Raw genomic sequence first — 53,114 nt, 5'->3', positions numbered from 1 at the left:
GCCATTGTCGGCAACACCTATTTTGCTGATGTCGCCCTGCTCTATCGCGTGCTGGGCGTTGTCGTGCTGTGTGCGCTGGCGGGGCTGATCGCCTTGACCACGACCAAGGGGCGCGATCTTGTCGAGTTGGCCGTCAGCGCCAAGAAAGAGATTCAGCGCGTCGTCTGGCCGACTCGTCAGGAAACCGTGCAGACCACCGCCATCGTGCTGGTCGCCGTTCTGGTGGTCGGCTTGATGCTGTGGTTGATCGACACCCTTCTTGGCTGGGCGATGTCCGGCGTCATTGGTTAGGAGCTTTCATGTCCAAGCGTTGGTACGTCGTTCACGCTTATTCCGGTTTCGAGAAACACGTCATGCGCTCCTTGCTGGAGCGCGTGAAGATGTATGAAATGGAAGATCGCTTTGGCGAGATTCTGGTGCCGACCGAAGAAGTCGTTGAAGTGCGCGACGGCAAGCGCCGCAAGAGCGAGCGCAAGTTCTATCCCGGCTACGTGCTGGTCGAGATGGAAATGGACGATGAGACCTGGCACCTGGTGAACGAGACGCCGCGCGTCATGGGCTTCATCGGCGGGACCAAGGAGAAGCCGGCGCCGATCACTCAGCGTGAAGCCGATTCCATCCTGCGTCGCGTCAAGGACGGTACCGACAAGCCGCGTCCCAAGACCATGTTCGAACCCGGCCAGTCGGTGCGGGTGGTGGACGGGCCTTTCGCCGATTTCAATGGCGTGGTCGAAGAGGTCAATTACGACAAGAGCCGTCTGCAGGTCAGTGTATTGATCTTCGGGCGCGCGACGCCGGTCGAGCTCGAGTTCGCCCAGGTGGAAAAAGAGTAAGGCACCAAACGTCACGTAACGAAGAATTTCTATCCAGGGCTTGTGGTGCGGCAAATGTCGCGGCAGTTTCTGGAAGTAGCTGAGTCGACTCCGGTCGTCTCATAGTCACCGGGGAGCCGCAAGGCGTTATTACCCAACTGGAGTGTTATCATGGCCAAGAAAGTCCAGGCTTACATCAAGCTGCAGGTTGCAGCAGGTAAAGCCAATCCGAGTCCCCCCGTCGGTCCCGCACTGGGTCAGCACGGCGTCAACATCATGGAATTCTGTAAGGCATTCAATGCCGCAACGCAGGATATCGAGCCGGGTCTGCCGACTCCCGTGGTGATTACCGTCTATTCCGACCGTAGCTTCACGTTCATCACCAAGACGCCGCCTGCTGCAGTGCTGCTGAAGAAGGCCGCCGGTATCAAGTCCGGCTCCGGTGAACCGAACAAGAAGAAGGTCGGTACCGTGACGCGCGACCAGCTCGAAGAGATCGCCAAGACCAAGGAGCCGGATCTGACGGCTGCCGATCTCGATGCCGCGGTGCGCACCATCGCCGGTAGCGCCCGTAGCATGGGCCTCAACGTGGAGGGTCTCTAATCATGGCTAAACTGTCCAAGCGCGCACAACTGATTCGCGAAAAGGTCGACTCCAGCAAGACCTACTCCCTCGAAGAAGCCGTGGCACTGCTCGCCGAGCTGTCCACCGTGAACTTCAAGGAGTCTCTGGATGTCGCAATCAACCTGGGCGTTGATCCGCGTAAATCCGACCAGGTGGTCCGTGGCGCTACCGTCATGCCCAATGGTACCGGTAAGGACGTCCGCGTGGCGGTCTTCACCCAGGGCGCCAATGCCGATGCGGCCAAGGAAGCTGGTGCCGACATCGTGGGTATGGACGAGCTGGCCGAGCAGGTCAAGAAAGGCGTGATGGACTTCGACGTCGTCATCGCCTCGCCGGACGCCATGCGCGTTGTCGGTCAGCTGGGTCAGATTCTCGGTCCGCGCGGCCTGATGCCGAACCCCAAGGTCGGCACCGTGACACCCGATGTCGCTACCGCGGTGAAAAATGCCAAAGCAGGTCAGGTGCGTTTCCGTACCGACAAGAACGGCATTATCCACACCACGCTGGGCAAGGCCGATTTCGACGTAGATGCAATCCAGGGCAACCTGAATGCACTGGTAGCCGACTTGAAGAAACTCAAGCCGAGCACGTCCAAGGGTATCTATTTCAAGAAAGTGACCTTGTCCACTACCATGGGACCGGGTCTCACCGTCGACCATTCCGGGCTGGTATAAGCCGGCAGGTCGAAACAGGCAAGAAACTTTGCGGTCCCCGTGCCATATGTTCGGGGCACCGTCAAAGACCGCAGGTGCCGCTCCGCGATCGCCGCCAGAGCGGCTTAATGGCTCAAGCGCCTGCGCAGATGGTGTCGCCCCCAGTTGGCTGAAGCTGGCAGTTAGCAGCTTCCGGAAACGGTTTTCTGAAACAGTTTTCTGGTGTGCACCATCCTCTAAGGCTTCCCGCCGCAGATCGAGGAAAGCAAGGCATTCCCGATCTCGATGGGAAGAGATGGTAACCACCGGAGCCTTACCTATCGAGGTTCCGGCACGAAGGAGTGATCACTGTGCCACTAGCACTTGAAGGCAAGAAAGCGATTGTTGCCGAGGTCAGTGAAGCGGCCAAGGATGCTCTCTCCGTCGTAGTTGCCGATTCTCGTGGTGTCTCGGTCGGCAAGATGACCGATCTGCGCAAGCAGGCCCGCGAGAATGGCGTCCAGGTCCGTGTTGTGCGCAACACCCTGGCTCGCCGCGCCCTGTCAGGCACCCAATGGGAATGTCTGAACGATAGCTTCGTGGGTCCGACCCTGCTGGCGTTTTCCACCGATCATCCGGGCGCTGCCGCCCGCCTGTTCAAGGAATTCGCCAAGCAGGATCAGAACTTCGAAGTCAAGGCGTTGGCCTACGAAGGTGAGCTGATCCCGGCAAGCGACATCGACCGTCTGGCAACACTGCCGACTTACGATGAAGCCATCGCCAAGCTGATGTCGGTAATGAAAGAAGCCTCCGCCGGCAAGCTGGTTCGGACCCTGGCCGCCCTGCGCGACCAGAAGCAGGAAGCCGCCTGATCGGCACCTGTTCACACCGAACATTGAAACCTCGAGTTTCGAGATATCGAGACTCCCGCAAAGTTTAGGAATTGAAAATGGCACTGACCAAAGACGATATCATCAACGCCGTTGCCGACATGTCCGTAATGGAAGTTGTCGAGCTGATCGAAGCGATGGAAGAGAAGTTCGGCGTTTCCGCGGCAGCTGCCGTGGTCGCCGGCCCGGGTGGCGGTGATGCTGCTGCCGAGGAAGAGCAGACTGAATTCGACCTCGTGCTGACCAGCGCGGGCGACAAGAAAGTCAACGTGATCAAGGCGGTTCGCGAGATCACCGGTCTTGGCCTGAAGGAAGCCAAGGGTGCCGTCGACGGCGCACCGGCTACCATCAAGGAAGGCATGTCCAAGGACGATGCCGAAGAAGCCAAGAAGAAGTTGGAAGAAGCGGGCGCGTCAGTCGAGCTCAAGTAATTCTTGTGCTCATGGCTTCACGCGCTGCGTAAGCTTCCACGGCTGGCGGCGGGAACTCCCGCTGCCGGCCTTTTTCTGTTGCAGCTGATCGGTTGTAACGGAAATGCAGTACGCACAGGCGGTACGCAAAGACAGTATTACCGTTGTTGTGACACTGCCGTTAGTTGTAACACTGTTATCGATCAAGATTTTCGACGGCGAGCTACCGACCAGGAGCTTGCTGTCTGCGTCTGACACGCCCGCGGGCAGATGACCACGCGTCGGTCACCCATGGTGAACAAGCTGGGGAATACAGATGGCTTACTCATATACTGAGAAAAAACGCATCCGCAAGGATTTCGGCAAACTGCCCCAAGTGATGGATGTGCCCTACTTGCTGGCCATCCAGCTTGATTCCTACTACGACTTCCTCCAGCAGGATCGTTCGCCCGACGAGCGGCACGAGGTCGGCCTGCACGCGGCGTTCAAGTCCGTGTTCCCGATCGAGAGCTTCTCGGGTAACGCGGCTCTCGAGTATGTCAGCTACCGTTTCGGCACCCCGGCGTTCGATGTCAAGGAGTGCCAGCTGCGCGGCGTGACCTACTCCGCCCCGCTGCGCGTCAAGGTTCGCTTGATCATCTATGATCGCGACTCCTCGAACAAGGCGATCAAGGACATCAAGGAGCAGGAAGTCTACATGGGGGAAATCCCCCTGATGACCGAGAACGGTACCTTCGTGATCAACGGTACCGAGCGTGTCATCGTCTCCCAGCTGCACCGCTCGCCGGGCGTGTTCTTCGACCACGACAAGGGCAAGAGCCACTCCTCGGGCAAGCTGCTCTACTCGGCACGCGTGATTCCTTACCGCGGCTCCTGGCTCGACTTCGAGTTCGATCCCAAGGACAACGTCTTCGTGCGTATCGACCGTCGCCGCAAGCTGCCGGCGTCCGTATTGATGCGTGCATTGGGCATGAGCGCCGAAGAGATCCTCGACGAGTTCTTCGAGACCAGCAAGTTCCATATCGAGAAGTCCGGCTTCTCCGTGGAGCTGGTGCCCTCGCGCCTGCGCGGCGAGACCGCGACCTTCGACATCAAGGATGCCGATGGCAGCGTGATCGTCGAGGAAGGCCGTCGTGTCACCCAGAAGCATATTCGCCAGCTGGAGAAAAGCGGCATCGAGCGCCTCGATGTGCCGATGGAGTACCTGTTCGGCAAGACGTTGGCCAAGGATCAGGTCGACACCAGGACCGGCGAGTTGATCTGCCCGTGCAATACCGAGATTACGCCGGAGCTGCTGGAAGCGTTGGGCCAGGGCGGTATCGTCGAGTTGGAAACGCTGTATACCAACGACCTGGATTGCGGCTCGTTCATCTCCGATACACTCAAGCTGGACACCACCAACTCTCAGCTTGAAGCGCTGGTGGAAATCTATCGCATGATGCGCCCCGGTGAGCCGCCCACCAAGGAAGCCGCCGAGACGCTGTTCCACAACCTGTTCTTCACCGAAGACCGTTACGACCTGTCCGGCGTAGGTCGCATGAAGTTCAACCGTCGCCTGCGCCGCGACGCCGATACCGGTGCCGGTGTCCTCGATCAGCGCGATATCCTCGATGTACTCAAGGAGCTGATCAATATCCGCAACGGCTTCGGCGATGTCGACGATATCGACCACCTGGGCAACCGCCGTATCCGTTGTGTCGGCGAGATGGCGGAAAACCAGTTCCGCGTTGGTCTGGTGCGCGTCGAACGTGCGGTGAAAGAGCGTCTTTCCATGGCCGAAAGCGAAGGCCTGATGCCGCAGGATCTGATCAACGCCAAGCCGGTGGCGGCGGCGGTGAAGGAGTTCTTCGGCTCCAGCCAGCTTTCTCAGTTCATGGACCAGAACAACCCGCTCTCCGAGGTGACGCACAAGCGTCGTGTCTCGGCGCTCGGCCCGGGTGGCTTGACCCGTGAGCGCGCCGGCTTCGAGGTGCGCGACGTTCACGCCACGCACTACGGCCGCCTGTGCCCGATCGAGACACCGGAAGGCCCGAACATCGGCCTGATCAACTCGTTGGCCACCTACAGCCACACCAACAGCTACGGTTTCCTCGAGACGCCGTACCGCAAGGTGGTCGATCGTCAGTTGACCGACGATATCGTTCACCTGTCGGCGATCGAGGAGGGCGACTACGTTATCGCCCAGGCGTCGGCGGCGGTGGACGAGTCGAACAAGCTGAATGACGATCTGGTACAGGTGCGTCATCGCGGCGAAACCACTTTCATGCGCCCCGAGCAAGTGACGCTGATGGACGTATCGCCGCGCCAGGTCGTCTCCGTGGCAGCGGCCTTGATTCCGTTCCTCGAGCACGATGACGCCAACCGCGCCTTGATGGGCTCGAACATGCAGCGTCAGGCGGTGCCGACCCTGCGTGCCGAAAAGCCGCTCGTCGGTACCGGCATGGAGCGCTTCGTTGCACGCGACTCCGGCGTCTGTGCCGTGGCGCGTCGTGGCGGTGTGATCGACTCGGTGGATGCGCGTCGCGTCGTGGTACGGGTCAACGAAGACGAGATCATCGGTGGTGAAGCCGGGGTCGATATCTACAACCTGACCAAGTACGTGCGTTCCAACCAGAACACCTGCATGAACCAGCGCCCCATCGTGCGTCCCGGAGACAACGTGGCACGTGGCGATATCCTCGCCGACGGCCCGTCGGTGGACATGGGTGACCTGGCCCTGGGCCAGAACATGCGCATCGCGTTCATGCCCTGGAACGGCTACAACTTCGAGGACTCCATCCTGCTGTCCGAGCGGGTGGTCCAGGAAGACCGTTTCACCACGATCCACATTCAGGAACTGACCTGCGTGTCCCGTGATACCAAGTTGGGTTCGGAAGAGATCACCTCCGATATCCCCAACGTGGGTGAGTCGGCGCTCTCCAAGCTGGATGAGGCGGGCGTAGTCTACATCGGCGCCGAAGTGGGTCCCGGCGATATTCTGGTAGGCAAGGTGACGCCCAAGGGCGAAACCCAGCTGACGCCGGAAGAGAAGCTGCTGCGTGCCATCTTCGGCGAGAAGGCGTCTGATGTGAAAGACACCTCGCTGCGTGCGCCGACCGGCATGGTCGGTACCGTGATCGACGTTCAGGTCTTCACCCGCGATGGTGTCGAGAAGGACACCCGTGCGCTATCCATCGAGCAGATGCAGCTCGACGAGGTGCGCAAGGATCTGCAGGAGACCTACCGCATCGCCGAAGACGCCACCTTCGAGCGTCTCAAGCGTACCCTGGAAGGCCAGGCGGTGAACGGCGGTCCGAACCTGAAGAAAGGCGACGTGCTGGACGAGGCGTACCTCGACGAACTGCCGCGTCAGCAGTGGTTCAAGCTGCGCCTGCAGGACGAGACGTTCAACGAACTGCTGGCCCAGGCCGACGAGCAGCTCGAGAATCGTCGCAAGGAGATGGACGAGCGTTTCGAAGACAAGAAGCGCAAGCTGACCCAGGGCGACGATCTGGCACCGGGCGTGCTCAAGATCGTCAAGGTCTACATGGCGGTCAAGCGTCGCATCCAGCCGGGTGACAAGATGGCCGGTCGTCACGGTAACAAGGGTGTCATCTCGGCCATCATGCCGATCGAGGACATGCCGTTCGACGAGAAGGGCGAGCCGGTCGACGTGGTGTTGAACCCTTTGGGTGTACCGTCGCGCATGAACGTGGGGCAGATTCTGGAAACCCACCTGGGCATGGCGGCACGCGGTCTGGGCATGAAGATCGACAGCATGTTGCGTGATGCTCGCGGCCAGCAGGTCGCCGAGATCCGTGACTTCCTGGGCCAGATCTACAACACCCCGGGCACGCGTGTCGAGGATCTGGATTCGTTGACCGACGATGAAGTGATCGCGTTGGCCAAGAATCTGAAGGCGGGTGTGCCGATGGCTACGCCGGTATTCGACGGTGCCAAGGAGCATGAGATCAAGCATCTGCTCAAGCTTGCCGACATTCCCGAATCCGGCCAGATGACCCTGTACGACGGGCGTACCGGCGATGCCTTCGACCGCTCGGTGACAGTGGGCTACATGTATATGCTCAAGCTGAACCACCTGGTAGACGACAAGATGCACGCCCGTTCCACCGGTTCTTACTCGCTGGTGACCCAGCAGCCGCTGGGTGGTAAGGCCCAGTTCGGTGGTCAGCGCTTCGGTGAGATGGAAGTGTGGGCGCTGGAAGCGTATGGCGCCGCATACACCCTACAAGAGATGCTCACCGTCAAGTCGGATGACGTCGAAGGCCGCACCAAGATGTACAAGAACATCGTGGATGGCGACCACACCATGCAGGCAGGCATGCCGGAATCCTTCAACGTACTGGTGAAGGAAATCCGCTCGCTGGGCATCGATATCGAGTTAGAGAGCTAGGAGCCTCCCAATGAAAGATTTGGTGAAAGTCCTCAAATCGCAGTCTCAGTCCGAAGAATTTGACGCGATCAAGATTACCCTGGCGTCGCCGGACATGATTCGCTCCTGGTCCTTCGGCGAGGTGAAGAAGCCCGAGACCATCAACTACCGCACCTTCAAGCCGGAGCGCGACGGCCTGTTCTGCGCCAAGATCTTCGGTCCGGTGAAGGATTACGAGTGCCTGTGCGGCAAGTACAAGCGCATGAAGCATCGCGGCATCATCTGCGAGAAGTGCGGCGTCGAAGTGACCAAGGCCGCGGTACGCCGCGAGCGCATGGGCCATATCGAGCTGGCCTCGCCGGTCGCGCACATCTGGTTTCTGAAGTCGCTGCCGTCACGTATCGGCATGTTCCTCGACATGACCCTGCGCGATATCGAGCGGGTGCTATACTTCGAGAGCTTCGTCGTCATCGACCCGGGCATGACCACGCTGGAGCGTGGCCAGCTGTTGAACGACGAGCAGTACTTCGAAGCCCTGGAAGAGTTCGGCGACGATTTCGATGCCCGTATGGGTGCCGAAGCTGTTCAGGAGTTGCTGAAAGATATCGATCTCGAAGAAGAGATCAATCACCTGCGCGAGGAAATCCCGCAGACCAACTCCGAAACCAAGATCAAGAAGCTCTCCAAGCGCTTGAAGCTTTTAGAAGCCTTCTACCACTCCGGCAATGCGCCCGCGTGGATGGTCATGGAAGTGCTGCCCGTGCTGCCGCCGGACCTGCGTCCGCTGGTACCGCTTGACGGTGGCCGCTTCGCGACCTCGGATCTCAACGACCTTTACCGTCGTGTGATCAACCGCAACAATCGCCTGAAGCGTCTTCTTGATCTGAATGCGCCGGACATCATCGTGCGCAACGAGAAGCGCATGCTGCAGGAAGCGGTCGATGCGCTGCTGGACAATGGTCGTCGTGGCCGTGCGATTACGGGCTCCAACAAGCGCCCGTTGAAGTCGCTCGCCGACATGATCAAGGGTAAGCAAGGTCGTTTCCGTCAGAACCTGCTGGGTAAGCGCGTCGACTATTCAGGTCGTTCGGTGATTACCGTAGGTCCGACGCTGCGCTTGCACCAGTGTGGCCTGCCCAAGAAGATGGCGCTGGAGCTGTTCAAGCCGTTCATCTACTCCAAGCTGCAGTCGCTGGGCTACGCCTCGACGATCAAGGCGGCGAAGAAGATGGTCGAACGCGAGCTGCCGGAGGTGTGGGACATCCTCGCCGATGTCATCCGCGAGCACCCGGTACTCCTCAACCGCGCGCCGACTCTGCACCGTCTGGGCATCCAGGCGTTCGAGCCGCTGTTGATCGAAGGCAAGGCGATTCAGCTGCACCCCTTGGTATGTGCCGCCTACAACGCTGACTTCGACGGCGACCAGATGGCGGTCCACGTACCGCTGACCCTGGAAGCCCAGCTCGAAGCGCGCGCCTTGATGATGGCGACCAACAACGTGCTGTCGCCAGCCAACGGCGAGCCGATCATCGTGCCGTCGCAGGACGTGGTACTGGGTCTGTACTACATGACCCGCGAAAAGATCAACGCCAAGGGCGAGGGCATGGTGTTCTCCGACCTCAACGAGGTGGAGCGCGCCTTCGGTACCCAGAGCGCGTCGTTGCATGCCCGGGTCAAGGTGCGCCTGGACGAAGTGGATGTCGACGAAGAGACCGGTGAGCGCAGCCAGCACCGCCGTGTCTACGACACCACCGTCGGGCGTGCGCTGCTGTTCCGCATCCTGCCCGAAGGCGTCCCCTTCGAGCTGATCGACCAGCCGATGAAGAAGAAGGCGATTTCCAAGCTGATCAACGAAGTCTATCGTCGTGCCGGCCTCAAGCCGACCGTCATCTTCGCCGACCAGCTGATGTACACCGGTTTCCGTCTGGCGACCTGGTCGGGCGCCTCCATCGGTGTCAATGACTTCGTCATCCCCGACGCCAAGACCGAAATCGTCGACGCGGCGGAAGCCGAGGTCAAGGAGATCGAAGACCAGTTCTCTTCTGGCCTGGTAACGGCGGGCGAGAAGTACAACAAGGTCATCGATATCTGGTCCAAGGCCAACGATAAGGTGGCCAAGGCGATGATGACGGGCATCTCCAAGGAGACCGTGATCGACCGTGACGGTAACGAAGTCGAGCAGGACTCGTTCAACAGCGTCTTCATCATGGCCGACTCCGGCGCCCGTGGTTCGGCCGCCCAGATCCGCCAGCTCGCCGGTATGCGCGGCCTGATGGCCAAGCCGGACGGCTCGATCATCGAGACGCCGATCGTCGCCAACTTCCGCGAAGGCTTGAACGTACTGCAGTACTTCATCTCGACCCACGGCGCACGTAAAGGTCTGGCGGACACGGCCCTGAAGACGGCCAACTCCGGTTACCTGACTCGTCGCCTGGTCGACGTGGCCCAGGATCTGGTCATCACCGAGATCGACTGTGGCACCGAAAACGGCCTGACCCTGCACCCGATCATCGAGGGTGGCGATATCATCGTGCCACTGTCGCAGCGCGTGCTGGGGCGTGTGGTCGCTCAGGATGTCATCGATCCGTCGAACGACGACGTGTTGATCCCCCGGGGAACGCTGCTCGACGAGAAGTGGTGCGCCGAACTCGACACCATGGGTGTCGACGAAATCATCGTGCGCTCGACGATCACCTGTGAAACGCCCCACGGTGTCTGCGCCAGCTGTTACGGCCGCGACCTGGCCCGTGGTCATCAGGTCAACATCGGCGAGTCGGTCGGTGTCATCGCCGCACAGTCGATCGGTGAGCCGGGTACCCAGCTGACCATGCGGACGTTCCACATCGGTGGTGCCGCTTCGCGCTCCTCCGCCGTAGACAGCGTTCAGGTCAAGCATGGTGGCAAGGTGCGTCTGCACAACATCAAGTACGTCGAGCGTGGCGACGGCAAGCTGGTCGTGGTATCGCGTTCGAGCGCCCTGGCCGTTGCCGACGAACACGGCCGTGAGCGCGAGTACTACAAGCTGCCCTACGGTGCCGAGCTTTCCGTACGCGATGGCGAGACGGTCGATGCGGGCACCATGGTGGCCAAGTGGGATCCGCACACCCACCCGATCATCGCGGAAGTGGAAGGCAAGGCGCAGTATGTCGACCTCGACGAAGGTGTCACCATGCACCGCAGCGTCGACGAAATGACCGGCCTGTCGTCCATCGAGGTCATCGAGTCCGCCGCACGGCCGATGGCCGGCCGCGACAAGCGCCCGATGATCATGTTGCAGGATGAAGCAGGCGAATACGTTTCCGTCTCCGGCGCCAACACCCCGGTTCAGTACCTGCTGCCGGGCAAGGCGATCGTCTCGGCGGATAATGGCGCGACCATCGGTGTCGGTGAAGTCGTCGCCCGTATTCCGGTCGAAGCGTCGGGCAACAAGGACATCACCGGTGGTCTGCCGCGGGTTGCCGACCTGTTCGAGGCGCGTAAGCCGAAGGAGTCGGCCATTCTCGCTGAAATCAGCGGTGTGGTGAGCTTCGGTAAAGAGACCAAGGGCAAGCGTCGCCTGACCATCACGCCGGAAGGCGGTGGCGATCCGTTCGAGGCATTGATTCCCAAGTGGCGCCAGATCGCGGTGTTCGAAGGGGAAAGCGTCGAGAAGGGCGAAGTGATCTCCGACGGCCCGAGCAATCCCCACGACATCCTGCGTCTGCTGGGCGTGGCGGAACTGGCCAAGTACATCACCGCCGAAGTCCAGGAGGTCTATCGCCTCCAGGGTGTGGGCATCAACGACAAGCACATCGAAGTGATCGTGCGTCAGATGCTGCGCAAGGTGGAGATCAGCGACGCCGGCGATTCCGATTTCATCACCGGCGACCAAGCGGAATTGGTGCGGGTGCTCGAGCAGAACGCGCGCCTGGAAAAGGAAGACAAGTTCCCGGCCAAGTACACTCGCCTGCTGCTGGGTATCACCAAGGCCAGCCTGGCCACCGAATCGTTCATTTCCGCGGCGTCGTTCCAGGAAACGACTCGTGTACTGACCGAGGCAGCGGTGACCGGCAAGCGCGATTATCTGCGTGGCCTGAAGGAAAACGTGGTGGTGGGACGTCTGATCCCGGCCGGTACCGGCCTGACTCACCACGCCGAGCGTCGCCGCAAGCGCGAAGACGCGGAACGCCTGTTCAGCCCCTCGGCCACCGAGGTGGAACAGGAGTTGGGAGCCCAGCTGACAGCGCTGGATTCCGAAGAGGAAGACCTCTAAACAACGCAACCCGATCTGCTGGAAGGCGCTGTCGGCACATAACGTGCCGGCAACGCTTGACGGCCAGCAGTATCAACCATTAGAATGCGCAGCCTTTAACAGTGGGGCGGGTGCGCCCGCAGCCGCTGAAAGGCCAAGGCAACCATTGGAGTCAGCTACACACCATGGCAACAATCAATCAGCTCGTGCGCAAGCCGCGCAAACGCCCCGTCACCAAGAGTGACGTGCCGGCGTTGCAGGCCTGCCCGCAGAAGCGCGGTGTTTGCACCCGCGTCTACACCACTACCCCCAAGAAGCCGAACTCGGCCCTGCGTAAGGTCTGCCGTGTGCGCCTGACCAACGGTTTCGAGGTGTCTTCCTACATTGGTGGTGAAGGTCACAACTTGCAGGAACACTCTGTCGTGTTGATTCGCGGCGGTCGTGTGAAGGATTTGCCGGGTGTGCGTTATCACACCGTCCGCGGCGCCCTTGATACTTCCGGCGTACAGAATCGTAAGCAGGGCCGTTCCAAGTACGGTACCAAGCGTCCGAAGTCTTGAGTATGGGCCCGGTAGGCTTGCGCCTGCCCTGATGTCTCGTGCTGTATCGATACGATATTGAATAGATGACGGTCTGATAAGAGTAAGGTCGGGCGGAGGCGGAAGGCTTCGAGCGTCCCGGGTTTACCTGAAGGATCCTTAATTGAGGGCTTATCATGCCTAGAAGAAGAGTTGTAGCCAAACGCGAAATCCTGCCGGATCCCAAGTTCGGAAGTGAGCGCCTGGCGAAGTTCATGAACCACCTGATGGTCAGCGGCAAGAAGTCCGTAGCTGAGCGCATCGTCTATGGTGCGTTGGACAAGGTTGCCGAGCGCAGTAAGGAAGACCCGCTGGAGATCTTTGACAAGGCGCTGGAAGCCATCCAGCCGATGGTCGAAGTCAAGTCGCGCCGCGTCGGTGGTGCGACCTATCAGGTGCCGGTTGAAGTTCGCCCCTCACGCCGTCAGGCACTGGCCATGCGTTGGCTGGTGGATGCGGCGCGTCGTCGCGGTGAAAAGACCATGGTGCAGCGTATGGCGGGTGAAATGCTGGATGCCGCCGAAGGCAAGGGCTCCGCTGTCAAGAAGCGTGAAGACGTGCACCGTATGGCAGAAGCCAACAAGGCCTTCTCGCACTACCGCTTCTAAGCTCGCGTTGAATGCCGCTCGCCAGGTCATTGTCGACTATCGCGAGCGGCACGGACGTATCGCTTCACAACGCATCGTTAACCAACGGGAGTTTCACCGTGGCACGCAAGACACCACTTAACCGTTATCGCAATATCGGGATCGTTGCCCACGTCGACGCTGGCAAGACCACGACGACCGAGCGGGTGCTGTTCTACACCGGCCTCAACCATAAGCTGGGCGAGACCCACGAAGGCGCCTCTACCACTGACTGGATGGAGCAGGAGCAGGAGCGTGGTATTACTATCACCTCGGCTGCTGTTACTACCTTCTGGAAAGGGATGAACCACCAGTTCGATGAGCACCGTATCAATATCATCGATACTCCGGGGCACGTTGATTTCACCATCGAAGTCGAGCGTTCCTTGCGCGTACTCGATGGCGCGGTCGTTGTACTGTGCGGCTCTTCCGGCGTTCAACCGCAGACCGAAACCGTATGGCGCCAGGCCACAAAGTACGAAGTGCCGCGCATGGTCTTCGTCAACAAGATGGACCGTACCGGTGCCGACTTCTTCATGGTCGTCGACCAGTTGAAGGAGCGCCTGGGTGCCAACGCTGTGCCGATCCAGATCAACTGGGGCACAGAAGAGGATTTCAAGGGCGTTATCGATCTGATTGAGATGAAGGCTATCCTGTGGGATGAGGAAAGCCTGGGCATGAAGTACGACCTCGTCGATATCCCGGCCGAGCTGCAGGAAACCGCCGAGAAGTACCGCGAAGAGATGATCGAAGCGGCTGCCGAAGGCTCCGAAGAGCTGATGGACAAGTACCTGGAAGGCGGCGAGCTGACCACCGAAGAGATCAAGGCCGGCCTGCGCTCGCGCACCCTGGCCAACGAGATCGTGCTGGTCACCTGCGGTTCCGCGTTCAAGAACAAGGGTGTTCAGGCGGTGCTTGACGGTGTCATCGAGTACATGCCGTCCCCGACCGAAGTCAAGGCCATCGAAGGTGAGCTGGACGACAAGGACGGCACCATCGATACGCGTGAAGCTGACGACAGCGCTCCGTTCTCGGCGCTGGCGTTCAAGATCGCGACCGACCCCTTCGTCGGTACGTTGACCTTCATCCGTGTCTACTCCGGCGTTCTGAAATCCGGCGACGGTGTCTACAACTCGGTCAAGCAGAAGAAGGAGCGTGTGGGTCGTATCGTTCAGATGCATGCCAACTCGCGTGAAGAGATCAAGGAAGTTCTGGCGGGTGACATCGCGGCCTGTATCGGCTTGAAAGACGTCACCACCGGCGACACCCTGTGCGATATCGATAACAAGATCGTTCTCGAGCGCATGGAGTTCCCGGATCCGGTCATCTCCGTTGCCGTCGAGCCGAAATCCAAGGCCGACCAGGAAAAGATGGGCGTGGCACTGGGCAAGCTGGCCCAGGAAGACCCCTCTTTCCAGGTCAAGACCGACGAAGAGACCGGCCAGACCATCATCTCCGGTATGGGTGAGCTGCACCTGGATATTCTTGTTGACCGCATGCGTCGCGAGTTCAAGGTGGAAGCCAATATCGGTAAGCCTCAGGTCGCCTATCGCGAAACCATTCGCGGCAGTGTCGAGCAGGAAGGCAAGTTCGTGCGCCAGTCGGGCGGTCGCGGTCAGTACGGCCACGTCGTCATGCGTATCGAGCCATTGACTGCGGAAGAGAAGGGCGAAGGAGAGGACGAAATCTTCTTCAAATTCGTTTCCGAGATCGTTGGCGGTGTGGTTCCCAAGGAATACATCCCGGCGGTCGAGAAAGGTGCCTACGAGCAGCTGAAAAACGGTGTCATCGCCGGTTACCCGATGATCGACGTCAAGGTCACGCTGTTTGATGGTTCCTACCATGACGTGGACTCCAACGAGACCGCGTTCAAGATTGCTTCTTCCATGGCAGTCAAGGAAGGCGCCAGGAAGGCCAAGGCCGTGCTGCTGGAACCGGTGATGAAGGTCGAGGTCGTGACTCCCGAGGATTTCATGGGTGACGTCATGGGTGACCTGAACCGTCGTCGCGGTCTGGTGCAGGGTATGGATGACTCGTCTTCGGGCAAGATCATCCGCGCAACGGTGCCGCTGGGTGAAATGTTCGGTTACGCAACCGATCTGCGTTCTCAGACCCAGGGCCGTGCGAGCTACTCCATGGAGTTCGCGAAGTACGACGAGGCGCCCTCCAGCGTCGTAGAAGCCGTCATCAACCAAAACGGTTAACCGTTAGCTAACGTAAAGAGGTTATAGCAGTGGCTAAGGAAAAATTTGAACGTTCCAAACCGCACGTCAACGTCGGTACCATCGGTCACGTTGACCACGGTAAAACGACCCTGACAGCGGCCCTGACTCGTGTTTCCGCCGAAGTATTCGGTGGTAGCTGGAGCGAGTTCGACGCTATCGATAACGCCCCGGAAGAGCGTGAGCGCGGTATCACTATCGCCACCTCTCACGTCGAATACCAGTCAGAGACGCGTCACTACGCACACGTCGACTGCCCGGGACACGCCGATTACGTCAAGAACATGATCACCGGCGCGGCGCAGATGGACGGCGCTATCCTGGTTTGTTCTGCTGCTGACGGCCCGATGCCGCAGACTCGCGAGCACATCCTGCTGTCTCGCCAGGTTGGCGTACCGTACATCGTCGTGTTCCTGAACAAGGCTGACATGGTCGATGACGAAGAGTTGCTCGAACTGGTCGAAATGGAAGTTCGTGAACTTCTCGACCAGTACGACTTCCCGGGTGACGACACTCCGATCATCACCGGTTCCGCGCTGATGGCGCTGGAAGGCAAAGATGACAATGGCATGGGTACTACCGCCGTTGCCAACCTGATCAAGGCCCTGGACGACTATATCCCTGAGCCCGAGCGTGCCATCGACCAGCCGTTCCTGATGCCGATCGAAGACGTGTTCTCCATCTCCGGCCGCGGTACCGTGGTAACCGGTCGTGTTGAGCGCGGTATCGTCAAGGCGGGTGAAGAAGTCGAAATCGTGGGTATCCGCGACACCACCAAGACCACCGTTACCGGTGTCGAAATGTTCCGCAAGCTGCTCGACGAAGGTCGTGCCGGCGAGAACGTTGGTGCGCTGCTGCGTGGTACCAAGCGTGATGACGTCGAGCGTGGTCAGGTTCTGGCCAAGCCGGGCACCATCAACCCGCACACCGTTTTCGAAGCCGAAGTCTACGTTCTGTCCAAGGAAGAGGGTGGTCGTCATACGCCGTTCTTCAAGGGCTACCGTCCGCAGTTCTACTTCCGTACCACCGACGTGACCGGTACTTGTGAACTGCCGGAAGGCGTTGAAATGGTCATGCCGGGCGACAACGTCAAGATGGTTGTGACGCTGATCGCTCCGATCGCCATGGACGACGGCCTGCGCTTCGCCATTCGCGAAGGCGGTCGTACCGTCGGCGCCGGTGTTGTGGCCAAGATCGTCCAGTAAGTTAGCATCTGGAATGATCAAGGGGGCTCGCAAGAGCCCCCTTTTCTGCGCACCGGTAGCAAGTGTTTGACACTGGCAGCCGGCGTGCCTATAATGCGCATCCTTTGAATGCGTGGGTAGACGGCTCGCGCCGTCGACATCCATTGGAGTTTAGGGCAAATGCAGAACCAAAAGATTCGCATTCGGTTGAAAGCATTCGACCATCGCCTGATCGATCAGTCCACAGCGGAGATCGTTGAAACCGCTAAGCGTACTGGCGCCCAGGTTCGTGGTCCGATTCCGCTGCCGACCAATCGCGAGCGTTACACCATCCTGATTTCACCGCACGTCAATAAAGATGCGCGTGATCAGTATGAGATTCGTACCCACAAGCGTGTGCTCGACATCGTCGAACCCACTGAGAAAACCGTTGACGCATTGATGAAGCTCGACCTCGCCGCTGGCGTAGACGTGCAAATCAAGCTCGACTGATAACACTAGACACTCGCGGCCCAGCGCCTGGTTTCAAGTGCCTGTTCTCAAGTGCTAGACACCAAGCAGCAGCCGCCACGCCGAGATGGCGTCATACAATGTGCTAGTGGAATGCTCTGGAAAGGGCAGCCATAGCGGGTGATAGCCCCGTACACTATAGGAGAACTGAGAATGACTATCGGTTTGGTCGGTACAAAGGCCGGGATGACCCGCGTCTTTACCGAAGACGGCGCATCCGTGCCCGTAACCGTTATTGAAGTTGAGCCTAACCGCATCACTTGCGTGAAGTCCGTCGAGTCCGATGGCTACGCAGCGGTTCAGGTTACAACTGGCTCCCGCAAAGCCAAGCACCTAACCAAAGCCCGGGCAGGCGTTTTTGCCAAGGCGGGTGTGGAGGCTGGTCGTTCACTGATGGAATTCCGCCTGACTGAAGGCGACGAAACTCCAGAGGTGGGTGGCGAATTCACCGTATCCCTCTTCGAAGCTGGTCAGATGGTTGATGTGACCGGTACCTCCAAGGGTAAAGGTTTCCAGGGCGCTGTTAAGCGCTGGAACTTCCGTACCCAGGACAATACCCATGGTAACTCCCTGTCGCACCGTGCGCCGGGTTCTATCGGTATGTGTCAAACCCCGGGTCGCGTTTTCAAGGGCAAGAAGATGGCCGGTCAGATGGGCAACGTCCGCTGCACCGTGCAAAGCCTCGAAATCGTCCGTGTCGACGCCGAGCGCAATCTGCTGCTGATCAAGGGCGCCGTACCGGGTGCAACCGGTAGTGACGTCATCGTGCGCAGCGCCGTGAAAGCTGGCTGAAGGGGATAATTACCAATGAATCTGAATCTTGCTGCAGGCGCGGGTACCGTTGAAGTAGCCGACGCCACTTTTGGCAAAGACTTCAATGAGGCGCTGGTTCACCAGGTTGTTACCGCCTATTTGGCCGGTGGTCGCCAGGGGACGCGTGCTCAGAAGAATCGTTCCGATGTCCGTGGTGGTGGTAAGAAACCGTGGCGTCAGAAAGGCACTGGCCGTGCGCGTGCCGGTACCATCCGCTCTCCGCTGTGGCGCAGCGGTGGCGTGACCTTCGCGGCGCGTCCGCAGGATCACTCCCAGAAAGTGAATCGCAAGATGTACCGCGCAGCGATGCGCTCGATCCTTTCCGAGCTGGTGCGTCAGGAGCGTTTGGTCGCCATCGACGAGTTCAATGTCGAAGCGCCCAAGACCAAGCAGGTCGCTGCCAAGCTGAAAGAGTTGAACCTGGAAAAGGTTCTGATCGTCACCGAAGAAATCGACGAGAAGCTCTATCTGGCCGCACGCAACCTTCCCCACGTCGATGTGGTGGACGTCGCGGCAGCTGACCCGGTGAGCCTGGTCGCCTTTGACAAGGTCCTGGTCACCGTCTCCGCCCTGCGTAAATTCGAGGAGAAGCTGGCATGAACCAGGAACGCGTATTCAAGGTTCTGCTTGGACCGCACGTGACCGAAAAGGCCGCGATGGCCGCCGAGCGTAACCAGTACGTTTTCAAGGTGGCAACTGATGCCACCAAGCCCGAGATCAAGAAAGCCGTTGAGCAACTGTTCGGCAAGAAGGTCGGTGGCGTTCAGGTATTGAACGTCAAGGGCAAGACCAAGCGTACTGCAAACGGCATCGGCCAACGCAAGGGTTACCGCAAGGCGTATGTGACCCTGGCCGCGGGCGAAACGCTCGAAGACTTCTCTGGCGCCGAATAAGGGCAGGAGTACGGATAATGGCAATCGTCAAGACCAAACCCACATCCGCCGGTCGTCGCCACGTCGTCAAGATCGTAGGCGAGGAGCTGTACAAGGGCCGTGCGTATGCACCGCTACTTGAAAAGCAGTCCAAGTCTGGTGGACGTAACAACAACGGCCGCATCACCACCCGCCACGTCGGCGGTGGTCATCGCCAGCATTACCGGCTGATCGATTTCAAGCGCACCAAGGATGGCATTCCCGCCATCGTCGAGCGCCTGGAATACGACCCCAACCGTAGTGCACACATCGCGCTGCTGAAGTATGCCGATGGCGAGCGTCGTTACATCATCGCACCGAAAGGTGTGAAAGCCGGCGACACGCTGGAATCCGGTGTCAATGCGGCGATCAAGAAAGGCAATGCATTGCCGCTGCGCAACATCCCGCTGGGTTCCACGGTGCACTGCATCGAACTCAAGCCGGGTAAAGGCGCACAGATCGCTCGTAGTGCCGGCACCAGTGCTCAGCTGGTAGCGCGTGAAGGCAACTACGCCACCTTGCGTCTTCGTTCCGGCGAAATGCGCAAGATCCTGGCGGAATGTCGCGCGACCCTGGGTGAAGTGAGCAACTCCGAGCACAGCCTGCGTCAACTTGGCAAGGCCGGTGCGAAGCGCTGGAGAGGCGTACGTCCGACAGTTCGCGGTGTCGCGATGAACCCGGTGGATCACCCGCACGGTGGTGGTGAAGGCCGCACCAGTGGTGGTCGTAACCCGGTTACCCCGTGGGGTGTCCCGACCAAGGGTTACAAGACACGCAAGAACAAGCGCACCGACAAGCTGATCGTTCGTCGCCGTAACAAGACGCGTTGATCTAAATTGCCAAGACATTAAGAGGTAACGGCTGTGCCACGTTCACTAAAGAAAGGTCCCTTCATTGACCTGCATCTTTTGAAGAAGGTTGAGGCTGCAGTGGAGAAGAACGACCGCAAACCGATCAAGACCTGGTCGCGTCGTTCGATGATTCTGCCGAACATGGTGGGTCTCACCATTGCGGTCCATAACGGTCGCCAACATGTCCCGGTGCATGTCTCCGAGGAAATGGTTGGCCACAAGCTGGGCGAATTCGCTGCTACCCGCACTTATCGCGGCCATGCGGCGGACAAGAAAGCCAAACGGTAAGCCAAAGAGGATTGAGAGATGGAAGTCACAGCTAAGCTGCGTGGCGCTCGTTTATCCGCCCAGAAGGCCCGTTTGGTGGCTGACCAGGTGCGCGGTAAACCGGTCGCCGAGGCACTCGACCTGCTGACCTTCTCCCCGAAGAAGGCTGCCCATTTGGTCAAGAAAGTGCTTCAGTCCGCCATTGCAAACGCGGAAGAAAACAACGGCATGGATATCGACGAGCTGCGTGTCTCGACCATCTGCGTCGATGAGGGCATGACGCTCAAGCGCATCCGTCCGCGCGCCAAGGGCCGTGCGGATCGCATTCTGAAGCGCACCTGCCACATCACCGTCAAGGTAGCCGAGAAGTAGGAGTCGACCAGATGGGTCAAAAAGTACATCCAACGGGCATCCGACTGGGCATCGTCAAAGACCATGCTTCCGTCTGGTATGCCGAGCGCGGCGCCTATGCCGACAAGCTCAACAACGATCTCGCAGTGCGTAGCTTCCTGGAAGAGCGTCTCAAGAACGCTTCCGTGAGCCGCATTCATATCGAGCGTCCGGCCAACAACGCCCGTATCACCATTCACACCGCCCGTCCGGGCATCGTGATTGGCAAGAAAGGCGAAGATGTCGACAAGCTGCGTCGTGACCTCACCCAGATGATGGGTGTGCCGGTGCACGTCAACATCGAAGAAGTTCGCAAGCCGGAACTCGATGCCAAGCTGGTCGCTGCCAACGTGGCGGGTCAGCTCGAGCGTCGCGTGATGTTCCGTCGCGCCATGAAGCGCGCGGTACAGAACGCCATGCGTCTTGGCGCTGGCGGCATCAAGATTCAGCTGTCCGGTCGTCTGGGTGGTGCTGAAATCGCACGTACCGAATGGTACCGCGAAGGTCGCGTTCCGCTGCACACGTTGCGTGCGGATATCGACTACGCCACTTACGAAGCTCACACCACCTACGGCGTCATCGGCGTCAAAGTGTGGATCTTCAAGGGTGAAATCCTCGGCGGTATCGAGGAAGTACGTGCCAGGGCGAAGCAACAGCCTGCCGGCAACGCGCCCAAGAAGAAAGGTTCCAGGTAAGGGGAGAGCGAGTCGATGTTACAGCCCAAGCGCATGAAATTCCGCAAGATGATGAAAGGCCGCAACCGTGGCCTGGCGCATCGCGGAAGCAAGATCAGCTTCGGGGAATACGGTCTCAAGGCAACCGGTCGCGGCCGCATCACTGCGCGCCAGATCGAAGCCGGCCGTCGTGCGATCACACGTCACGTCAAGCGTGGCGGCAAGATCTGGATCCGCGTCTTCCCCGACAAGCCGATTTCCAAGAAGCCACTCGAAGTTCGTATGGGTAAGGGTAAAGGTTCGGTCGAGTACTGGGTAGCCCAGATCCAGCCGGGTCGGGTCCTGTATGAGATTGAAGGTGTGTCGGAAGAACTGGCGCGTGAAGCGTTCGAGCTTGCCGCCCAGAAGATGCCCATATCCACCACCTTTGCGAAACGGACGGTGATGTGATGAAAGCCAACGAAATTCGTGAAAAGTCAGTCGGCGAGTTGCAAGAACAGCTCCTCGAACTCCTCCGCGAGCAGTTCAACCTGCGCATGCAGAAGGCCACCGGCCAACTGAGCCAGAGCCATCTGCTCAAGCAGGTCCGTCGGGACATCGCCCGCGTGAAGACTGTGCTCAACGAGAAGGCAGGTGACTGAGATGGCCGAAGAAAAGAAAGCCCGTATGCTCACCGGTAAGGTGGTGAGCGACAAGATGGACAAGTCCATTGTCGTCATGATCGAGCGTCGCGAGCGTCACCCGATCTACGGAAAATACATGAAGCGCTCCACCAAGCTGCACGCCCATGATGAGGCGAACCAGGCAAAGGCCGGCGATATGGTTTCCATTCAGGAGTGCCGTCCGCTTTCCAAGAAGAAAGCCTGGACGCTGGTCGAGGTGGTTGAGCAGGCCAAGGGTTAACCCGACCTGCCCAACGAGTGCAGTCAGATTAGGTTTGGAGAAAACCGATGATTCAGACTCAGACAATGCTGGATGTCGCCGACAACAGCGGAGCGCGCCGGGTGCAGTGCATCAAGGTGTTGGGCGGTTCACACCGTCGCTACGCTCGTGTTGGTGACATCATCAAGGTCACGGTGAAGGAAGCGATTCCGCGTGGCAAGGTCAAGAAAGGCCAGGTGCTCAAAGCGGTCGTGGTTCGGACCCGTAGTGGCGTCCGTCGTCCCGACGGTTCGCTGATCCGTTTCGATGGAAATGCGGCGGTTCTGTTGAATAACACCAACGAACAGCCCATCGGTACCCGTATCTTCGGGCCGGTGACTCGTGAACTGCGTAACGAAAAGTTCATGAAGATCATTTCCTTGGCGCCTGAAGTGCTGTAAGGAGCGAGGCGGATATGCAAAAGATCAAACGTGACGATGAAGTCATCGTCATCGCCGGGAAGGATAAAGGCAAGCGCGGCACCGTTAAGCGGGTAATGGAAAACCGTTTCGTGGTGTCCGGTGTGAACATGATCAAGCGTCACACCAAGCCGAATCCCATGGCGGGAAATCAGGGCGGTATCGTCGAGCGTGAGGCTCCGATTCACGCGTCCAACGTAGCCATCTTCAATTCGGAGACCGGTAAGGCGGATCGCGTCGGCTTCCAAGTGAAGGAAGACGGTACCAAGGTACGTATCTACAAGTCGACGCAGACGCAGATCGACGCCTAACGCGAGTCGGGTAGCAAAATGGCGAACTTGAAAGAACGTTATCAAAACGAGGTGGTGGCAGGACTTAAAGAACAGTTCAGCTACGCCAACGTGATGCAGGTACCCCGGATCACGAAAGTGACTCTGAACATGGGTATCGGCGATGCGGTCAGCGACAAGAAGCTGATCGACAACGCCATCGGCGACCTGGAGAAGCTCTCCGGTCAAAAGCCGCTGGTGACCAAGGCACGCAAGTCCATCGCGGGCTTCAAGGTGCGTGAAGGTTGGCCGATCGGGATCAAGGTGACCCTGCGCGCCGAGCGCATGTGGGACTTCCTGGACCGTCTGGTGAACATCGCGATTCCTCGCGTGCGTGACTTCCGTGGTCTCAACCCGAAGTCCTTCGACGGTCGCGGCAACTATTCCATGGGGGTGCGTGAGCAGATCATCTTCCCGGAGATCGAGTATGATAAAATCGATCGCGTTCGGGGGCTGGACGTCACCATCATCACTACCGCCAACACCGATGAGGAAGGTCGCGCATTACTTACCGCGCTGAACTTCCCGTTCAAGAAATAAGGGTGGGATCATGGCAAAGAAAAGCATGGTAGAGCGTGAGCTCAAGCGTGCCGACCTGGTCAAGAAGTACGCGGCCAAGCGCGCTGAACTCAAGGCGATCATCAGCGATGTGAATGCTTCCGACGAAGACCGCTTCGAGGCGACGCTGAAGCTGCAGCAACTGCCGCGCGACTCGAGCCCGGTACGCCAGCGTAACCGCTGCCGTATCACCGGTCGTCCGCACGGCTTTTACAACAAGTTCGGGCTTGCCCGCAACATGCTGCGTGAAGCCGCCATGCGTGGCGATGTCCCTGGACTCAAGAAGTCCAGCTGGTAACCGTCACGTAGAATCATCAGGAGCGCACATTAAATGAGCATGCAAGACACTCTGGCGGATATGTTCACCCGTATCCGCAATGCGCAGATGGCCACCAAGGAGACGGTCACCATGCCGTCCTCCAAGTTGAAAGTGGAAGTGGCCCGCGTGCTGAAAGAAGAGGGCTACATTGCCGACATCACGGTTGCCGAAGGCGTCAAGCCCGAGCTGACCGTGACCCTCAAGTACTTTGAGGGCAAGCCGGTCATCGAGCACATTCAACGGGTTTCCAAGCCTTCCCTGCGCCAGTACAAGGGCAAGGCCAACCTGCCTAAGGTCGCCGATGGTCTGGGTATCGCGATCGTCACCACCTCCAACGGGGTGATGACCGATCGTGCCGCACGTCAGGCGGGTGTCGGTGGCGAAGTCATCTGCACCGTATTCTAGGAGGCTGGAATGTCCCGTATAGCCAAATATCCGGTAAAAGTACCCGCCGGAGTCGACATCAAGATTGATGGCGACCAACTGACCGCCAAAGGCGGTCAGGGTACGCTGTCCATGCCTATCCACCAGGACGTGGTGATAGGTCAGGAAGACAGCCAGCTGACCTTCGCCCCGAGCGAAAGCGCCAAGAGCTGGGCGATGGCCGGTACTACCCGTGCCCTGGTTCAGAACCTGGTTACGGGCGTATCCGAGGGCTTCACGAAGTCTCTCGAAATCATCGGCGTCGGTTATCGTGCCCAAGCTAAGGGCCAGACGCTCAATCTTTCACTGGGCTTCTCGCACCCGGTCGACTACGAACTGCCTGAAGGTGTCACGGCGGAAACGCCGAAGAACACCACGATCGTGCTGAAAAGCGCGGACAAGCAGAAGCTCGGTCAGTGCGCTGCGGAAATCCGCGCCTTCCGTCCGCCTGAGCCGTATAAAGGCAAGGGTGTCCGGTACGCCGACGAGCAGGTGCGTCGCAAAGAAGCCAAGAAGAAGTAAGGCAGGGTTATGAACGCGAAGAAAGAATCTCGTCTCCGTCGTGCCCGCCGCGCTCGCGCCAAGATCCGCGAGCTGGGCGTGTATCGCCTGTGCGTCAACCGTACCCCGCGTCACATCTACGCGCAGATTATCTCGCCGGATGGTGGCAAGGTGCTGGCCAGCGCATCTACGCTGGACAAGGCGCTGCGTGAGGGTGCAACCGGCAACGCAGACGCCGCTACCAAAGTGGGTGCGCTGATTGCGGAACGCGCTAAGGAAGCAGGCATCACCCAGGTGGCCTTCGATCGTGCTGGTTTTAAGTATCACGGTCGCGTCAAGGCTCTGGCCGACGCCGCTCGTGAAGGCGGCCTGGAATTCTAAAGGGTTTTACGATGGCGAAGAACGAACAGCAAAACGGTGATCTGCAAGAGAAGTTGGTGCAGGTCAACCGTGTCGCCAAGGTGGTCAAGGGGGGTCGTATTTTCGGCTTCACCGCGCTGACCGTCGTTGGTGATGGTAAAGGTCGTGTCGGTTTCGGTCGTGGCAAGGCACGTGAAGTGCCGGTCGCGATCCAGAAGGCGATGGACCAGGCTCGTCGCAACATGGTTAAGGTCACTCTCAGCGGCAACACGCTGCAGTACCCGGTCAAGGCCCGTCACGGCGCCTCCAAGGTGTACATGCAGCCGGCTTCTGAAGGTACCGGGATCATCGCTGGTGGCGCCATGCGTTCCGTGCTGGAATTGGCCGGCGTCCACGACGTCCTGGCCAAGTGCTACGGTTCCACCAACCCGGTCAACGTGGTGCGGGCGACTGTCAAAGGTCTCTCCTCCATGCAGGCACCGGAAGACGTGGCCGCCAAGCGCGGTCTGTCTGTCGAAGCGATCACGGGGTAAGACACCATGGCAGCAACGATCAAGGTTACCCAGATCCGTAGCACCATCGGCGTCTTGCCCAAGCATCGAGCTACCATGAGTGGCTTGGGCCTGCGTCGCATCGGTCATACGGTTGAACTGGAAGACACCCCTGCCGTGCGCGGCATGATCCACAAGGTCAACTACCTTGTGCGCGTTGAGGGAGAGTAATCCATGAAACTCAATACCCTGAGCCCGGCCCCGGGCTCCAAGCACGCTGAAAAGCGCGTTGGTCGTGGTATCGGTTCCGGTCTGGGCAAGACCGGCGGCCGTGGCCACAAAGGCCAGAAAGCGCGCAGTGGCGGTAGCGTCAAGCCTGGTTTCGAAGGCGGTCAGATGCCGCTGCAGCGTCGGTTGCCGAAGTTCGGCTTCACGTCCGCTAAATCGCTGGTATCTGAAGAAGTCCGCCTGGCCGAACTTGGCAAGGTTGCCGGTGACGAAGTCACGCTGGAAACCCTGAAGCAAGCCAACGTGCTGAAGGATGCGACGCTTCATGCGAAGATCATCCTTTCCGGCGAACTGAACAAGGCGGTTACGGTCCGCGGCATCAAGGTCACCCAGGGTGCCCGTGCTGCGATCGAAGCCGCCGGTGGCAAGGTAGAGGACTAAATGGCCAAGTCAGGAAATATGCCGGCGATGGGCAGCGGTCTGAGTGAACTATGGGCGCGCTTGCGCTTCGTGCTCCTCGCCATCGTGGTGTACCGTATCGGTGCCCACATTCCCGTTCCCGGTATCAATCCTGACCAGCTTGCTGCCTTGTTCAGGGAGCAACAGGGTACCATCCTGGGCATGTTCAACATGTTCTCGGGTGGCGCCCTGGAGCGCATGAGTATCTTTGCGTTGGGGATCATGCCGTATATCTCCGCGTCGATCATCATGCAGCTCATGACTGCGGTCTCGCCCCATCTTGAGCAGCTCAAGAAGGAGGGCGAGTCCGGCCGCCGCAAGATCAGCCAGTACACCCGCTACGGCACGGTGTTACTTGCGTTTGTACAAGCCACCGGCATGTCGGTCGGGTTGGCGAGCCAAGGCATAGCCTACACCGCCGACTTCAGCTTCTATTTCACCGCTATCGTCACCTTCGTGTCGGGGGCGGTGTTCATGATGTGGCTGGGGGAGCAGATTACCGAGAAGGGTATCGGCAACGGTATTTCGTTGCTGATCTTCGCCGGTATCGTCGCCGCATTGCCCAGTGCCGTGGGCCAGGCGTTCGAGTTGGCGCGCAATGAAGGCGCTTGGAATGTGCTTCCGTTGCTGGCTCTGTCGGTGCTGGGTATCGCCACCGTGGCGTTCGTGGTCTTCATCGAGCGTGGCCAACGCCGCTTGAAGGTGAATTATCCGCGACGTCAGGTAGGCAACAAGATGTATGCCGGGCAGAGCAGTTATCTGCCGCTGAAGGTCAACATGGCCGGTGTCATTCCGGCGATCTTTGCCTCCAGTATCCTGTTGTTCCCCGCTTCCATCGGCCAATGGGTCGGCGCGGGTGATGGCATGGAGTGGCTGCAGCGAGCCTCCCAGGCGCTAGGTCCAGGCCAACCGCTTTACATCTTGCTTTTCGCGGCGGCAGTGGTATTCTTCTGCTTCTTTTACACAGCGCTGGTCTTCAACCCCAAGGATGTGGCTGACAATCTGAAAAAGTCAGGCGCCTTCCTGCCGGGCATTCGCCCCGGCGAGCAGACCGCTCGCTATATCGACAAGGTCATGACTCGTCTGACCCTGTTCGGTGCCTTGTATATCACTGCGGTTTCCCTGATGCCCCAGTTCCTGATCGTGGCGTGGAACGTGCCGTTCTTCTTCGGCGGTACGTCGCTGCTGATCGTGGTTGTGGTCATCATGGACTTCATGGCCCAGGTGCAGTCGCATCTCATGTCGCATCAATATGACTCGGTGATGAAGAAGTCCAACCTGAAAGGCTACGGTAGCGGCGGCATCATGCGCTGAGGCGCCGTCAATTAATTGACGTGCCGCGAGCCGTTTTTGGAGAAAGAACGATGAAAGTTCGAGCTTCCGTAAAGAAAATGTGCCGTAACTGCAAGATAATTCGTCGCAATGGCGCTGTCCGCGTCATCTGCAGCGAACCGCGGCACAAGCAGCGCCAGGGCTAGATCCTGGGCTGTGATTAACCGGGTGCCAGCATGCCCCTTGCCTTTAGGCAGGTTAAGGGGTATGCTGTTGCGCCTTTTGTAGATGACCCAACGAGCAAGCCGCTCAAATTTCGGAGTAAGCTGATGGCCCGTATTGCAGGCGTCAATATCCCGGACAACAAGCATGCGGCGATCTCGCTGACCTATATCTTCGGGATTGGCCGTACTCGCGCAGAGCACGTTTGTGCTGCTGCCGGTATTGCCCCGACTACCAAGATTCAGGATCTGTCCTCTGATGAGCTGGACACCCTGCGTTCTGAAGTCGGCAAGTACACCGTAGAAGGCGACCTTCGTCGTGATGTTACGCTGAATATCAAGCGTCTCATGGACTTGGGTTGCTATCGTGGTCTGCGTCATCGTCGTAGTCTCCCGCTGCGTGGTCAGCGGACAAAGACTAACGCGCGTACCCGCAAGGGCCCGCGTAAGCCGATCCGCAAATAACACGCACGTTCTGGCGTAAAGACAGGAATAGACATCAACATGGCTAACCCGCGTAGCAACCGTAAAAAGGTTAAAAAGCAGGTAGTGGATGCCGTAGCGCATATCCATGCCTCTTTTAACAACACGATCGTGACGATCACAGACCGCCAGGGCAATGCTCTCTCCTGGGCAACTGCCGGTGGTTCGGGTTTTCGTGGTTCTCGCAAGAGCACCCCGTTCGCTGCTCAAGTGGCAAGTGAACGTGCAGCAACTGCTGCAGCCGAGTATGGTGTGAAAAACGTCGACGTGCTGGTCAAAGGCCCCGGTCCCGGCCGTGAATCCGCCGTGCGCGCTCTGAATGCCGCCGGCTTCCGCGTGCAAAGCATCACCGACGCGACGCCCATTCCCCATAATGGCTGCCGTCCGCCGAAGAAACGCCGCGTTTAAGGAGACAGATTCATGGCTCGTTATATTGGACCGAAGTGCAAACTGTCTCGTCGTGAAGGCACAGACCTCTTTTTGAAGAGTGGTGTGACTCCCTTCGAGAAAAAGTGTAAATCCGAGCAGATCCCGGGTGTACACGGCCAGCGTCGTCAACGTCTTTCAGACTACGGCTTGCAGCTTCGCGAGAAGCAGAAAGTACGTCGCATGTATGGCGTACTCGAAAAGCAGTTCCGCAACTACTACAAGGAAGCCGCTCGCTTGAAAGGGGCGACCGGTGAAGTATTGCTGCAACTGCTCGAATCCCGACTGGATAACGTCGTCTACCGTATGGGCTTCGGCTCGACTCGCTCTGAAGCGCGTCAGCTGGTCAGCCACAAGGCGATTTCAGTGAACGGCAAGACCGTCAACGTGGCGTCCTATCAGGTCAAGCCCGGTGACGTGGTCTCCGTTCGCGAAAAGGCCAAGAACCAGGCCCGCATTCAAAGCGCGCTGGCCATTGCGGCCAATCGTGGCGATGTGGTCTGGATCGAAACCGACGCCAAGAAGATGGAAGGCACTTTCAAGGCTCTGCCTGAACGCGGTGACCTGACTGCCGACATCAACGAAAACCTGATCGTCGAGCTGTACTCCAAGTAAGCAGTTTTCTGTTTCTTGTCGGCCTGGCGCAGGGATAACACCAGCGTCAGGCCGTGCCGAGTACCAAGTATCCGTTTGGCAGCCTGAAAGGTATTCTTATGCAGCGTTCAGTGACAGAGTTTCTTCGTCCCCGCGATATCAAGGTCGAAGAAATCAGCGCACATCATGCCAAGATCGTGCTCGAACCGTTCGAGCGTGGTTTCGGCCACACCCTGGGCAATGCACTGCGTCGCATCCTGCTCTCGTCCATGCCCGGCTGCGCCGTGGTGGAAGCCGAGATTGCCGGAGTCGAGCACGAGTACAGTGCCATTGAAGGGGTGCAGGAAGACGTCATTGAGATTCTTCTGAACCTCAAGGATGTAGCGATCAAGATGCACAGCCGCGATGAGGCGGTGCTCTCGCTGAACAAGCAGGGCCCGGCCGTCGTGACCGCTGGTGATATCGCGCTTGATCATAGCGTCGAGATCGTCAATCCGGATCATGTCATCGCTCACGTCAACGAAGGCGCGGAGCTGAAGATTCAGCTCAAGGTCGCCTTGGGTCGTGGTTATGAACCCGCGGATACGCGTGGTTCCGATGAAGAAACCCGTGCGATCGGTCGCCTGCAGCTGGATGCCACCTTCAGCCCCGTTCGCCGTGTTTCCTACGCTGTGGAAGCTGCCCGTGTCGAGCAACGTACCGACCTGGACAAGCTGATCATCGATCTGGAAACAGATGGTACCTTGGATCCGGAAGAGGCTATCCGTCGCAGCGCCACCATCCTGCAAGAGCAGCTGGCCGCCTTCGTCGATCTGGAAGCCGACAAGGAACAGGAAGTCGAAGAGGAAGAGGATCACGTCGATCCCATCCTGCTGCGCCCCGTAGACGATCTCGAGTTGACCGTTCGCAGTGCCAACTGTCTGAAAGCCGAGAACATCTACTACATTGGCGACCTGATTCAGCGCACCGAAGTCGAGCTGTTGAAGACGCCGAATCTCGGCAAGAAGTCCTTGAATGAAATCAAGGACGTGTTGGCCGCCCGCGGCCTGTCCCTGGGCATGCGGTTGGAGAACTGGCCGCCGGCAAGCCTGAAGGACGACAAGGCCTCCGCGTGAGCGTCGACTTGAGTCCCAGTTTGGTAAGGAATCACAACCATGCGTCATCGTAAGAGTGGTCGTCATCTAAATCGTACCAGCTCGCACCGCCAGGCCATGTTCAAGAACATGTCCGTCTCGCTGGTCGAGCACGAAGTCATCAAGACAACCCTGCCCAAGGCCAAGGAGCTGCGTCGCGTCATCGAGCCGCTGATCACCCTGGCCAAGCAGGATAGCGTTGCCAATCGTCGTCTGGCCTTTGCCCGCACGCGCTCCAAGGAAGCGGTGGGTAAGTTGTTCAACGAATTGGGTCCGCGTTACGCCGAGCGTCCGGGCGGTTACGTCCGTATTCTCAAGTGCGGATTCCGCACCGGCGATAACGCCCCGATGGCCTACGTCGAACTGGTTGACCGTCCCGTGATCGAAGAAGCCGCCGCCGAGGAGTAATCCTCCGCGCTGCTCCGGTACGTATCGAAAACCGACCCATCCGGGTCGGTTTTTTTATGGTGCGCCAGGCATGGCGCGCAGCGCCTTGACTGGCGCTATTCCTGAGGGTGGTGCCTCAGGATGACTTGGGGGTGAAAGTCCCCTGCACGCCCGGCAAGGGGAAGTGCTAGCCGACGGCAAGGGTGTCCCTCGCGAGGGGGAATCTGAAGGAAGCCTAAGGCAAAACGCTGGCTCGACGGGGGCGCCTAGCCGAACAGAAAGCGGATACGAGGCGGCATGGCGGGGTGAGATGGCCATAATCATCAAAGCCCGGTACTTGCACGGAACGCCATGACGTAGATCCGACAGGCATAAGCGGGAAGGTCGCGCGTCTTACCCTGGGAGGTCTGGTGGTCTGCCACGGTGCTACCGGCGTCGAGAGGCGACGGGATGGATCACCAGACGTCAGCCGAGGCCATAGTAAGTGCCGGTTTACTGCGGCACCAAGGGCCGAACATGAAGAACCGCGAGTAGGCGATAACGTCTCGAGGATCGATCATGAAGACAGACACTGACGCTAATACCGTCACTCACCCAGAGGGGCAGGGGCAGCACCCCGCGTCCCAGCCGGTGAGCGTCGAGACGAGCCCGGCGTCGTTATCGTGGACGAAAGCGGAGCCAGCCTCGCTCATGGAATGGGTCGTTGATCCGGAAAACATGGAGCGAGCTTACCGTAAGGTGGTTAGCAACAAAGGCGCACCGGGTGTCGATGGCATGACGGTGCATCAGCTAGCTGACCACCTAAAGACGCATTGGCCAATGCTGCGCGAGCGGCTGTTGGCCAATGAGTATCATCCCAGCCCGACCCGAACCGCCACGATCCCCAAACCCAAGGGTGGAACGCGGCAACTGGGCATCCCCACGGTTACCGACCGGTTGATCCAACAAGCGATGTCCCAGGCGCTCATGCCGATCTTCGATCCAGCGTTCTCCGAGTCGAGTTACGGCTACCGCCCCAAGCGGAGTGCCAAGCAGGCCGTCTCGGCCATGAAGGCCCACGTCACCGCCGGCCACCGCTGGGTGGTCGATCTTGACCTGGAAGCCTTCTTCGATCGAGTGAATCACGACCTGCTGATGGCACGGGTCGCGCGGCGCGTTGATGACAAGCGCGTGCTGCGTCTAATCCGCCGCTATCTGGAGGCGGGCATGTTCCAGCAGGGTCTCCCCACGCCGCGACGGCAGGGGACGCCCCAAGGTGGGCCACTCAGCCCGCTACTGGCGAACATCCTGCTGGACGACATGGATAAGGAGCTGGAACGCCGCGGCCATCGCTTCTGCCGCTACGCCGATGACGTCCAGGTGTATGTCAAAAGTCGGCGAGCAGGCGAGCGTGTCATGGACAGCTTGAGTGAGCATATCGAGAACTCACTGCGGCTGACGGTCAACCGCCGTAAAAGTGCGGTGGATCGGCCATGGCGACGCGGCTACCTGGGCTACAGCCTTACTTGGCATAAGCAGTCGAAGCTGACGCTCGCCAAGGCCAGCCTGAAGCGCATGATGCAGCGTGTCCGTGAGATCCTGAAACGTGGCAGAGGGCGTAACATCCAACGGATAATCGAAAAGTTGGGGCCCGTCCTGCGAGGATGGGCCCACTACTTCAACCTGGTTGATGTGAAAAGCCCCTTGGACGCGTTGGACCAATGGATACGCCGCCGCTTACGCGATGTGGTCTGGCGGCAGTGGAAGCGTCCAAAGACCCGGCGTCACAAGCTTATGGCACTGGGCCTGGACGCGCGTCGTGCTTGGAAATCGGTGGGTAATGGTCGAGGTCCCTGGTGGAACGCCGGGGCTTCGCACATGAACCAGGCCCTGCCGAGAAAGTGGTTTTACGATCAGGGCCTGATCTCGATACTCGATACGGTAAGATGGCTCAAACGTTGTTCATGAACCGCCGTGGTACGGAACCGTATGCCCGGTGGTGTGAGAGGACGGGGGAGGCGACTCCCCCTCCTACTCGATCCTGCTTGATAACGATAGGGCATGTTGGGTTACGCTGATGCTATTCGCTGCGATGCTGCGATATAGGGAAAGGCTGTACACAAGAAAGCGTGACGATTCATAATGAAGCAAAACCTCGCCTGTTGAGCAGGCCACGTCACTACTCGTTTGATTACCGATCCAAGGGAACATCATGAAAGTATCCGCGTTTCGCTCCCTACCGGTATTTACCGGGCCAGTAGTTACCGGCATAGTCTTGAGCCTCTGCCTGCTTTTCTCGCTCCCGGCCGCAGCCAATCCGCGCTACGCAGGGATGGTGGTAGATCTGGAGAATGGCGAGGTGCTGTATGCCGCCAATGCCGATATCCGTCGCTACCCGGCATCGTTGACGAAGATGATGACGCTCTATCTGGTTTTCGAGGCGCTGGAGCGAGGCAACCTAGAGCTGAATCAGGCCTTGCCCGTGTCCAGCCAGGCCGCGGCCATGCCGGCGGTAAAGCTGTGGCTCCCCGCAGGCGGCTCCATCAAGGTGGATGAGGCGATTCGAGCGATGGTCGTGCGTTCGGCCAATGACGTGGCGGTTGTGGTTGCCGAGGCGTTGGGCGGCAGTGAGCGACAGTTCGCTCATCTGATGACACAGAAGGCCCGCGAGCTGGGCATGCACTCGACGACGTTCCGTAATGCTTCGGGCCTGCCCGATGACCAACAGGCCACCACGGCCCGGGATATGCTGACCCTTTCGGTCAGGGTGATGGAGGATTTTCCCCAGTATTATCACTATTTCTCGCTGCAGGAATTTACCTACCGAGGCACCCGACATACCAGTCATAACCGGTTGGTGAAAAACTATCCCGGCGCGGACGGCCTGAAAACCGGTTTCATTCGTGCCTCGGGCTTCAATGTGGCGACTACCGCCGTGCGTGGCGGGCGACGCTTGATGGCGATCGTGATGGGCGGATTCACCGCCCAGTCCCGCGATGCCCACATGGCCGATTTACTGGACCGCGGCTTTCAGCGAGCGTCGCTGCGCGATAGGGGCAACTGGCTGGCCAATGCCAGTATCTCCCAGGAATACATGGAGTTTCCCGGTCATGCGGCGCCTTATCGGCAGCAGTCGGCTAGCGGCTCGCTGATGGCGGCGGTGGATATCTCCAACACGCCGGCACGCCGCTCGAGTCAGTCCGGCGAATCAGTCGCCATGACGCAGCCCGCCTCTACGCCGCCATCAGGCGTCAATGAGCCACTGGCAGCCGCCGATGATCCATTGCAGCGTTTCATGCAGCGGGAACGGGATCTCGCCGCTACGGCCGCGGGGCACTGGGGTATTCAGGTGGGGGCCTTCAGTCAGGCTGAGCATGCCCGTCATCTGGCCCAGCAAGCTGCACAGCGGGTGAGCCAGGAGTTTCAGCAAGCGCGTATTGCAGTCGATGCCCTGCAGGAGGGGCCACCGGTCTATCGGGCGCGTCTCGTCGATCTACACGAAGAGCAGGCTCATCGGGCATGCACTCGACTGCAAGCGGAAGGCATGGATTGCATGGTCGTCAACGCCAGCTTGTAGTCGTTGTGTGTTCCTGCGCACCCCGCCGGTTGATGGACCGGCGGGGTGAGTTTTTGGAGTAGAGAAAATGTCACCGTCGTTCAAGGGAATCGGTTGCATGTGCCTGGGTGTGTTGTTTCTTGCCCTGGGTGATGCCGTGTCCAAATGGCTGGGGGAAACCCATTCACCCGTTCAGATCATCTTCTTCCGTACCCTGGTATCGCTTCCTCTAATAGCTGTGTTGGCCCACTTCAGCGGTGGCTTGATCAAGCTGCGCACCCGGCGTCCCGGCGTGCACCTGGTCAGGGGCTTGATCTATACCGGCACGATGGGTTGTTTCGTGCTGGGGTTGACCCTGCTGCCCCTCGCCGAAGCGACCGCGATCGCCTTCGTGGCGCCACTGTTTGTCACTCTGTTATCCGTTCCGCTACTGGGCGAGCGTATCGATGCACCGGTACTTGCCGCTTCGCTGCTGGGGTTTGCGGGAGTGTTAGTCGTGGTGCGACCCGGGGGCGACGCTTTCGACCCGGGAGCGCTGGTGCTACTGGGAGCGGCGGTATTCTACGCGCTTTTGATGATTACCGCGCGGCGCTACGGCAAGCACGAGCATCTATGGGCCATGGTGTTCTACATGACTCTGGTTCCCTTGGTCATCTCCGCCGCCTTGCTGCCCTGGGTGTGGCAAGCGCCCCATCCCTGGCACTGGCCGGGCTTTCTGCTTTCGGGTGTGCTGGGCATCGGCGCTACCGCTTTCATTACCCTGGCGTTTCGTTATGCGCCTGCGGCGATTGCCGCGCCGTTCGATTACACCGCCATGTTGTGGGCGGTATTATTGGGTTGGTGGTTCTGGGGGGAAATGCCCGACGCATGGGTATGGGTGGGCAGTACGCTGATTATCGGTAGTGGCTTGGCGATTGCCTATCACGACCGGCGTACCACACTGAAGCGCCGCCCGACGGCTTGAACTGTGCCGCCGAGCTGGAGCTGTCGTTTCAGTTAACAACCTTTGGACCTTTGCCGTCAGGTAAAACGGAACGAGCGAGCCGCCTGCTCGGGATCGGTCTGTCCGCAAATAGCCGAAATCACGGCGATGCCATGGGCACCTGCCTCTCGTACGGAACGGCAATGCTCGGCCTTGAGACCGCCTATCGCCACGCTGGGCAGCGGGCTGGCTTGGGCGAGGGTCGCCAGACCCTCAAACCCGATCGGCTGGGCATGGTTCTGCTTGCTGGGAGTGGCGAAGACCGGCCCCAGGCCGATGTAATCGAGTATTTCCACGGGGGCCGCAGCCAGTTCGTCCAGCGAATTAATGGAAAGGCCGATGATGGCGCCGGGCTTCATGGCGTCTCGCGCCTCGTGGACGGCAGTATCGCTCTGGCCTACATGCAAGCCGTCGGCGCCGCTCTCCAAAGCAACTGATAGACGATCATTGATGATCAACGGGACGCCCGAGCCTTCCAGTATCTCTTTCAGACGTATCGCCTGGGCTATCATTTCGGTGTCGCTGGCATGCTTGTCGCGCAGCTGCACCATGGTGACTCCGCCCCTAACGGCAGCGGCCACCGTACTTTCCAGCCCGTGCCCACGGCACAAGTCGGGGTCGGTCACTAGATAAAGGGAAAGGTTACAGCGCATTGGTCACCTCCACATTGGCCTGGGCCGCCAGCTGCTCGGGAGTCAGCTGATAAAGAGCATCGATGAAAGCGACCTGGAAACTGGCCGGGCCCCGGGCGTCATGGGCGGCCTGGGACCCGGCCACGGCGAAGCTTGTCAGGGCCGCGACGCAGGCGTTGAACGTGTCCCGAGGCGAAGCGGCGATAAAGGCTCCCGCCACGGCGCTCAATCCACAGCCCAAGGTTGTCACGGTGGGCATCAACTCATGGCCGCCGTGAACGAGAACATGCCGCTGGCCGTCGGTGACCAGGTCGTACTCGCCCGTTACCGCGACCAGGCAGGCATGATGGCGAGCCAGGCGGATGGCTGCCTGGGTGGCGTTTGCCGTACTGTCGGTGGCATCCACGCCACGCCCTGGGTTGGCCATGCCGTCGAGTGCCAGGATTTCCGAGGGATTGGCTCGAATCAGCGTGGGCGAGGCGTCGAGTAGCGTAGCCGCCAACTGCCGGCGGTAAGCCGTGGCGCCCACGGCGACCGGGTCGAGTACCCACGGCTTGCCCTGTACCTGCGCCGCCTTGGCGGCCTGAAGCATGGCCTCGGCCCAGGCGGGGGATGGTGTTCCGAGATTGATGGAGAGTACGTCGGCCAGGCCGACGAATTCCACCACCTCCTCGCGGGCATGTAGCATTGCCGGTGAGGCACCCATCGCCAACAGCAGATTGGCCGAACTGTTCATGGCCACATAGTTGGTGATGTTGTGCACCAGCGGACGCTGGCGGCGTAGCGCTTCAAGCGCGGAGGCAAGATCAAGTGGTGCGGGCATCATCGCTCCCAGGCGCGGACGAAGGCCGGCCGGAGACCGATCACGACTTCCTACGCCGGCATTATCCGGTTCAGGTTCAAGGGTACATCTCAGCTGCATGAAAGCCTGCAGCGCCCCTGTCGTTACTGGTGCCTATGCTACACCGCTGGCCGATTCGATTCAGCTGCCTTTCTTGGGTTGCTTGACCATGCGCAGGTAGGGTTTCTTCTCGTCCCAGCCTTCGGGGAATAACGTCTTGGCGTCTTCGTTGCTGACCGAAGGCACGATGATGCAGTCATCACCCTCGCACCAGTTCACCGGGGTAGCGACCTTGTAGCCGTCGGTTAGCTGGAGGCTATCGAGCACTCGCAGGATCTCGGCAAAATTGCGTCCGGTGCTGGCAGGGTAGGTGAGCGTCAGACGAATCTTCTTGGCCGGATCGATAATGAACACGCTACGCACCGTCAGGGTGTCGTTGGCGTTGGGGTGAATCATGTCGTAAAGGTCGCTGACCTTGCGGTCGCTGTCCGCCAGCAGCGGGAAATTCAAGCCGTGGCCCTGGGTTTCCTCGATATCGCCAGCCCAGGCGTGGTGGTCGTCGATCGGATCGACGGATAGCCCGATGGCCTTGGTGTTGCGCTTGTCGAACTCGGGCTTGAGACGGGACACTTCGCCAAGTTCGGTGGTGCAGACCGGGGTGAAGTCCTTGGGGTGGGAGAACAGAATGACCCAATCATCCCCGGCCCACTCGTGGAAACGAATCTTGCCGGCGGTGCTGTCCTGTTCGAAATCTGGTGCGATGTCACCTAGGCGCAATGTCATGGGATTCTCCTTGTATAGGTGCAGTGATAAGCTTTCCTGCCTAGCATAGAATCAATTTCTTAGGCTTAAAAGTTCTTCTTGGAAGTTTAACTATATCAATATGTTCTTTCACCGTCTCTTCGCGGCTAGGGCAAGAACGGCAGTTCGCAACATAGGGTCAGGAGTCAATCATGCGTTTTTCGGGCGAGCAACACCCCGGGGTGCAGCCCACCCCGGCAGAAACCCAAGGGTTCCGTTTGAACCACACCATGTTGCGCGTCAAGGACCCGGAAAAGGCTTTGGCTTTCTATTCGCGGGTATTCGGCATGAGCGTCGTGCGGCGTCTTGATTTCGAGGAGATGCAGTTTTCGCTCTATTTCCTCGCCAATCTGGACGATCACACCGCGCCACCGGAGGATAGCGCTCAGCGGACCGTCTGGACATTCAGTCAGAAAGGCCTGCTGGAACTGACTCACAACTGGGGGACGGAGACGCAATCCGACCTGGCTTATCACGACGGCAACAGCGAACCCCAGGGCTTCGGCCATCTGTGTTTCTGCGTGCCCGACCTGGACGCCGCCGAGGCCTGGTTCGACAGCAATGCGGTGGAATTCGTCAAGCGCTCCGACCAGGGCAAGATGCAGGACGTCATCTTCATCAAGGATGCCGACGGCTACTGGATCGAGGTCGTGGAAGCCGCCCGCCTGGACAGCCTGGGGAATTAACCGCCATGGCCAAGTTACTCTTTCGCCTGCACAACGTGACCGACGAAGAGGCGGCGGAAGTGCGTGAGCTGCTGGCCGAGCATGGCTTCGATGTCTACGAGACCCAGGCGGGCTTGTTTCGCCTGGGCGTCGAGGCCATCTGGTTGCGCGACGCGAGCCAGGCGGAGCAGGCCCAGGCCGTACTCGAGTGTTATCAGGACGAGCGGCGCGTTCGCCTGCAGGCGGAGTATCGCGAAGCCGTGGCCCGCGGTGACGCACCGACCCTATGGCGCCGCGTGACGGCGCACCCCTTCCAGATGCTGCTGGTAATGGTGGCCGTAATCCTGATCGCCGTTATCTCGTTGGCGCCTTTCCTGGGGTTTTGAGCGTCTCTGCTGCCGGCTCGTTTCGCCGTGTCGATTTTGCGTGGAGAACTCAGGTGAACGCCATCAAGTGGCCGCGCTTGACGTAAAACGTTGCTCCGTCATCCCCTGCTTGCAGTGTGAACTCCTCTCCGGCGGGATAGCGTAACCAGCTACCTGCTGGATAGACGGTCTCGCTCTGCTGCGCCTGCAATGCGCCTTCCAGCACCAGTATTTCCACCCCGGCACAGGAGGACGCAAAGGTACTGCAGATGTGGGGTTCCCAGCGCTCCAGGCTGACGCTTTCGGTAGCGTGCTTGTGCAGCACCTTGTACGACACGCCCGGTCGACGGTCGGGTTGCCACGGTGAAAGGGCGCAGTTGCGCGCAAACTGATGGGTATCGCCGGGATCGAATTGATGCAGCTTGACGAACAGCAGGGCGCCTTGATCGTCGACTTGCGGCGTATGAGAGGTGCCGACGGGGTTGCGCAGATAAGTACCGGCGGGGTAGCGGCCATGCTCGTCGGCAAACTCGCCTTCGAGTACCAGTATCTCTTCACCGCCGGCATGCTGATGGGAAGAGAAACGGCTATGGGGGTGGTAGCGTACCAGCGATGTGGCGCGGGCGATTTTATCGCCGATTCGGTCGAGCATCATGCGTTCGACCCCGGGCACGGGAGAGCTGACCCAGTGATACTCGGCCGGCGTCACGCTCGCAAAACGAGAAAAATCCGCGTTGAGTCGCATGGTATCGATACCCTCACAAGCGCGCTGAAAAGTCCTCAGTCTCCGTCATGGGGGACGAAGGATGCAACTGCAATTCTAACTCCCATTAAAAAGCCGCCCGAAGGCGGCTGATAACGTTTGTTTCCTGCTCAGTGAGCATGATCATGCTGGTCGTGGTCGTGGTCGTGGTCGTGGTCGTGGTCGTGGTCGTGGTCGTGGTCGTGGTCGTGGTCGTGGTCGTGGTCGTGGTCGTGGTCGTGGTCGTCATGACCCGGCTCGGCCAGGGCATCGTGCAGTACCGTGGCGTTGTGGCGCATCATGCCCAGGTAGGTGTTGGCTTCTCCTTCGCTTGCCAGCGCATCGGCATAGAGCGTGCCGGCAATGGGCAGCCCCGTTTCTTCCGCCAGTTGAACGATGATCGACTGATTGGTCATGTTCTCATGGAACAGCGCCTGCACGTTCTCCTGCTCGATGACATCGACCAGGGCAGCCATGCTTGCACCGCTAGGATCGGCTTCCGTGGACAGGCCCACCGGTGAAAGGAAATTCACCCCATAGGCGCTGGAGAAGTAGCCGAACGAGTCGTGGCCGGTAATCACGCTGGCGGAGGCGGGGATTTCGTCGACCAGCGTGCGGATTTCGGCATCCACGTCGGCCATTGCCGCTAAATAACGCTCGGCATTGGCTTGGTAGGCGTCGGCATTCTCGCTGTCTACCTCGATCAGCCCATCGCGGATATTGGCAACGTAAATCTGGGCTTGGCGCATGTCTTGCCAGGCGTGAGGATCATCGTCGCCGTGTTCATGGTCATCATGATCATGATCGTGACCGTGATCGTCATGGCTGTGATCGTGATCGTGACCCGCAAGCGCCCGCCGTTCGATGCCGTCGGTGGTGGTGACCAGGGTACCCGAATAGTCGCTCGACTCGATCAGGCGCTCCATCCAGCCCTCGAACAGCAGGCCGTTGAACACCACCAGATCGGCCCCCGCCAAGGCACGGGCATCGCCCGGGCTCGGTGAGTAAACGTGGGCGTCGCCGTCGTGGCCGACAAGTGAGGTGACCTCTACATGCTCCCCGCCCACGTTTTCTACCATATCCGCCAGGATGGAAAAACTGGTCACCACTTGGACACGCTCATTGGCCATGGCGGCAGGTAGCGCCAGCATGGCCGAAACGCCCACCAGCCAGCGCGATGGAGAAGATAGCGACATGCAGAACTCCTTACGGTAAGCACAGAAATGAAAAGTCAGGACTCTTGTTCGAAGGCAAGCGGCGTCGGTTTACGCCGCAGCTTTGCCGCCAAACTGTGGTAACGACCGAACAGCGCCGAGAAAAAGTACCCCGCTCCTGCCAGCAGGATGATGCTTGGGCCGGAGGGAATATCCAGGTGAAACGAGAGCAGCAGCCCGCCGGTACTCGCCACCATCGCCAGTACGATGGCAATGCCGATCAAGCCTTCCAGGCGCTTGCTCCAGAAACGTGCCGAGGTGGCGGGCAGCATCATCAAGCCCACCGCCATCAGCGTTCCCAGGGTCTGGAAACCCGCGGTGAGATTGAGCACCAATAGCCCCAGGAATACGCTATGTACCCAGCCGCTGCGGCGGCTTTGCCCGCGCAGGAACAGCGGGTCCAGGCACTCCACCACCAGGGCCCGGAAAATGACGGCGAGAATGATCACGATCAGCGTGCTGATGGAGGCAATCAACAGCAGTGCCGTGGAGTTGATCGCCAGGATCGAGCCGAACAGCACGTGGGTCAGGTCGACACTGCTGCCGCCGATCGAAATCAGCATGACGCCCGCCGCCAGCGAGATGATAAAAAAGCTCGCCATGGCGGCATCTTCCCGCTGGCCGCCCATCTTCGACACGGCCCCCGCCAGTAGCGCCACCAACACACCGAACAGCACGCCGCCAATACTCATCACCGGCAGCGAGAATCCCGCCAGCAGAAACCCCAGCGCCACCCCGGGGAGAATGGCATGGGCCATGGCATCGCCGATCAGGCTCATCCCGCGCAGCACCAGAAACACGCCCAAGGGCGGTGCCGCCAGGGAAAGCGCCAGGCCGCCCACCACCGCCCGGCGCATGAAGCCGTAATCGAACGGGCTGATAAACCACGCCTCAAGCAAAGCCAGCATGCTGCCCTCCCGACGTGAACGGCACCACCTGGGCGGGCGCATGCTGATGGGTAATGGCACTTGGCGCCATCCAGCGGCCATGCCCGCCGGCCAGCATCAACACCTCATCCGCCAGCCGGGCGAGCTGGTCCATGTCATGCAGCACGACGATGATGGTCGTGCCGTTTCCGGCCATCTCCTGAAACACATTCACCAACACATCCACGGTTTCGATATCGACATTGGCAAACGGCTCGTCCAGCAGCAGCAGCTCGGCCTCCTGCATAAGCGTGCGCCCGATCAGCGCGCGTTGACGCTGGCCGCCGGAAAGCTCACCCAAGGGGCGGTGGGCAAGGTGCGAGATACTCAGGCGAGCCATGATCTCGCGGCCCCGGCGATAGTGAGCCGCACAATACCCTTTCAGCGCTCCATGGCTCGGCCAGGTGCCGGTCATGATCAGCTCTTCCACGCTCATGGGAAAGGTGAGATCCAGCGCCAGTTGCTGGGGGAGCCAGGCGCGACGCTCCTTGGGAACATCGCAGGAGACTCTGCCCGTCACCGGGCGTAACTCACCCATGATGGCCTGGATCAAGGTGCTCTTGCCGGCCCCGTTGGCGCCGATCAAGGCGGTGATGGCACCATCCATGAAGCGACCTTCAAGATGCTCCAGCACCACGCGCCGGCCTTGTGCCAGCTGCAGATTTTCGAGTGACAGGCGAGAAGTGGAAGCCGACATCAACCCCACCACCCGCAAGCCCAGCTCACCAGAAACCACAATAGCGCCAGGGGCATCATCCCCAGCAGCAAGCGCCGCGCATAGGAGAGCGACATCAGGGAAAAATGGCACGGCCCTTCCTGGCGATGCCGATGCACATGGTGTGGCATGAGTAACTATCCTCGCTATCAATGAATAAGTTATAACATAACAAAACTTCCGGGCCAACCAGCAGCACCTTAACCGCTTGAATCAGTGACACCCAGACCGGCCCAGGCTTACATGGCCGGGCCGTTCACGCTCGTTCCTGCTCGCGCCTCAATACCGCAACGTGGCGGAGACCTGGTTAGGGCTGAGCATGACCGCGTATTCACCGCTGAGAGAAACACCGCCCGCGCTGATATCCACCGGCTGGAAGCGGTTGATGGCGCTTGATGCCTGGTTGGGCTGCGTCCAGATTTGCAGCTCATTCACCAGCATGCCGGTAGCGAAGTTCATCGCCCCGTCGCTTTCGCGACCATCGGCCGAGATCACCGCGCCGGCAATGCCATTCACCACAAGCGAGCCGATTCGCGCCTCCCAACCGCGGCGTTCGCGCTCCTGCTGCGCCAGCTGCAAGCCCAGAGCCTGCACGCCGCTCAAGTCATCGCGTTCCTTCAAACGCTGGTATTCCGCCAGCGCGGCGGCATGGGGCTGACTCTCCATCAGCATGCTGCCCAGCGCCAAGGCGGATTTCACCGCACCGACTCGCGCATCGTAGCGGTCGTCTGCATCGCTCGCTTCACTCGACTGATAGGCGTTGTAGGCCAGGCTGGCGCCATAGATTCCCGTCCAGCTCGCATCCCATATCTTCGCATGCCGGGCGCCGTTTTCGAATACTTCATCGTACTCCTGCCAACCACCGGCCGTTTGCGCCTGGGCGCTCGCCATGGATGCCCAGCCGAGAAGCAAGACAGCACAGAATCGTAAATGCGACATGAGAGTTTCCCTACCAGTGAAATGTCAGCAATAAGCGTAGCACGTCGAGTTGCTACCAAAGTGTCGTACATGCCTGACCAAAGCATGATGTGTATCAGTAGCTGTTAATTAACGTGAGTGGTTAGATGGAGGGGCCTTTTATAACAGGAATCGACATGGATGATTTCTCGCCGAACGACCTCAAGACGATTTTGCTTCTGGGCACGTGAACGGAAGGTGACGCTGGCCTTCATCCAGCCAGGCAAACCGACACAGAATGCGTTCATCGAAAGCTTCAACGGCAAGTTCCGGGACGGCTGCCTCAACCAGCACTGGTTCTTGAGCCTAGCGGATGCACGACACGAAATCACTCAATGGAGAGCCCATACAACCACGTCAGACCGTACAGCTCGCTGGGCTATTTGCTACCTGTAGCGTATGCCGAGCAGTGCGCATGGAGGAGCAGATTCTCACGATGATAGCGGACCTAAACTAGGGGGAAGGTCACATTTCGATAATTAGCATGATCGCTACTTACGCCTGTCTTTGCTGGCGTCAATGACACTAGGTGTTTGGTCCCGCAAAGAAGTGGTTCGGATCATCATAAAATCTTTGGGGTTCTTTTTGCCACTGTTCAAGAATAAATCCGACGGGTGTCTTGCCTTTGAGCGCCCTGAGAGGGCGAGCACTGTTATAAGCCCATAGATAATCCTCCAGATGAGACTGGAGCTGAGCCAACGAGGTGTAGTGGAACATCCGGATGGTGGCTTCCTTGAGCGTACGATTCATCCGCTCAACCTGGCCGTTGGTCCAGGGATGAAAGGGCTTTGTCAGCCGGTGCTCGATCCCGTGACGGTAACAGACGACATCGAAGATATGCGGCTTATAGGCCTCTGCGCCTGCCTTCTTCGCAAACTGAACCCCATTATCGGTCAGCACGGTGTGGACTCGGTAAGGCAACATCGCCAGCGCTGCTTCGAGAAAATCAGCGGCGATCTGCCGAGTCATCTGGCGATACAGATGTGCATGGACAAACTTGGATGTCCGATCCACCGCGACAAACAGATAGGCCTTGCCCTCACCAGTGCGGACCTCACTGATGTCGATATGTAGGTAGCCGATCGGATAGCGCTTGAAGGGCTTCTTCTCGCGCTTCTGGCGGTTATCTCTCGGCAGTTGGCTAATCCCGTGCCGCTGATAAAGGCGGTGCAGGCTCGATCGGGACAGCGTGGGAATTTCCCGCTGAAGAGCATGGAGGCAGTCATCCAGCGGTAGCAGCGTCTTTTGCCGAAAAGTGACAGCGGCGGCTTCTTCCAGTGGTGTGAGCGACGTGGAACGAGGGGCTGACGGCCCCATGCGGGTATCCTCGACGGTATCTCGGTGACGCCACTTGCGCACAGTCTTGGGGTTAATACCGTAGCGTCGACTCAACGTCGTGACCGACTCCGTCGATCGCTGTATTTCTGTTCGGATGGCGTGCGTGGTCGTGGCGCGTTTGTGAAGAATCTGAGCCATGGGTCATCCTCCGATAATGGTTCATAATGTAGACCATTACTCTTCGGGACCAAACAACTAGGCTTGCTGGGAGAATGCTGGATCCTTCACGAAAGCTTGGAGCGCTACAGCGATTTTTTTACTTTTAGTTAAGGTAAAAATATCTTAGCATTAAGTTTATTTAATGAAATATTTGCGAGCTGCTAATAGATGAGCCATAGACGCCGCGTGGCAGCACCGCCTTCATAGGAGGCGCTCGCTTTGGAACGCAAGGGAAGCTGTTAAATGACGCCAGGAATACCTTCTGGGCTCCTTTTTGGGAGCCTTCTTTATGGCTTGGTACCCCGCCCTAATTTTGTTGATTGCTCCTCCGTCGGGAGTGGCTCGCATTATCTTCACCTTCATCCGATATCGGAGTTGTTATGAAACTGTTCGCCACTACTGCGCTGCTGTGCGCTGGACTGTTGGCGGGCTGCAAGTCCGCTAGCCTGGTTCCCGCATCACCGGCTGTTACGTCGTCCGCTGGCGCTACCCTGATGAGTCCGGGGGCGCTCATCGAGCAAGAGCATCTCGACCGAGTCCAACGCATCCGTCGTTTGGCAGAACAATGTGATGCGCCGCCGCCCAGTGTGGATCAGCAGTTATTGCTACCCAGACAGTTGTTTGGCACCGACCGTGACTTGCCCGTTATCCGTGTGGCCTGGGGCGACCGGATTTTCTTCTCTACCGACCAAGCTATCCCGCTGGCTACCTCCGATCCAATGCTGTGCGTCCTAGCAGGCGTCATAAAGGGCGACCTGCCAGATACCCATCTGGCAGTGGTGGGGCACACCGATGCCCGAGGCAGCGAAGCCTACAACGAGGCGCTCAGCCTGAAACGGGCCAAAAACGTGACGGGCCGTCTGGTGAGTTTGGGGGTACGTCCGGATCAGGTCGATTTTATCGGAATGGGAGAGTTGCAGCCCGTGGCACCCAACAGCACTCCTGAGGGAATGGGCAAGAATCGTCGAGTGGAGTTCTTTTTGGGCGCCTATTCGGAGGTAACCTTAGAGGCGGTCAGCCGCGTACCTGTGAACGAAGCGCACCGTCGTCTGGCTGAAGCCTCTTCTCGGGAGCGCCAGGCAGAAAATGTGGGGCGAGAGCGCTCCATCACTGTTCATGCTCCTGAGCAACGCACGCCAACGGAGGTTGGCAAAGAGCGGTCGGTATCCTCTTCGAAAACCGGCAGAGCTGCGCCTGTAGTTGAACAGGTTTCGCGAGAGATTACTGTCGGGGGCCGTGAGCGCACCATTGATCTGCCCGCGATTGTCTATCGTGAGCCAGCCATCGGCAGCCGGCGGAGCGGTTTCTGAATCTGATTGATAATAACCACTAGAGTGTTTACCCGCAGAGAGTAGTCTGATGCATACGAAAGAGCGCGAGAAATATCGCGACGAGGCCGTAACGGTCGACGACGCCGAGGTTAGAAGAGTGGCAGGGGAGTGCCAGGCGTTTCGCTGGTCATTTCCCGATGAGACAAGCTTTCGCAATGAACTGCGCGAACTGGCTGCTCGGGAGGCACGTACTTCCCAGTCGCAAATCGTGTTGACCGAGCAGAGCTATACTCCGGAAATGGAAGGGCTGATATTTTCACGCCTGCTGCGTCAGACATCGCAATGGGTGGAGGTAAAGTCGGCTTTTACCAATATTCTCGCTCCACACAGTGAGCTTCTAGAAGAGACCGCCAATCTCAAGGACGAGAAGACGCACCTAGAGCTAAAACGCGAGAATCTGAAGGAAGACCTGACACGAGAGTGGGAACAGAACAAGAAGGAATTCAAGGATCATAACGAGGAAGCCGCGGAAGCCGAAAAACAGTACAAAAAAATGTATGAGAAACACGGTAACCGGCACGCGAAAATTGTCAAGCATGCAATCTACATCCCGCTTCTGGCTCTGGTCGGAATGGTCGAGTGGCTGATTAACTGGGAGGCCGCTAACGCCCTTTTTGCTCAGCCATATCTCGCGGCCGGCATCGTAATTGTCGTAGCGCTGGCGGTGGCAGCCGCCTCCCATGAGCATGGGACCCTAGTTAAGCAGTGGAGCCATCGCTGTGGCTTTGCTGCCGAGCCGGCAATACGCAAGCGTAATTACACGGCGCTAGCCTTCACGACCCTGCTTTTCGTAGCGGCCATGACCCTGGTCGGATATATGCGCTACAAGCTTGCCTTCAACGATTTGGTCGGTGCGTCAGCCTTCGGTGGAACCAACCCATTTGGTGCTCGAGGCACCATGGGAGAGGTATACACAGCCGTTGGCATGACGTTGATGGGTAACCTAATCGTCTGGCTGCTGGGTGCTATGGTCGCCTACTGGTTCCACGACAGCGATCCGAAGTTTTCCGACGCTCGTGTTCGGCATCTGAAGGCTGGTAAAAGACTCACTGTGTGGTCCAAGCGCATGGAGAAGGCCATGCGAGAAAGGAAGCAACATCTCACTATGCAGATCGAGGAAGTGAATAATACGCTGGATTCGCGGGCCAACAAGGGTCGATTGTTGGTGGACATGTGCGAACAGGTCAGCGAACACGAGCAGATGCTCTTGAAGCGGCTCAAGGAGGAGGTTGATGAACATTTAAGAACCTACCGCCGTACGTTACTTGGCTTGGTCAAGGTCGAGAACCCCAAGCTGACATTTATCGATGTCGAGCATGGTGAACTCTCTCCCATGGAGTACGAGGCACGCCCAGTTGAATTGGCCAAGGAGCACCTCATCAAGCGTATGGAGATCGCTTCCTTCATCGAACGCCGTGCCGCCAAGCGTAGACTGGCCGAAGAGGTAAGCGCATGAGTTCGACAATGCATGTAACACGTCATTGGCTACAGGCACGAGGGTTAGTGGTGACATTTCTGCTATCCACGGCAGCCGCATCTGTCGAGGCGCAAGGGCTGTTCCGTGGTCAGTCCGGCTCGATTTGCACACAGGCGGAAGAGGCTGGCATCGAGCCGATCCGCCGCACTCTTGTCTATGTGGATCGTCAGTCATTGTCGCTGGATCCAGCGGATTTAGGATGGTTCGGCGCGCTCAATCAGATGTTGCAACAGACCATGACGACAGCAGAGCCCCTCGAGATGGTGATTCTTGATAGCGTCGAGGGCACGGCCAAGGCGCATGGCGAATCGCTCTGCTATCCGGTCATCGAAGAACGCTATCATGAGCGCTTCGTCTCGTCGGGCATCAGTAGTTTTTTGACCAATGATCTGCTTGATCAAATTCCCGAACTTCAGAAAGAGTTTGTGGTACAGATGCAAAATCTGATTGCACCTGGCTATGTCGATGCCCCGGCCAATATAGCCAAACGTTCGGTGGAGCGTATCGAGTCACGCCACCTGCTACGGGCTCTACAGTCTGATGCGGCTCGCTTTTCCAGTGACCTGCCGACACGAGTCATCCTTTACTCCGATATGATCGAGAACTCCGACCTGGTCGATTTGACAGCTGTGCTGTCGAGCTCACCCGAGGAGAGGGTTGCCATGGCAGATACTGCACTGGCAAGCCTGCCTCGTCTCGATTTTCAGGGGGCCATGGTCTATGGATACGGCACCGGAGCGACCCTTGATAATCCTTCCGCAGTTGAGGCCTTGAGCGGCTTCATGCAACAGGTCATCTATCTGGCCAATGGTTATCCCGTAGCTCTCTCTCGAGAGCTTGCCGTGCAACCCATCCGACCTTCCGTCGTGACGAGCTATGACATGAACATCGAAGTTGAAGAGCGCCAAATTAAGGGCCGGATGCAGCTGATGTCAGATAATGGGGGCCGGATCATAGATAGCTACCTCGATCTTGGTACCGGTAATCGCAGCTCCCATCTTGATTCGGGGCGCCTGGTGTGTAGCCAGGATGCCCAATGCCAGTTCGAGGGAGAGCTGGCTACCGCACTGCTCTTCGAGGATCCTGAAAAATTGTTTCTTGAAGGCGAACGTGATGCTTTGACTGGGCATCTCGGCTTCCGAAATGATCGCTTGGTCGACAGCGATAATCCGGCACTCCTGCCATTGGATGCTCAGGCACGTCCCTGATCTCTTTTGCAATATTTCTTACTATCAAGAAAAACAGGAAAATCAAAAATGACGAAAGCCTTTCGATCCACCTTCATTATCGCTGGCCTGCTGGCACTTTCCCTTTTCTTAAGTGGTTGCCAGACAATGTCTGCACAACAGCGCTCGGTAATGGGGACCACGTTGGGCTCCGTGGCGGGCGCCCTTGTCGGCTCCCAGATTGGAGGGGGTAATGGTCGTCTGGTGGCAATGGCGCTGGGTGCTGCCGTGGGAGGACTGGTGGGTAACCAGTTTGCGGATTACCTAAATGAACAAGAGCAGGCTTCACTGGCAAGTTCCACCCAGCAGGCTTTGCTCGCTGATGAACGTCAGTCGGGCAGTGTGGCCTGGGAGAGCGATGAGAGAGAAGGGGTGCAGGGTCAGATCCACTACGGTGAAGTAGTTGCCGCGAGTGATTCGAGGGCAGTAATGGCGCTTGGACGGGCCCGTGGTCAAGATCTAAGTCTTGAGGAGCAGCGTAAGCTGGCTCAGCTATCCTCAAATACCAACTGCCGGGCAACCCGTACTTCGCTCTCTGTTGAAGACCGCGGGATAGCGGATGGTGCCGTCTGGTGTCGTACCGCGGAAGGTGATTACAAGCCTCTGGATATGATGACGGCTTGATAGGCCCCTTTGCATTAGAAGCATGAGCCATGGCCTTCTTAACGCGACTGTTGGGTTTATGAAGGGTCATGTATTGAGGCTTGACCCCGCGTCATTACAAGAAGGCTATGGTCAGGATGACGGCTGATTATCGCTGCTCGAGAGGTCGGTATCGGCTACCTACTGCTGCCACTTATCATTATTGCGGCGATACTTTTGGCCGTATGTGTCTATGTGAGAATGGTGGTCGGATTAATCCGAATTCTGCGCTGCGAGCCTATTGTCAATCCAGCCAGCTGGATGATTGGATATGACCTTTCCCCCAGAAACCGGTCCACCGCCAATGTGAGATTTCCGCTACGTTTATTCTGATAGCAGGAAACCTCGCGATGAAGCGTAACCGACATTCCGAAGAGCAGATCATTAGCATCCTCAAGGCCAACGAGCGCGGCGTCTCGATCGCCGAGCTGGCCCGGCAGATGCCGTGACCGAGCAGACCCTACCGCTGGAAAGCCAAGTACAGCGGCATGGAGGAGGTCTCGGAGGCCAAGCGCCTGCGCGAGCTAGAAAACGAGAATACCCGACTGAAGAAGCTATTGGCAGAAAGTGCCCTCGACAATGCCGCGCTCAAGGAGATTGTCTCGGGAAGTGGTGACACCCGAAGCGAAGCGGCGGGCGGTGAAGCACCTGATGACAGGCGGCTGGCTCAGCCAGCGAGGCGCCTGCCGGCTGCTAGGCCTGGCAAGATCGGTGGCGCGATACCAGGCTGTGCTGCGTGACGATGAGCCGCTTCGGGCACGTCTCCAAGCCTTGGCGACCTGTTATCCCCGCTACGGCTACTTGTTGCTTCACGTGCTGTTGCGTCAGGAGGGCCTGGTGATCAATCGCAAGCGCACCTACCGGCTGTATTGCGAGCATGGTCTTCAGGTTCGGACCCGGCGACGCAAGCGGTTGGTCCGACCAAGGATGTCGATGGAACTGCCGGACCGCCCCAACCAGCGCTGGTCGATGGACTTCGTGTCGGGCCAGTTGGCCTCAGGGCGTCGCTTTCGTGTCCTGAACATTGTGGACGACTTCAGCCGAGAGTGTGTCGGCCAGCTGGTGGACACGTCCATTTCCGGGCGTCGCTTGGCGCGGTTCCTCGATGAGATCGCGCAGCGACGCTCGCTGCCGCCCAGGCAGCATGACCCACCCCGCACCTGCGGGGATGAGCCGATAGTTACGTGAAAGCAACGCTTACGCTAAACAAATTGTCCCGGCATCATGACCGGGACAGTTCAGGCGGGAGGGATTCACTCGACTAACGTGCGGGCTGCTTCCAGGTAGTCGGAGCCGTTGGTGGCGACTCTTTCCTGATCTAGGGTTTCCGAGCCCAGGTGAACTTCTTCCAGGGATACCGCCATGGCATCCACTTCCTCGTCGATTTTTCGTAGAGCGTTTTCTAGTGTGTAGGTGAGCATATGAAGTTCGCCCATCTGTTCATTGGAAAGCTCATCGGCGGCTAGCAGTTCCGCTAATTGCTGATTACCCTCGGAGAAGTTTTCGACGGCTTCTTCCAGCGTCTCGGACGGCTTGCCTTTGAAGTGATCGTCACGCGCATGGTCATCTTCCTGGGCCAAGGTGGCGGTGCTGCTCATCAATCCTGCCAACATCAAAAACACAATACGTTTCATGGGGCTCTCCTGCCGGTTGGGATATTGGTATTGCCGTTGAGAACGAGTTACCCCGAAAACGTACCATGGCGCATCGCAGATGATAAAGATTCTTTATTGCGAATGCGTCAAATTGACTCTATGGGCTTTGCCATGTTCTTGCGGTAGGGTGCCATACCCGCCACCGGGATAAGCCCAGACGGGAATAAGGGGCGGTGCGAAAGCTTGCCTGTTCGGTGGAGGTGGACTGCCGTTGGTGGTGTCCGACGTCTCGCTGCAGGGCACTGTTCAGGGAGTCTCTTCCGGGCCTTCCAGGTACTGGAACATGAAGTTGAGTGCCGCCGGGAGACTCGCTCGCCAGACTTTCCATGTGTGCCCGCCGGGATAGAGGTCCAGATTGACCAGTGTCGGCTGGATGCGCTCCATGGTCTGACGGAGCTGGCGGGCATGAAACTCCGCGTCGTGGACGTCGCTGCGTCCGGCGCTGATGTAAAGCGGTACCGGCGGCACGTCGCTTTCGTCATCGGCGGGGCGCGGCGTTACGCGCAGGCGATACTCTTCCAAGTGAGCGGGGTAGTTGACTTGCTCCCACAGGGCGTGGTCGAACTCGCCGTTTTCGTCGAGAAATGCCGGATGCCGGTAGGCCGAGGAGCTGTCCGGCGGGTAGGGCAGGTAGCTGGCGGGGCTCAAGGCGGCGGCGGCTCCGAACCGCTGCGGATATTGCAAGGCGAAGTTCAAGGCGCCGAAGCCGCCGGCGGAATACCCCGCGACGCCGCGGTGATGGCGCTCCCGGCCGACCCGGTAGGTCTCTTCCACATGGGGAAGAAGGTCGTTGATGAAGGCGCTATGGGCGGGTTCGTTGTGCCCATCCACCCACCAGCTGAGGCTGCCCGGCATGACGATTACCACCGGCGGAATATGCCCTGCGTCGATCAACCTGTCGGCGGTCCGCTGGAGTGCGCCGCGGGAAACCCAGTCCCGATGGCTGTTGAAAGAGCCGTGCAACAGGTAGATGACAGGATAGTGGGCGGTACTGTCGGTGTAGCCATCGGGAAGATAGAGCATGTAGGGGTAGTCGTGCCCTAGCGTGGGCGATGCAAAGCGCTCCATCCGCACTTGGCTGGCTTGAGAGATAGTCGGTAACAGGGTGGCTGCCATGCCCAATAGAACGCATAAGCGGCTTCGCCAACTCCACAGGCGCCAGTGCGACAGGCGGGAAGCTAAAGGAGAAACCTTTCTACTCATGAATACTCCGGAATTTCTATCACTTACCGATGTCGGACAGCACGACGGCGCGGGTTGTTCGCCCTTCAACTTGGCAACCTGGCGCTTCATCGGCGGGAGCGCTCATGAAGAAGATTGAGGAAATCTACTGGCTACGCGCTTACGGTTGCATGGCGGTGTTTCTGTTCCATTTGCTGGATCACGTCAATCAGCGGGTGGATAACGTGGCCACCGACCTGGCGCGCCTGCCCTTGGTGCTGGGTACGCCGACATTCTTGTTCATCTCCATCTTTGTCTTTGCCGTGCGTTATGGCCATACGGTACCGCAGGGGTTCTTGTCGCAGCGGGTCAAATTCGTCATGGTGCCATATTTCACTTATGGCGTGGCCTATGCGGGAGCGGAGTGGGCTCGGTTGCGTGTCGGTGGCGAGACAGTGGGATTGGTTCCTTATGCGGTGGAGTATCTGCTGTATGCCGGATGGCACGGCTACTTTCTGATCATCGCCATGCAGTTTTATGTGGCGTACTGGTTGTATACCCGCTGGCGCTTATGGCGATTCAATCCGGTGCCCGGCTTGTGGATCGCCTGCCTGGTAAGCATGGGCTACTGGGGCACGGCTTACTGGCTGGGAGTCGATCCGCCGGGTTACCTGTTGTGGATCATGCCGTTTGGCTGGGTCTACCTGTTTTTCCTGGCCCTGGTGTTGGTTCGCCATTATGCCACCACTGTTCAACAAGCCGTCGATGCGCAAATGAAACCTGCCTGGATCACTTCTTTGGCGCACCCCGCCTGGTTGGTGGGCGCGACGGTATTGCTGGTATTGGCCACCTTTGCGGGCTGGCTCGAGTTTTCCTCGAAAGAGGTCTGGGTCATTCCGTTTTTCCTGCTCTTCACGCTCTGGGCGATGCAACAACTGCGCGGCAGGAAAGCGCCCTGGCTGGTGCGGCAAATCAATGTCTATTCGTTCGGCATTTACCTGGCTCACCCCATGTTCTTTCAGTTGGTGGATAAAGTCGTGGGACCCGAGCGGTTACCGTTGGCAGCCTATGTACTGCTGCTGGCGGTTGTCGGCCTGGCCGGGTCCATCCTGCTCAATCGGTGCGCGAATCTGTTCAGCTGGGGCGGGTTGCTGTTGGGGAAGCGCTTGAAAGTGGCCGCTGCCTAGGGGTGGCGAAGCCGATCAGGAAGGCAGCTGTGTAGGCGGTGG

The 53,114-nt window shown here is 58.9% G+C and carries 66 protein-coding genes, 1 pseudogene and 1 riboswitch (2 of these 68 cut by a window edge); of the genes and pseudogenes, 54 read left to right on the top strand and 13 right to left on the bottom strand.

Going from position 1 to position 53,114, the window contains the following annotated elements:
- The 43 genes from secE to R5M92_RS14280 all read left to right on the top strand — a co-directional run.
- Positions 1-291: the 3' portion of a preprotein translocase subunit SecE gene (secE, locus tag R5M92_RS14490; RefSeq protein ID WP_346796678.1), read on the top strand. 78 nt of this gene lie to the left of the window's left edge; only the last 291 of its 369 coding nucleotides appear in the window; its start codon lies beyond the left edge, outside the window; its stop codon occupies positions 289-291.
- 8 nt (positions 292-299) lie between these two features.
- Positions 300-833: a transcription termination/antitermination protein NusG gene (nusG, locus tag R5M92_RS14485; protein ID WP_346796677.1), complete on the top strand. Its 534-nt coding sequence runs from the start codon at positions 300-302 to the stop codon at positions 831-833.
- 150 nt (positions 834-983) lie between these two features.
- Positions 984-1,415, top strand: a complete 432-nt coding sequence (rplK, locus tag R5M92_RS14480; RefSeq protein ID WP_346796676.1) for a 50S ribosomal protein L11 — start codon at positions 984-986, stop codon at positions 1,413-1,415.
- Between the two features lie 2 nt (positions 1,416-1,417).
- On the top strand, positions 1,418-2,110 hold the full coding sequence (gene rplA / locus R5M92_RS14475) for a 50S ribosomal protein L1 (RefSeq protein ID WP_346796675.1): 693 nt from the start codon (positions 1,418-1,420) through the stop codon (positions 2,108-2,110).
- A 329-nt stretch (positions 2,111-2,439) separates the two neighbouring features.
- Positions 2,440-2,940, top strand: coding sequence for a 50S ribosomal protein L10 (gene rplJ / locus R5M92_RS14470; protein WP_346796674.1), 501 nt, complete (start codon positions 2,440-2,442; stop codon positions 2,938-2,940).
- A 77-nt stretch (positions 2,941-3,017) separates the two neighbouring features.
- Positions 3,018-3,389 (top strand): 50S ribosomal protein L7/L12, encoded by a 372-nt coding sequence (gene rplL, locus R5M92_RS14465; RefSeq protein WP_346796673.1) that lies wholly within the window; start codon positions 3,018-3,020, stop codon positions 3,387-3,389.
- Between the two features lie 295 nt (positions 3,390-3,684).
- Entirely contained in the window at positions 3,685-7,761 is a 4,077-nt protein-coding gene (rpoB, locus tag R5M92_RS14460) for a DNA-directed RNA polymerase subunit beta (protein WP_346796672.1), read from the top strand.
- Between the two features lie 10 nt (positions 7,762-7,771).
- The gene (rpoC, locus tag R5M92_RS14455; RefSeq protein ID WP_346796671.1) at positions 7,772-11,992 is read left to right on the top strand and encodes a DNA-directed RNA polymerase subunit beta'; all 4,221 of its coding nucleotides are present in this window, start codon (positions 7,772-7,774) and stop codon (positions 11,990-11,992) included.
- A gap of 164 nt (positions 11,993-12,156) precedes the next feature.
- Positions 12,157-12,531 (top strand): 30S ribosomal protein S12, encoded by a 375-nt coding sequence (rpsL, locus tag R5M92_RS14450; RefSeq protein WP_009098973.1) that lies wholly within the window; start codon positions 12,157-12,159, stop codon positions 12,529-12,531.
- Between the two features lie 155 nt (positions 12,532-12,686).
- A complete protein-coding gene (gene rpsG / locus R5M92_RS14445) occupies positions 12,687-13,157 on the top strand; it encodes a 30S ribosomal protein S7 (RefSeq protein WP_346796669.1) in 471 nt (156 codons plus the stop codon).
- Between the two features lie 98 nt (positions 13,158-13,255).
- Positions 13,256-15,379 carry an elongation factor G gene (gene fusA, locus R5M92_RS14440; protein ID WP_346796668.1) on the top strand — a complete coding sequence of 708 codons (2,124 nt, stop codon included), beginning with the start codon at positions 13,256-13,258 and terminating at the stop codon, positions 15,377-15,379.
- A gap of 29 nt (positions 15,380-15,408) precedes the next feature.
- Positions 15,409-16,602, top strand: coding sequence for an elongation factor Tu (tuf, locus tag R5M92_RS14435; RefSeq protein WP_346796667.1), 1,194 nt, complete (start codon positions 15,409-15,411; stop codon positions 16,600-16,602).
- Positions 16,603-16,761: 159 nt separating this feature from the next.
- Positions 16,762-17,073, top strand: coding sequence for a 30S ribosomal protein S10 (rpsJ, locus tag R5M92_RS14430; RefSeq protein ID WP_009098983.1), 312 nt, complete (start codon positions 16,762-16,764; stop codon positions 17,071-17,073).
- A gap of 171 nt (positions 17,074-17,244) precedes the next feature.
- Positions 17,245-17,883 (top strand): 50S ribosomal protein L3, encoded by a 639-nt coding sequence (gene rplC / locus R5M92_RS14425; protein ID WP_346796666.1) that lies wholly within the window; start codon positions 17,245-17,247, stop codon positions 17,881-17,883.
- Between the two features lie 15 nt (positions 17,884-17,898).
- Positions 17,899-18,504, top strand: a complete 606-nt coding sequence (rplD, locus tag R5M92_RS14420; protein ID WP_346796665.1) for a 50S ribosomal protein L4 — start codon at positions 17,899-17,901, stop codon at positions 18,502-18,504.
- Positions 18,501-18,797 (top strand): 50S ribosomal protein L23, encoded by a 297-nt coding sequence (gene rplW, locus R5M92_RS14415; RefSeq protein WP_346796664.1) that lies wholly within the window; start codon positions 18,501-18,503, stop codon positions 18,795-18,797. The genes rplD and rplW overlap by 4 nt, the downstream gene beginning before the upstream one ends.
- Positions 18,798-18,814: 17 nt before the next feature.
- Positions 18,815-19,645 carry a 50S ribosomal protein L2 gene (rplB, locus tag R5M92_RS14410; RefSeq protein WP_346796663.1) on the top strand — a complete coding sequence of 277 codons (831 nt, stop codon included), beginning with the start codon at positions 18,815-18,817 and terminating at the stop codon, positions 19,643-19,645.
- A 33-nt stretch (positions 19,646-19,678) separates the two neighbouring features.
- Entirely contained in the window at positions 19,679-19,954 is a 276-nt protein-coding gene (gene rpsS, locus R5M92_RS14405) for a 30S ribosomal protein S19 (RefSeq protein ID WP_009098993.1), read from the top strand.
- A gap of 18 nt (positions 19,955-19,972) precedes the next feature.
- The gene (gene rplV, locus R5M92_RS14400; protein WP_346796661.1) at positions 19,973-20,305 is read left to right on the top strand and encodes a 50S ribosomal protein L22; all 333 of its coding nucleotides are present in this window, start codon (positions 19,973-19,975) and stop codon (positions 20,303-20,305) included.
- 11 nt (positions 20,306-20,316) lie between these two features.
- Positions 20,317-21,018: a 30S ribosomal protein S3 gene (rpsC, locus tag R5M92_RS14395; RefSeq protein WP_346796660.1), complete on the top strand. Its 702-nt coding sequence runs from the start codon at positions 20,317-20,319 to the stop codon at positions 21,016-21,018.
- Between the two features lie 15 nt (positions 21,019-21,033).
- Positions 21,034-21,447, top strand: coding sequence for a 50S ribosomal protein L16 (gene rplP / locus R5M92_RS14390; RefSeq protein WP_346796658.1), 414 nt, complete (start codon positions 21,034-21,036; stop codon positions 21,445-21,447).
- Entirely contained in the window at positions 21,447-21,638 is a 192-nt protein-coding gene (gene rpmC / locus R5M92_RS14385) for a 50S ribosomal protein L29 (protein WP_346796657.1), read from the top strand. Before rplP ends, rpmC begins: the two co-directional genes overlap by 1 nt.
- Position 21,639: 1 nt before the next feature.
- On the top strand, positions 21,640-21,900 hold the full coding sequence (gene rpsQ, locus R5M92_RS14380; RefSeq protein WP_346796655.1) for a 30S ribosomal protein S17: 261 nt from the start codon (positions 21,640-21,642) through the stop codon (positions 21,898-21,900).
- Between the two features lie 47 nt (positions 21,901-21,947).
- On the top strand, positions 21,948-22,319 hold the full coding sequence (gene rplN / locus R5M92_RS14375) for a 50S ribosomal protein L14 (protein WP_008959163.1): 372 nt from the start codon (positions 21,948-21,950) through the stop codon (positions 22,317-22,319).
- Between the two features lie 14 nt (positions 22,320-22,333).
- Complete coding sequence (gene rplX / locus R5M92_RS14370; RefSeq protein WP_346796654.1) at positions 22,334-22,648, top strand: 50S ribosomal protein L24; 315 nt, start codon at positions 22,334-22,336, stop codon at positions 22,646-22,648.
- Positions 22,649-22,666: 18 nt separating this feature from the next.
- The gene (gene rplE / locus R5M92_RS14365; protein ID WP_346796653.1) at positions 22,667-23,206 is read left to right on the top strand and encodes a 50S ribosomal protein L5; all 540 of its coding nucleotides are present in this window, start codon (positions 22,667-22,669) and stop codon (positions 23,204-23,206) included.
- A 10-nt stretch (positions 23,207-23,216) separates the two neighbouring features.
- Positions 23,217-23,522 carry a 30S ribosomal protein S14 gene (gene rpsN, locus R5M92_RS14360; RefSeq protein WP_346796651.1) on the top strand — a complete coding sequence of 102 codons (306 nt, stop codon included), beginning with the start codon at positions 23,217-23,219 and terminating at the stop codon, positions 23,520-23,522.
- 33 nt (positions 23,523-23,555) lie between these two features.
- Positions 23,556-23,948 carry a 30S ribosomal protein S8 gene (gene rpsH / locus R5M92_RS14355; RefSeq protein WP_346796650.1) on the top strand — a complete coding sequence of 131 codons (393 nt, stop codon included), beginning with the start codon at positions 23,556-23,558 and terminating at the stop codon, positions 23,946-23,948.
- 9 nt (positions 23,949-23,957) lie between these two features.
- The gene (gene rplF, locus R5M92_RS14350; RefSeq protein ID WP_346796649.1) at positions 23,958-24,488 is read left to right on the top strand and encodes a 50S ribosomal protein L6; all 531 of its coding nucleotides are present in this window, start codon (positions 23,958-23,960) and stop codon (positions 24,486-24,488) included.
- Between the two features lie 9 nt (positions 24,489-24,497).
- Entirely contained in the window at positions 24,498-24,848 is a 351-nt protein-coding gene (gene rplR, locus R5M92_RS14345; RefSeq protein WP_346796648.1) for a 50S ribosomal protein L18, read from the top strand.
- A gap of 11 nt (positions 24,849-24,859) precedes the next feature.
- Positions 24,860-25,360: a 30S ribosomal protein S5 gene (gene rpsE, locus R5M92_RS14340; protein ID WP_346796647.1), complete on the top strand. Its 501-nt coding sequence runs from the start codon at positions 24,860-24,862 to the stop codon at positions 25,358-25,360.
- A gap of 6 nt (positions 25,361-25,366) precedes the next feature.
- Positions 25,367-25,549, top strand: coding sequence for a 50S ribosomal protein L30 (gene rpmD / locus R5M92_RS14335; RefSeq protein WP_346796646.1), 183 nt, complete (start codon positions 25,367-25,369; stop codon positions 25,547-25,549).
- Positions 25,550-25,552: 3 nt separating this feature from the next.
- Positions 25,553-25,987: a 50S ribosomal protein L15 gene (gene rplO / locus R5M92_RS14330; RefSeq protein ID WP_346796645.1), complete on the top strand. Its 435-nt coding sequence runs from the start codon at positions 25,553-25,555 to the stop codon at positions 25,985-25,987.
- Complete coding sequence (gene secY, locus R5M92_RS14325; protein ID WP_346796644.1) at positions 25,988-27,319, top strand: preprotein translocase subunit SecY; 1,332 nt, start codon at positions 25,988-25,990, stop codon at positions 27,317-27,319.
- Between the two features lie 50 nt (positions 27,320-27,369).
- Positions 27,370-27,483, top strand: a complete 114-nt coding sequence (gene rpmJ, locus R5M92_RS14320; protein WP_008959154.1) for a 50S ribosomal protein L36 — start codon at positions 27,370-27,372, stop codon at positions 27,481-27,483.
- A 123-nt stretch (positions 27,484-27,606) separates the two neighbouring features.
- Positions 27,607-27,963, top strand: a complete 357-nt coding sequence (rpsM, locus tag R5M92_RS14315) for a 30S ribosomal protein S13 (protein WP_346796643.1) — start codon at positions 27,607-27,609, stop codon at positions 27,961-27,963.
- A gap of 39 nt (positions 27,964-28,002) precedes the next feature.
- Positions 28,003-28,389, top strand: a complete 387-nt coding sequence (gene rpsK / locus R5M92_RS14310) for a 30S ribosomal protein S11 (protein WP_009723883.1) — start codon at positions 28,003-28,005, stop codon at positions 28,387-28,389.
- A 12-nt stretch (positions 28,390-28,401) separates the two neighbouring features.
- Positions 28,402-29,022 carry a 30S ribosomal protein S4 gene (gene rpsD / locus R5M92_RS14305; RefSeq protein ID WP_346796642.1) on the top strand — a complete coding sequence of 207 codons (621 nt, stop codon included), beginning with the start codon at positions 28,402-28,404 and terminating at the stop codon, positions 29,020-29,022.
- Positions 29,023-29,120: 98 nt separating this feature from the next.
- Positions 29,121-30,116, top strand: coding sequence for a DNA-directed RNA polymerase subunit alpha (locus tag R5M92_RS14300; protein ID WP_346796641.1), 996 nt, complete (start codon positions 29,121-29,123; stop codon positions 30,114-30,116).
- Positions 30,117-30,155: 39 nt separating this feature from the next.
- Entirely contained in the window at positions 30,156-30,542 is a 387-nt protein-coding gene (gene rplQ / locus R5M92_RS14295; RefSeq protein ID WP_346796640.1) for a 50S ribosomal protein L17, read from the top strand.
- Between the two features lie 537 nt (positions 30,543-31,079).
- Complete coding sequence (gene ltrA, locus R5M92_RS14290; protein WP_346796639.1) at positions 31,080-32,468, top strand: group II intron reverse transcriptase/maturase; 1,389 nt, start codon at positions 31,080-31,082, stop codon at positions 32,466-32,468.
- A gap of 244 nt (positions 32,469-32,712) precedes the next feature.
- The gene (locus tag R5M92_RS14285) at positions 32,713-34,077 is read left to right on the top strand and encodes a D-alanyl-D-alanine carboxypeptidase (protein WP_346796638.1); all 1,365 of its coding nucleotides are present in this window, start codon (positions 32,713-32,715) and stop codon (positions 34,075-34,077) included.
- A gap of 67 nt (positions 34,078-34,144) precedes the next feature.
- Complete coding sequence (locus tag R5M92_RS14280; RefSeq protein WP_346796637.1) at positions 34,145-35,020, top strand: DMT family transporter; 876 nt, start codon at positions 34,145-34,147, stop codon at positions 35,018-35,020.
- Between the two features lie 56 nt (positions 35,021-35,076).
- Here the strand turns inward: R5M92_RS14280 and thiE are convergent, their stop codons facing one another.
- The 3 genes from thiE to R5M92_RS14265 form a co-directional block, all read right to left on the bottom strand.
- On the bottom strand, positions 35,077-35,691 hold the full coding sequence (thiE, locus tag R5M92_RS14275; RefSeq protein WP_346796636.1) for a thiamine phosphate synthase: 615 nt from the start codon (positions 35,689-35,691) through the stop codon (positions 35,077-35,079).
- Positions 35,681-36,493, bottom strand: a complete 813-nt coding sequence (gene thiM / locus R5M92_RS14270) for a hydroxyethylthiazole kinase (RefSeq protein WP_346796635.1) — start codon at positions 36,491-36,493, stop codon at positions 35,681-35,683. The genes thiE and thiM overlap by 11 nt, the downstream gene beginning before the upstream one ends.
- 30 nt (positions 36,494-36,523) lie before the next feature.
- Positions 36,524-36,621: riboswitch (TPP riboswitch) on the bottom strand.
- Positions 36,622-36,652: 31 nt separating this feature from the next.
- Entirely contained in the window at positions 36,653-37,294 is a 642-nt protein-coding gene (locus R5M92_RS14265; RefSeq protein WP_346796634.1) for a peroxiredoxin, read from the bottom strand.
- Positions 37,295-37,464: 170 nt separating this feature from the next.
- Between R5M92_RS14265 and gloA the strand changes: the two genes are divergently transcribed.
- Both gloA and R5M92_RS14255 read left to right on the top strand, forming a co-directional pair.
- Complete coding sequence (gene gloA / locus R5M92_RS14260) at positions 37,465-37,998, top strand: lactoylglutathione lyase (RefSeq protein WP_346796633.1); 534 nt, start codon at positions 37,465-37,467, stop codon at positions 37,996-37,998.
- A 5-nt stretch (positions 37,999-38,003) separates the two neighbouring features.
- Entirely contained in the window at positions 38,004-38,363 is a 360-nt protein-coding gene (locus R5M92_RS14255; RefSeq protein WP_346796632.1) for a DUF6164 family protein, read from the top strand.
- A 49-nt stretch (positions 38,364-38,412) separates the two neighbouring features.
- Here R5M92_RS14255 and R5M92_RS14250 read toward each other — a convergent pair whose 3' ends face one another.
- The 6 genes from R5M92_RS14250 to R5M92_RS14225 form a co-directional block, all read right to left on the bottom strand.
- Positions 38,413-39,087, bottom strand: a complete 675-nt coding sequence (locus R5M92_RS14250) for a cupin domain-containing protein (protein WP_346796631.1) — start codon at positions 39,085-39,087, stop codon at positions 38,413-38,415.
- A gap of 128 nt (positions 39,088-39,215) precedes the next feature.
- Positions 39,216-40,280: a metal ABC transporter solute-binding protein, Zn/Mn family gene (locus R5M92_RS14245; RefSeq protein WP_346796630.1), complete on the bottom strand. Its 1,065-nt coding sequence runs from the start codon at positions 40,278-40,280 to the stop codon at positions 39,216-39,218.
- Between the two features lie 35 nt (positions 40,281-40,315).
- Entirely contained in the window at positions 40,316-41,206 is an 891-nt protein-coding gene (locus R5M92_RS14240) for a metal ABC transporter permease (RefSeq protein WP_346796629.1), read from the bottom strand.
- Positions 41,190-41,921 carry a metal ABC transporter ATP-binding protein gene (locus R5M92_RS14235; RefSeq protein WP_346796628.1) on the bottom strand — a complete coding sequence of 244 codons (732 nt, stop codon included), beginning with the start codon at positions 41,919-41,921 and terminating at the stop codon, positions 41,190-41,192. The genes R5M92_RS14240 and R5M92_RS14235 overlap by 17 nt, the downstream gene beginning before the upstream one ends.
- Positions 41,921-42,070, bottom strand: a complete 150-nt coding sequence (locus tag R5M92_RS14230) for a hypothetical protein (protein WP_346796627.1) — start codon at positions 42,068-42,070, stop codon at positions 41,921-41,923. Before R5M92_RS14230 ends, R5M92_RS14235 begins: the two co-directional genes overlap by 1 nt.
- Before the next feature lie 148 nt (positions 42,071-42,218).
- Positions 42,219-42,878 (bottom strand): hypothetical protein, encoded by a 660-nt coding sequence (locus R5M92_RS14225; protein ID WP_346796626.1) that lies wholly within the window; start codon positions 42,876-42,878, stop codon positions 42,219-42,221.
- A 177-nt stretch (positions 42,879-43,055) separates the two neighbouring features.
- Here R5M92_RS14225 and R5M92_RS14220 point away from each other — a divergent pair.
- Positions 43,056-43,336 (top strand): annotated as a pseudogene (locus R5M92_RS14220) (integrase core domain-containing protein); the annotation flags it as partial.
- An 85-nt stretch (positions 43,337-43,421) separates the two neighbouring features.
- On the opposite strand, the gene R5M92_RS14215 reads toward R5M92_RS14220, so the two are convergent.
- Positions 43,422-44,372: an IS481 family transposase gene (locus R5M92_RS14215; protein WP_346796051.1), complete on the bottom strand. Its 951-nt coding sequence runs from the start codon at positions 44,370-44,372 to the stop codon at positions 43,422-43,424.
- Positions 44,373-44,773: 401 nt separating this feature from the next.
- Between R5M92_RS14215 and R5M92_RS14210 the strand changes: the two genes are divergently transcribed.
- From R5M92_RS14210 to R5M92_RS16270, 7 genes are all read left to right on the top strand, one after another.
- On the top strand, positions 44,774-45,703 hold the full coding sequence (locus R5M92_RS14210; RefSeq protein ID WP_346796625.1) for an OmpA family protein: 930 nt from the start codon (positions 44,774-44,776) through the stop codon (positions 45,701-45,703).
- Positions 45,704-45,752: 49 nt separating this feature from the next.
- A complete protein-coding gene (locus R5M92_RS14205; RefSeq protein WP_346796624.1) occupies positions 45,753-47,180 on the top strand; it encodes a hypothetical protein in 1,428 nt (475 codons plus the stop codon).
- Between the two features lie 50 nt (positions 47,181-47,230).
- Positions 47,231-48,409 carry a hypothetical protein gene (locus R5M92_RS14200; protein ID WP_346796623.1) on the top strand — a complete coding sequence of 393 codons (1,179 nt, stop codon included), beginning with the start codon at positions 47,231-47,233 and terminating at the stop codon, positions 48,407-48,409.
- A 48-nt stretch (positions 48,410-48,457) separates the two neighbouring features.
- Entirely contained in the window at positions 48,458-49,051 is a 594-nt protein-coding gene (locus R5M92_RS14195; RefSeq protein WP_346796622.1) for a glycine zipper 2TM domain-containing protein, read from the top strand.
- A 368-nt stretch (positions 49,052-49,419) separates the two neighbouring features.
- Positions 49,420-49,518, top strand: coding sequence for a transposase (locus tag R5M92_RS16280; protein ID WP_417338976.1), 99 nt, complete (start codon positions 49,420-49,422; stop codon positions 49,516-49,518).
- A 39-nt stretch (positions 49,519-49,557) separates the two neighbouring features.
- A complete protein-coding gene (locus R5M92_RS16275; protein WP_417338975.1) occupies positions 49,558-49,809 on the top strand; it encodes a hypothetical protein in 252 nt (83 codons plus the stop codon).
- Positions 49,781-50,257 (top strand): DDE-type integrase/transposase/recombinase, encoded by a 477-nt coding sequence (locus R5M92_RS16270; protein ID WP_417338973.1) that lies wholly within the window; start codon positions 49,781-49,783, stop codon positions 50,255-50,257. The genes R5M92_RS16275 and R5M92_RS16270 overlap by 29 nt, the downstream gene beginning before the upstream one ends.
- 65 nt (positions 50,258-50,322) lie before the next feature.
- Here R5M92_RS16270 and R5M92_RS14185 read toward each other — a convergent pair whose 3' ends face one another.
- Together R5M92_RS14185 and R5M92_RS14180 are read right to left on the bottom strand one after the other, a co-directional pair.
- On the bottom strand, positions 50,323-50,703 hold the full coding sequence (locus tag R5M92_RS14185; protein ID WP_346796621.1) for a DUF6746 family protein: 381 nt from the start codon (positions 50,701-50,703) through the stop codon (positions 50,323-50,325).
- A 267-nt stretch (positions 50,704-50,970) separates the two neighbouring features.
- Positions 50,971-51,927 carry an alpha/beta hydrolase gene (locus tag R5M92_RS14180; protein ID WP_417338970.1) on the bottom strand — a complete coding sequence of 319 codons (957 nt, stop codon included), beginning with the start codon at positions 51,925-51,927 and terminating at the stop codon, positions 50,971-50,973.
- A gap of 104 nt (positions 51,928-52,031) precedes the next feature.
- On the opposite strand from R5M92_RS14180, the gene R5M92_RS14175 reads away from it, so the two are divergent.
- A complete protein-coding gene (locus tag R5M92_RS14175) occupies positions 52,032-53,072 on the top strand; it encodes an acyltransferase family protein (RefSeq protein WP_346796620.1) in 1,041 nt (346 codons plus the stop codon).
- A gap of 15 nt (positions 53,073-53,087) precedes the next feature.
- Here the strand turns inward: R5M92_RS14175 and R5M92_RS14170 are convergent, their stop codons facing one another.
- On the bottom strand, positions 53,088-53,114 hold the 3' end of the coding sequence (locus R5M92_RS14170; RefSeq protein WP_346796619.1) for a hypothetical protein. It continues 576 nt past the right edge of the window; only the last 27 of its 603 coding nucleotides appear in the window; the start codon falls outside the window, past its right edge; its stop codon occupies positions 53,088-53,090.

The organism is Halomonas sp. Bachu 37 (assembly GCF_039691755.1).
In the GTDB taxonomy this organism is placed as follows: Bacteria; Pseudomonadota; Gammaproteobacteria; order Pseudomonadales; family Halomonadaceae; genus Vreelandella; species Vreelandella kashgarensis.
Note: the sequence above shows the minus strand (reverse complement) of the source record. Positions and strands in the feature narration are given on the sequence as shown.

What these genes read in the sequence shown, in the direction of transcription:
- rpsQ (WP_346796655.1), top strand. Translation starts at nt 21,640, where the DNA reads ATGGCCGAAGAAAAGAAAGCCCGTATGCTCACCGGTAAGGTGGTGAGC.
- rplK (WP_346796676.1), top strand. Translation starts at nt 984, where the DNA reads ATGGCCAAGAAAGTCCAGGCTTACATCAAGCTGCAGGTTGCAGCAGGT.
- R5M92_RS14205 (WP_346796624.1), top strand. Translation starts at nt 45,753, where the DNA reads ATGCATACGAAAGAGCGCGAGAAATATCGCGACGAGGCCGTAACGGTC.
- rplA (WP_346796675.1), top strand. Translation starts at nt 1,418, where the DNA reads ATGGCTAAACTGTCCAAGCGCGCACAACTGATTCGCGAAAAGGTCGAC.
- R5M92_RS16275 (WP_417338975.1), top strand. Translation starts at nt 49,558, where the DNA reads ATGGAGGAGGTCTCGGAGGCCAAGCGCCTGCGCGAGCTAGAAAACGAG.
- rpsJ (WP_009098983.1), top strand. Translation starts at nt 16,762, where the DNA reads ATGCAGAACCAAAAGATTCGCATTCGGTTGAAAGCATTCGACCATCGC.
- R5M92_RS14215 (WP_346796051.1), bottom strand. Translation starts at nt 44,372, where the DNA reads ATGGCTCAGATTCTTCACAAACGCGCCACGACCACGCACGCCATCCGA.
- ltrA (WP_346796639.1), top strand. Translation starts at nt 31,080, where the DNA reads ATGAAGACAGACACTGACGCTAATACCGTCACTCACCCAGAGGGGCAG.
- rplV (WP_346796661.1), top strand. Translation starts at nt 19,973, where the DNA reads ATGGAAGTCACAGCTAAGCTGCGTGGCGCTCGTTTATCCGCCCAGAAG.
- rplB (WP_346796663.1), top strand. Translation starts at nt 18,815, where the DNA reads ATGGCAATCGTCAAGACCAAACCCACATCCGCCGGTCGTCGCCACGTC.
- R5M92_RS14180 (WP_417338970.1), bottom strand. Translation starts at nt 51,927, where the DNA reads ATGAGTAGAAAGGTTTCTCCTTTAGCTTCCCGCCTGTCGCACTGGCGC.
- R5M92_RS14240 (WP_346796629.1), bottom strand. Translation starts at nt 41,206, where the DNA reads ATGCTGGCTTTGCTTGAGGCGTGGTTTATCAGCCCGTTCGATTACGGC.
- R5M92_RS14265 (WP_346796634.1), bottom strand. Translation starts at nt 37,294, where the DNA reads ATGACATTGCGCCTAGGTGACATCGCACCAGATTTCGAACAGGACAGC.
- gloA (WP_346796633.1), top strand. Translation starts at nt 37,465, where the DNA reads ATGCGTTTTTCGGGCGAGCAACACCCCGGGGTGCAGCCCACCCCGGCA.
- R5M92_RS14185 (WP_346796621.1), bottom strand. Translation starts at nt 50,703, where the DNA reads ATGAAACGTATTGTGTTTTTGATGTTGGCAGGATTGATGAGCAGCACC.
- rpoC (WP_346796671.1), top strand. Translation starts at nt 7,772, where the DNA reads ATGAAAGATTTGGTGAAAGTCCTCAAATCGCAGTCTCAGTCCGAAGAA.
- rpmC (WP_346796657.1), top strand. Translation starts at nt 21,447, where the DNA reads ATGAAAGCCAACGAAATTCGTGAAAAGTCAGTCGGCGAGTTGCAAGAA.
- rpsE (WP_346796647.1), top strand. Translation starts at nt 24,860, where the DNA reads ATGGCGAAGAACGAACAGCAAAACGGTGATCTGCAAGAGAAGTTGGTG.
- rplC (WP_346796666.1), top strand. Translation starts at nt 17,245, where the DNA reads ATGACTATCGGTTTGGTCGGTACAAAGGCCGGGATGACCCGCGTCTTT.
- rpmD (WP_346796646.1), top strand. Translation starts at nt 25,367, where the DNA reads ATGGCAGCAACGATCAAGGTTACCCAGATCCGTAGCACCATCGGCGTC.
- R5M92_RS14255 (WP_346796632.1), top strand. Translation starts at nt 38,004, where the DNA reads ATGGCCAAGTTACTCTTTCGCCTGCACAACGTGACCGACGAAGAGGCG.
- R5M92_RS14250 (WP_346796631.1), bottom strand. Translation starts at nt 39,087, where the DNA reads ATGCGACTCAACGCGGATTTTTCTCGTTTTGCGAGCGTGACGCCGGCC.
- rpsH (WP_346796650.1), top strand. Translation starts at nt 23,556, where the DNA reads ATGAGCATGCAAGACACTCTGGCGGATATGTTCACCCGTATCCGCAAT.
- R5M92_RS14225 (WP_346796626.1), bottom strand. Translation starts at nt 42,878, where the DNA reads ATGTCGCATTTACGATTCTGTGCTGTCTTGCTTCTCGGCTGGGCATCC.
- R5M92_RS14280 (WP_346796637.1), top strand. Translation starts at nt 34,145, where the DNA reads ATGTCACCGTCGTTCAAGGGAATCGGTTGCATGTGCCTGGGTGTGTTG.
- rpsC (WP_346796660.1), top strand. Translation starts at nt 20,317, where the DNA reads ATGGGTCAAAAAGTACATCCAACGGGCATCCGACTGGGCATCGTCAAA.
- R5M92_RS14175 (WP_346796620.1), top strand. Translation starts at nt 52,032, where the DNA reads ATGAAGAAGATTGAGGAAATCTACTGGCTACGCGCTTACGGTTGCATG.
- rplQ (WP_346796640.1), top strand. Translation starts at nt 30,156, where the DNA reads ATGCGTCATCGTAAGAGTGGTCGTCATCTAAATCGTACCAGCTCGCAC.
- rpsM (WP_346796643.1), top strand. Translation starts at nt 27,607, where the DNA reads ATGGCCCGTATTGCAGGCGTCAATATCCCGGACAACAAGCATGCGGCG.
- rplD (WP_346796665.1), top strand. Translation starts at nt 17,899, where the DNA reads ATGAATCTGAATCTTGCTGCAGGCGCGGGTACCGTTGAAGTAGCCGAC.
- nusG (WP_346796677.1), top strand. Translation starts at nt 300, where the DNA reads ATGTCCAAGCGTTGGTACGTCGTTCACGCTTATTCCGGTTTCGAGAAA.
- R5M92_RS14195 (WP_346796622.1), top strand. Translation starts at nt 48,458, where the DNA reads ATGACGAAAGCCTTTCGATCCACCTTCATTATCGCTGGCCTGCTGGCA.
- rplE (WP_346796653.1), top strand. Translation starts at nt 22,667, where the DNA reads ATGGCGAACTTGAAAGAACGTTATCAAAACGAGGTGGTGGCAGGACTT.
- rpsK (WP_009723883.1), top strand. Translation starts at nt 28,003, where the DNA reads ATGGCTAACCCGCGTAGCAACCGTAAAAAGGTTAAAAAGCAGGTAGTG.
- rpsN (WP_346796651.1), top strand. Translation starts at nt 23,217, where the DNA reads ATGGCAAAGAAAAGCATGGTAGAGCGTGAGCTCAAGCGTGCCGACCTG.
- R5M92_RS16280 (WP_417338976.1), top strand. Translation starts at nt 49,420, where the DNA reads ATGAAGCGTAACCGACATTCCGAAGAGCAGATCATTAGCATCCTCAAG.
- R5M92_RS14235 (WP_346796628.1), bottom strand. Translation starts at nt 41,921, where the DNA reads ATGTCGGCTTCCACTTCTCGCCTGTCACTCGAAAATCTGCAGCTGGCA.
- rplX (WP_346796654.1), top strand. Translation starts at nt 22,334, where the DNA reads ATGCAAAAGATCAAACGTGACGATGAAGTCATCGTCATCGCCGGGAAG.
- rplN (WP_008959163.1), top strand. Translation starts at nt 21,948, where the DNA reads ATGATTCAGACTCAGACAATGCTGGATGTCGCCGACAACAGCGGAGCG.
- rpmJ (WP_008959154.1), top strand. Translation starts at nt 27,370, where the DNA reads ATGAAAGTTCGAGCTTCCGTAAAGAAAATGTGCCGTAACTGCAAGATA.
- rplW (WP_346796664.1), top strand. Translation starts at nt 18,501, where the DNA reads ATGAACCAGGAACGCGTATTCAAGGTTCTGCTTGGACCGCACGTGACC.
- R5M92_RS14210 (WP_346796625.1), top strand. Translation starts at nt 44,774, where the DNA reads ATGAAACTGTTCGCCACTACTGCGCTGCTGTGCGCTGGACTGTTGGCG.
- R5M92_RS14285 (WP_346796638.1), top strand. Translation starts at nt 32,713, where the DNA reads ATGAAAGTATCCGCGTTTCGCTCCCTACCGGTATTTACCGGGCCAGTA.
- rpsD (WP_346796642.1), top strand. Translation starts at nt 28,402, where the DNA reads ATGGCTCGTTATATTGGACCGAAGTGCAAACTGTCTCGTCGTGAAGGC.
- rplP (WP_346796658.1), top strand. Translation starts at nt 21,034, where the DNA reads ATGTTACAGCCCAAGCGCATGAAATTCCGCAAGATGATGAAAGGCCGC.
- rplF (WP_346796649.1), top strand. Translation starts at nt 23,958, where the DNA reads ATGTCCCGTATAGCCAAATATCCGGTAAAAGTACCCGCCGGAGTCGAC.
- R5M92_RS14300 (WP_346796641.1), top strand. Translation starts at nt 29,121, where the DNA reads ATGCAGCGTTCAGTGACAGAGTTTCTTCGTCCCCGCGATATCAAGGTC.
- rpsL (WP_009098973.1), top strand. Translation starts at nt 12,157, where the DNA reads ATGGCAACAATCAATCAGCTCGTGCGCAAGCCGCGCAAACGCCCCGTC.
- rpoB (WP_346796672.1), top strand. Translation starts at nt 3,685, where the DNA reads ATGGCTTACTCATATACTGAGAAAAAACGCATCCGCAAGGATTTCGGC.
- rplL (WP_346796673.1), top strand. Translation starts at nt 3,018, where the DNA reads ATGGCACTGACCAAAGACGATATCATCAACGCCGTTGCCGACATGTCC.
- R5M92_RS14245 (WP_346796630.1), bottom strand. Translation starts at nt 40,280, where the DNA reads ATGTCGCTATCTTCTCCATCGCGCTGGCTGGTGGGCGTTTCGGCCATG.
- rplO (WP_346796645.1), top strand. Translation starts at nt 25,553, where the DNA reads ATGAAACTCAATACCCTGAGCCCGGCCCCGGGCTCCAAGCACGCTGAA.
- secY (WP_346796644.1), top strand. Translation starts at nt 25,988, where the DNA reads ATGGCCAAGTCAGGAAATATGCCGGCGATGGGCAGCGGTCTGAGTGAA.
- rpsG (WP_346796669.1), top strand. Translation starts at nt 12,687, where the DNA reads ATGCCTAGAAGAAGAGTTGTAGCCAAACGCGAAATCCTGCCGGATCCC.
- rplR (WP_346796648.1), top strand. Translation starts at nt 24,498, where the DNA reads ATGAACGCGAAGAAAGAATCTCGTCTCCGTCGTGCCCGCCGCGCTCGC.
- R5M92_RS14230 (WP_346796627.1), bottom strand. Translation starts at nt 42,070, where the DNA reads ATGCCACACCATGTGCATCGGCATCGCCAGGAAGGGCCGTGCCATTTT.
- thiE (WP_346796636.1), bottom strand. Translation starts at nt 35,691, where the DNA reads ATGCGCTGTAACCTTTCCCTTTATCTAGTGACCGACCCCGACTTGTGC.
- thiM (WP_346796635.1), bottom strand. Translation starts at nt 36,493, where the DNA reads ATGCCCGCACCACTTGATCTTGCCTCCGCGCTTGAAGCGCTACGCCGC.